This is a genomic window from Streptomyces sp. LaBMicrA B280, assembly GCF_049222185.1.
In the GTDB taxonomy this organism is placed as follows: Bacteria; Actinomycetota; Actinomycetes; order Streptomycetales; family Streptomycetaceae; genus Streptomyces; species Streptomyces murinus.
In genome coordinates, this window is the sequence record NZ_JBMJCT010000012.1 from 1 (window position 1) to 54,807 (window position 54,807).

The following is a 54,807-nucleotide window of genomic DNA, read 5'->3' on the forward strand; positions in this document are numbered from 1 at the left end:
TGGGGTAAGGCTCCCAGTAGACGACTGGGTTGATAGGCCGGATCTGGAAGCCAGGTAACTGGTGGAGGTGACCGGTACTAATAGGCCGAGGGCTTGTCCTCAGTTGCTCGCGTCCACTGTGTTGGTTCTGAAACCACGAACAACCAAAGTGCCGGTTGTCAGTTTCATAGTGTTTCGGTGGTTATAGCGTTAGGGAAACGCCCGGTTACATTCCGAACCCGGAAGCTAAGCCTTTCAGCGCCGATGGTACTGCAGGGGGGACCCTGTGGGAGAGTAGGACGCCGCCGAACAATTTTTAGGGAAACCCCCGCACCGTTGGTGCGGGGGTTTTCTGCGTTCCGGGACAGATGCAGAGCCAATATCCGGGACGCGCAGTGTCCTCCGAAGAGCCCGGCACGTTATCAGCCCATGACGATGTCCCGTTATAAGTCCTCCGTCGAGCACCCCGGTGTCCTCGCCCTCAAAGAGCACATCGCGGCGGTCCGTACCGAGGTCACCGGTCACCCCCTCTACACGAGCTTCCGCAGCCGCCGGGACGTCGCCGTGTTCATGGAGCACCACGCCTTCGCCGTATGGGACTTCATGTCGTTGCTGAAGAGCCTCCAGCGGCAGCTGACCTGCACCAGCGTGCCGTGGGTGCCCCAGGGGCCGGTGGCCTCCCGTCGGCTGATCAACGAGATCACCCTGGTGGAGGAGAGCGACGAGTCGGGCGAGGGATTCATCTCCCACTTCGAGCTGTACCGGGCCGCGATGGACGACGCCGGCGCCGACCCCGGACCGCTGGACGCCTTCCTCGACCTGATCCGCTCCGGCACCCCCGTCCCCAAGGCCCTCGTGGTCGCGGAATCGCCGCTGCCGGTGCGGGACTTCGTCGGCGCGACCTGGAACGTCATCGAGACCGCCCCGGTGCACGTACAGGCCGCGGTGTTCGCCTTCGGGCGCGAGGATCTGATCCCGGAGATGTTCGAGCAGGTCGTTCGCATCGACGACCGCGACGGGAGCCTCGCCACGTTCAAGAACTACCTCCACCGGCACATCGAGGTCGACGCCGACGAGCACACCCCCATGGCCATGCGCATGCTGGCCGACCTCTGCGGTGACGACGGCCGTAAGTGGGAGGAGTGCACCCACGCGGTGCGCGAGGCGCTGGGCGAGCGGGCCCGGTTCTGGGACGCCATCCTGCGGCGGATCCGCGAAGGAGGCCCGGTCGCCTTCTCGTAGGCTGGGGCCATGCGTTATGACCTGATCATCTTCGACAACGACGGCGTCCTGGTGGACAGCGAGCCGATCTCCAACCGCCACCTGGCGGCCTACCTCACCGAGCTGGGGATCGAGACGTCCTACGAGGACTCCCTGCGCGACTACATGGGCTCGGCGATGCACCGGGTGCACGAGCTCGTCCTGGAGCGCACCGGGCGGCGGCTGCCGGCCGACTTCGACGATGTCTTCCACGCGCGTGTCTTCGCCGCGTTCGAGCGGGAGTTGGGGCCCGTCCCGGGCGCCGCCGAGGTGCTGGAGAAGCTGGCCGCGGACGAGGTGCCGTACTGCGTGGCCTCCTCCGGGAGCCATGAGCGGATCAGGGTGGGGCACCGCACCACCGGGCTCGACCGGTGGTTCCGGCAGGAGCGGGTCTTCAGCTCCCAGGACGTGGGCAAGGGCAAGCCCGCGCCCGACCTCTTCCTGTACGCGGCCGAGCGGATGGGCGTCGCCCCCGAGCGGTGTGCGGTCGTGGAGGACTCCCCGCTGGGCGTCCAGGCGGCCGTGGCGGCCGGGATGGACGTGTACGGCTTCACCGCGATGACCCCGGCCGAGCGGCTCACCGGGGCCACCCAACTCTTCGCGGACATGGGGGAGTTGCCCGACCTGCTGAAATGACCCGCGGTATGACCCGTGCCATCCGCCGGTGCCTGACATCTGTCATGCCGTCGTCCGGACGAACGTTTCTACCGGCGCACCCCCGCCGGACGGGAAGCTGAGGGCATGACGAAGAACACGGGGAACCACAGCCGGAGCACGCAGCAGAACCCGAGCATGCTGGACAACCTCCGGCCGCTCATCATCGACGTGGTCGTGCCCATCGGGGCGTACTACGTCCTCAAGGACGGCCTCGGCGCGAGCACGATCGCGGCGCTCGCCTGGAGCAGTGTGGTGCCGGCGGCGCGCACCGTGTGGGGCCTGGTGCGCGAGCGCCGGGCCAACGCGCTGGCCTGCCTGATCCTGGTGGTCAACCTCGTCTCCCTGCTGGTGAGCACGCTCGCCGGGGATCCGCGGCTGATGCTCGCCAAGGACGGCGCGGTCAGCAGCACCGTCGGCATCGGCATCCTGGTCTCGGTCCGGCTCGGCCGGCCGATGATGACGGCCGCGGTGATGCCCTTCCTGGTGAAGGGCGACGCGGCGATGGAGGCCGCCTGGCGGCGGCTGACCGGCGGCACCTCGGTACGGTCCGGGGAGTTCCGGCAGCGCGAGCGGCTGTTCTCCCTCGTCTGGGGCGTGGCGCTGCTCGCCGAGTACGTCGCCCGGGTCGTCGGCGCCTACACCGTCCCCGTGGACACCATGGTCTGGCTCGGCACCGTCGTCCTGATCGCCACGATGGTGGTCGCCTTCCGGGTCAGCGGGGTGCTGGCCGCGGGCCCGATGGAGCGGCTGCTGGAGGCCGAGGCCGCCGCCGGGGCCGACGCCACCGAAGCTGAAGGAAATTCACCTTTGGCGATGTCTACCCACAAGTAAGCCGGGGCCCTACGCTCGCCGCCATGACTGAACTGCTGCGGCGAGGCAGGGCCTCTTTGGCGTTCGCCTTCTTCGCCCAGGGCGCCGCCTTCGCCCTGCTGGTGACGCGCATCCCCGCCATCCAGGACCGGTACGGCATCTCCGATGCCCTGCTACCGGTCTTTCTGGCTGCCGTGCCGGTGCTCGCGGGCGTCGGCAGCGTCACCACCGAGCAGCTGGTCAAGCGGGTCCGGCCCAGCCGGCTGCTGCGCTGGTCCCAGCCGGTGGTGCTGCTCGCGCTGCTGGCCGCCGGGGCGGGCGGGCAGGGGCAGTTGGCCGCGGTGGCGGTGGCGCTCGGCGTCTTCGGGCTGTCGGTGGGAATGCTGGACGCCTCGATGAACATGCTCGGGGTCAGCCTCCAGCGGTCGTACGGGCGCAGCATCATGCTCAGCTTCCACGCCGCGTACAGCCTGGGCGGCATCGTCGGGGCCTCGCTCGCCTGGGCCGGGGCGCACTGGCAGCTCGCGCTGTGGGTGTCGTACCTGCCGGTGGTGGCGGTCCTGCTCCCGGCGACGCTCGTGGGCAGCCGGTGGTACGTCGACGGGGACGCGGCGGCGCCGGTGGCGCGGGGGAGCGGCGGCGGGGGCGTGGTCTTCCGGCTGCTGCTGCCGCTGTGCCTGGTGATGACCTTCGCGTACATCGGGGACTCGACGGTCTCCAACTGGAGCGCCAAGTACCTGAAGGACGTGCTGGGCAGCTCGGAGCAGCTGGCGACGGTGCCGTACAACGTGTACATGGTGACCACGCTGGTCGGGCGGACCCTGGGGGACTTCGGGGTACGGCGCTTCGGCGCGGTGGCGGTCGTACGGCTCGGAGCGCTGGTGGCGGCCGCCGGGTTCGCGGTGGTGGCGGTGGCGCCCGGGGCGTGGGTGGGGATGCTCGGGTTCACGCTGCTGGGCCTCGGGCTGTGCGTGCTGGTGCCGCAGACCTTCGCGGCGGCGGGACGGCTTTTCCCCGGGGCGTCGGACGCGGCGGTCGCGCGGCTGAACATCTTCAATTACGTCGGTTTCCTGGTCGGATCGCCGCTGGTGGGCGCGGTGGGAGACGCCTGGAGCTATCGCGGGGCGATGCTGCTGCCGATGGTGTTGGTGCTGGTGACGCTCGTGTACGCCAGGTCGTTCGCGACGAGCGGGGGCCGATACGGTGGCGGGCATGAGCGGCCGCGCACAGCTGATGTGGGACGAGGCAGTAACGGGCTATGACTTCGGCTCCGGGCACCCGATGGACCCGGTACGGCTGGCGCTGACCCGGAGGCTGGTCGGTGCCCTGGGAGTCGACCGGGAGCTGGAGGTCGTCGCGGCGAAGCCGGCCGGTGAGTCCACGCTGCGCCTCGTCCACCGGGACGACTACATCGAGGCGGTGAAGGCCGCGTCGGCGGACCCGGCGGGGGCGGACCCGTCGTACGGGCTCGGGACGCTGGACGATCCCGCGTTCGCCGGGATGCACGAGGTGTCCGCGCTGATCGCGGGGCAGTCGGTGGCGGCGGCCGAGGCGGTGTGGCGGGGGGAGGCCCTGCACGCGGTGAACTTCACCGGCGGGCTGCACCACGCGATGCCGGGGGCCGCGTCCGGGTTCTGTGTGTACAACGACGCGGCGCTCGCCATCGCGCGGCTGCTGGAGCTGGGCGTCGAGCGGGTCGCGTACGTGGATGTGGACGTGCACCACGGGGACGGGGTGCAGGCCGCGTTCTGGGAGGACCCGCGGGTGCTGACGGTCTCGGTGCACGAGCATCCCCGTACGTTGTTCCCGCAGTCCGGCTGGCCGCAGGAGACCGGTGCCGGGGCGGGGGAGGGGGCGGCGGTGAACCTGCCGCTGCCGGCCGGGACGGGGGACGCGGGGTGGGTGCGGGCGTTCCACGCGGTGGTGCCCGAGCTGCTCGCGGACTTCCGGCCCCAGGTGCTGGTCTCCCAGCACGGGGCGGACACGCACTTCGAGGATCCGCTCGCGCATCTCGCGGTCTCGCTGGACGCGCAGCGGGCGGTGCAGCTGGCCTGCCATGAGCTGGCGCACGAGTACGCCGACGGGAAGTGGGTCGCGCTGGGCGGCGGCGGTTACGCGGTGGTGGACGTCGTGCCCCGCTCCTGGACGCATCTCGTGGCCATCGCGGCGGGGCGGCCCGTCACCCCGGAGACGGTGATCCCCGAGGGCTGGCGCCAGGAGGTCTACGCCCGCACCCGCGAGCTGGCTCCGCAGCGGATGACGGACGGCCGCTGGCCGGTCTCCTGGACCCCCTGGGAGGGGGGTTACGACCCCGCCGACCGCCTCGACCAGTCCGTCCTGGCGACCCGCCGCGCGGCATTCCCCTTGCGGGGCCTGCTCCCCTAGGGAGGTCCCGGGAACCCCCCCCGGGGCCTCTTACGCCAACCGTGGGCAAATCCCCCGGTATTTCCCTTACCGGGCACGCCGATGCGCCACCATCGCAAGCGTGTTGACCTACCTGTCCGCCGCCCGGCTGGCCGGGGTCGTCGAGACCCCCCGGGAGCGGAGTCTGCGGAGGTACCGTCAGTTCGCGGCCCGCGATCCCCGGGTGCTGCTCGGGATCGACCCGCAAGGGACGTGGGGCGAGCCGGAGTTGCTGGGGCTGATGGCGCGCAGGTGCGGTGTTTCGGCCGATCCTCGGCACCGTTCGGGGCCGGATGTGATCGATCCGGCGCGGACGCTCGCCGGGCTGGACGCCTTCGCGGAACGACTCGCGGCGGCCGCGCGGCGTCACGCACCGGTGCTGTTCGGCACCGGGCACCCCCGCTCGCTGCTGGGTTTCTACGCCGCCCTCGCGGACGCCCTCTCGGCGGCGGGATGTGAGGTCCTCACCCCCGCGGGGGGTCGCTGTGTCGACATATTGACCCAGTTCGGTCTACGTACGCATCGCATCGACTACGTACGACGCGTCGCGTTGGTGCGGGAAACCGAGGGCGGGCGCCCCGGTTGTGAGCCTGGCGCGCACTGCCATTCGCCGCTGCCGGTCAGGGTCGTCCTCCAGGCCGCCGCGGCCGCCGGCGGCCCGCTGCCCGAGCTGGTCGTCGGCGATCACGGCTGGCTCTGCGGCGCAGGTCAGCTGGGGTTCGAGGCGATCGGCCCGGCCGACTCCGACGATCCCGCGCCGTTCGTCGGGCAGGCGGAGGGCGCCGTGCGGGTCGTCGTACCCCTGGACGACGGAGTCCGGTCTAGTCACTACCTGCCACTCACCCGCTACGTGCTCAAACGCGCATGTCTGTCACAGTAGGCCGCCGATGGGTGCACCTCTTCCCCACTCGCATCACCCGCCCCTAGTCTGGGGAGTGAGCACGCAACGACGAAGAGTCACCGGAAGGGGAAGCCGGTGGCCGTCGAGTGCGGAAGGTTCAGGTGTGTCATGGCTGCAGCTGGCGAGAGGCCTCTGAACGAGGTTCAGTTCCTGACCGTGGCGGAGGTCGCCACGGTGATGCGAGTGTCGAAGATGACCGTGTACCGCCTGGTGCACAGCGGTCATCTGCCCGCGATCCGGGTGGGGCGGTCCTTCCGCGTCCCCGAGCAAGCGGTCCACGAGTACCTCCGCGACAGCTATGTGGGGGTGGAGACGGCCTGACGATCCCCTCCGGGGGATCCCCCGGAGACCCTCGATTACGACCTCAGCGCTCGGTTGGGTAGGCTAGCCCCTCGTAGGTCGTGTGGGCCCATGGCGCCCAAACAACCGAGTGATGAGAAGTGAGCGAGGGTAGTCGTGGGCTCTGTTATCAAGAAGCGGCGCAAGCGGATGGCCAAGAAGAAGCACCGCAAGCTGCTCAAGCGCACGCGCGTTCAGCGCCGCAACAAGAAGTAAGCGGCGACGCGAGAGCGTGTTCTGTGGCCCCCCATCGACAATGATGGGGGGCCACAGATGTATCCCCGGTGACCCGGTGGCGATCCGGCCGACTCCGGCCGGGGAATTTCCGTCACCTCGCGCAGCGGGCGGTCATCACAGCGCGACACCCACCCGCTAGGTTGGCCCCCACGGGGAACGCGGAACGTGCGTAACGCGGAAGGAAGGCGCTGATCTTGGGCAAGGTCGTGCTCGTCACCGGGGTCGCCCGGCAGCTGGGCGGCCGGTTCGTGCGGCGGATCCAGCGGGACCCGGAGGTCGAGCGGGTGATCGCGGTGGACGCGGTGCCGCCCGCGCACCAGCTGGGCGGGGCCGACTTCGTCCAGGCCGACATCCGGCAGCCGACCATAGCCAGAGTGCTCGCCGAGACCGGCGCCGACACCGTCGTACACCTCGATGTCACGGGCACCGCGCTGGGCGGCGGCAACCGCGCCACGGTCAAGGAGACCAACGTCATCGGCACCATGCAGCTGCTCGGCGCCTGCCAGAAGTCACCGGCGGTGCGGCGGCTGGTGATCAAGTCCAGCACCAATGTGTACGGCTCCGCGCCGCGCGATCCCGCCGTGTTCACGGAGACCACCCCGGCCAAGTCGCTGCCCAGCGGCGGGTTCGCGAAGGACACCGTCGAGGTCGAGGGATATGTGCGCGGGTTCGCCCGGCGGCGGCCCGATGTGGCCGTGTGCGTGCTGCGGTTCGCCAACATCCTCGGGCCGTCCGCAGACACCCCGCTCGCCTCGTACTTCGCGCTGCCGGTGCTGCCGACCGTGTTCGGCTACGACCCGCGGTTGCAGTTCGTGCACGAGGACGACGTGGTGGAGGTGCTGCGGCTCGCCTCGCACGAGCCGCGCCGGGGCACCCTCAACAGCGGCACGTTCAACATCGCCGGGGACGGGGTGCTGCTGCTCTCGCAGTGCTCCCGGCGGCTCGGGCGGCCCACCGTGCCCCTGCTGCTGCCCGCGGTCACCTGGGCCGGCTCCCTGGTCCGTACGCTGGGTATGACGGACTTCTCACCGGAGCAGTTCAGGCTGCTGACCCATGGGCGGGTCGTGGACACCGTCCAGATGCGCGAGACGCTGGGGTTCACGCCCCGCTTTACGACGGCGGAGGCGTTCGCGGACTTCGCCCGGGGCCAGGGCGCGGGGCTGCTGCCGCCGGAGGCCGTCGCGGGAGCCGTCGACCGGATCGCCGCGCTCGCCCTGCCGGGCGGCGGCCGGACCACGACGCAGAGCGCCGACCGAGGAGCGCGGTAACGATGGCGGACGCCAAGGTCATTCCCTTCGACGACGACCGGTCCCGGGGAAGCGGGAGCGGCGGTGGCCCCCAGCGGTCCGGGAGACGGCGGGGCGCGGGCGGCCGACGCGGTGGCCGCGGCGACGCCGGGGCCGGTGAGCTGGGTGAGGTGCAGCGGCTGCCGGGGCGGGAGCCGACGGCGCAGGACGGCCCGGCGGGCGAGGACGAGCGGCCGGTGGACCGGCCCGTACCCGCTGACGAGGGCGGTCTGGAGCGGCGGGTCGCGGCCGGACTGTCGTTCCTGCGGCGCAGGCTGACCGGGGACTACGAGGTCGACGACTTCGGGTACGACGCGGAGCTGACCGACCAGGTCCTGATGTCGCTGCTGCGCCCGGTGTACGAGAAGTACTTCAGGGTCGAGGTCAAGGGCGTCGAGAACATCCCGGACAAGGGCGGGGCGCTGATCGTCGCCAACCACTCCGGGACGCTGCCGCTGGACGGGCTGATGATGCAGGTCGCGGTGCACGACCACCATCCGGCCGACCGGCATCTGCGGCTGCTCGCGGCGGACCTGGTGTTCGTGCTGCCGGTGGTCAACGAGCTGGCGCGCAAGCTCGGGCACACCCTGGCGTGCGCGGAGGACGCGGAACGGCTGCTGGAGCAGGGCGAGCTGGTGGGGGTGATGCCCGAGGGGTTCAAGGGCATCGGGAAGCCCTTCAGTGAGCGGTACAAGCTCCAGCGGTTCGGGCGGGGCGGGTTCGTGTCGACGGCGATGCGGCAGGGGGTGCCGATCATTCCGTGCTCGATCGTCGGGGCGGAGGAGATCTATCCGATGATCGGCAACGCGAAGACGGTCGCGCGGGTGCTGGGCATCCCGTACTTCCCGCTGACCCCGACGTTCCCCTGGCTCGGGCCGCTGGGCGCGGTGCCGCTGCCGACGAAGTGGACGATCCAGTTCGGCGAGCCGATCCCGACGGACGGGTATCCGCCGGAGGCGGCCGAGGATCCGATGCTGATGTTCAACCTCACCGACCAGGTGCGGGAGCAGATCCAGCACACCCTGTACAAGCTGCTGGTGCAGCGGCGGTCGGTCTTCTTCTAGCCCGGGTTGCGACTTCCAGCCCGGGCTACGACTTCTGGCCTGCCGTACGACTTCTCGCCCGCGGCACGACGACGAGGGCGCCCCCGCTCGGGTGGGGGCGCCCTCGCTGTCGTACGTCCCTAGTTCGCCTGGTCGTTGTCGATCCCCAGGCCCGGGAGGAGGCCCGGGAGGAGCGGGGGGAGGGTGACGTCGGGGGCGGTGGCCGGGGGTTTGGTGGTGGGCGGGGTGCTGCTGTCGCCGCTGGACTTCGGCGGGTCGAGCAGGCCGCCGGTGCTGCCGCCGAGCAGCCCGTCGTCGGTGCTCTCGCTGGCCGAGCCGGTCGGGTGCTCGCTGGTGGTGTGACCGGCGGACGGGGCGCTGTGGCGCGGCGTGGTCGAGCGGTGGGTGCCGGGGGACGCCGAGCCGGAGCCCCGGTGCCTGCCGTCGCCGCCCTGGGAGGACTGCTGCGGCAGCAGGGACTGCAGCGGGGCGACTTCCTGGTCTATGGCGTCGAACACCGACGACACCTGCTGTTTGACGTCTCCGAGCTGCACCGGCAGCTTGTCGCTCAGCGCGCTCCATGCCTCGCGGTGGGACCGCGAGAACGTGGACAGCGCCTGGATCGGGCCCAGCTGGTCCGGATCGGCCTCGTAGGCCGCGTGCAGCAGCCGGTGGCCCTCGGTGACGTCGTGCTGCATCCCGGACAGGGTGCGGCGGATCTCGCCGATGGACTCATGGTCGAGATGGCCGCCGCGGCCGCGCTCCATCAGCCGGCGGGCCTCGCCGAGCCGGGTGGACGCCTGGTCGAGGTAGACCTGGCCGCGCTGGTCCTCGCCGTTGCTCAGATAGTCGAGCTTGAAGTCCTCGATGCCGCGTTTCAGTCCGTACAGCGAGTCGCCGGGCAGGGCGTGGGAGCTGGCGGCGGCGACCCCGCCGAAGGCCCCCGCGGCCACGCCCACGCTGAGTCCGCCGGCCGCGAGGCCCTTGGTCAGCCTGGACCGCGGCCGGAGTTTGCCCAGCGGGCTCGCCCGGTGCGTGCCCTTGCCCTTGCGCTGACCCGGTACGGTCGGCTCCGCCGCCCCGGTCCCCTCCTGGAGCATGGCCTCCATCGCGGCCACCAGCTGTGCGCGCTGGACGACCTTGACGTCGGGGTCGAGCTGCGGCCTGGGCAGCGCGCCGAGTCCGTCCGCGAGGGCCAGCAGACGGCCCCGCTCGGTCAGTTCCTCGGTGGTCGGCGGGGAACCCGCCGGTTCGTCGGACTGCTCGGCCGCCGTGTCCCGGTCGGGCTGCTCCTCCAGGGCCTGGGCGAAGGCGTTCGCCCGCCGGTGCGCCGATACGTTCGCGATCACTGGCGGCACCTCCTCTCGTCATGACGGTCGACTCCCCAGGGGGTCCTGAGGGTTGCACGCCCCCGGCCACTCCACCCGATCGAGCGATGGGCTGGCCGGGAGGTGACCACAGGGAGCCTGTATCCCGCACAACGACTGGCGCGGCACTTGGGTTACGGACTCCGATTGATCCGTGCGGAAAGTCAACGCGCCTTTACGGAAGGTGAGTTGGCGATCGCCCGCAGTGGCGGGCCGGGGGCGGGTGCTTTCAGCGGGCGTCGTCCGGCAGCAGCCGGGCGAGGGTGCGCACGGCGCGGTACTGGAGGGTCTTGATCGCGCCCTCGTTCTTGCCCATCACCCGGGCGGTCTCCGCGACCGAGAGGCCCTGGAGGAAGCGGAGCGTCACGCACTCCTGCTGCTGCGGGTTGAGGCGTCGTACGGCGTCCAGGAGCGCGGCGTTCGACAGGGACTCCAGGACGGAGTCCTCCGGCGAGCGCTCGACCTCGTTGGCGTCCAGCATCTCGCCGGTGGTGACCTCAAGCCGGAAGCGGCTGGACTTGAAGTGGTCGGCGACGAGATTGCGGGCGATCGTCACCAGCCAGGCGCCGAAGTCGCGGCCCTGCCAGGTGAAGGTGCCGATCCGGCGCAGGGCGCGCAGAAAGGTCTCGCTGGTCAGGTCCTCGGCGGTGGCGCGGCCGCCCACCCGGTAGTAGATGTACCGGTAGACGGTGTCGCTGTACTGGTCGTACAACCGGCCGAAGGCCTCGGCCTCGCCCGCCTGGGCGCGTTCGACCAGATCCATCATCCGGGCGCTGTCGCTGTCGGCGGCCGGACGGCGGGCGGTGGTGGCGCCGCCGCCGGCCCCCGCGGGGCGGCCGCGTCTGGCGATGGCGGCGCCGCCGTCGGCCAGTGCGTAGCACGGGCCCGTGGGCGCGGCGATGGCGAAGGCGGGGACGGCGAGCGCGGTGGGGACGAGGCCGCGCAGCAGCGTCTCTTTGACCGTTGCGACAGTTGCGCGCAGCGTAGCCAGGCCCGAGGCGTCAACCCCGACGTGTGGGTACACGGGACTCCCAGAGGCAGAGCTTTCATCACGTGCAGTGCGGAACCGTTCACCCGTCGTAGCGACGGAGGGGTACCGGTTTGCGTCTGAGGAGAATAACGCTTCGTGCAGGCCCTGCTACACCGAGTTGCTCAAATCACCGATTGCGTCGCATCTGTAACCGATTGTTGCCCTATTCCGTTCCGCAACCTGATCACTTCTTGACCGAAAAAGGGCGTGTTTCGGCGAACTCCAGGACATCTTGAAATGGCCGCGGCATAATTCCGGGCGCGTGGAGGGCCGCCGAGAGGCGCCCGCCTTCTACGGCGAGACCCCCGTCAGGCCAGGCCCTATCGGCGTCGGCGACTCAAAGCGATCGCCGCCGCGGTGCCACCGGCCACCGCGCCGACGCCCGCCGCCGCCGGGATCCCCACCTTCGCCGCCTTGCGCCCGGTGCGGTAGTCCCGAAGCCGCCAGTCCTTCTCCCGCGCGTGCTTGCGCAGCTTCGCGTCCGGGTTGATGGCGTACGGGTGGCCGACGAGGGACAGCATCGGGATGTCGTTGTGGCTGTCGCTGTACGCCGCGCAGCGGGCGAGGTCCAGCCCCTCCGCAGAGGCCAGCGCGCGCACCGCCTCCGCCTTGGCGGGTCCGTGCAGCGGCTCGCCGACCAGTCGGCCGGTGTAGATGCCGTCCACCGACTCCGCGACCGTCCCGAGCGCCCCGGTCAGGCCCAGCCGGCGCGCGATCACCGTGGCGATCTCCACCGGCGCCGCCGTGACCAGCCACACCTTCTGCCCGGCGTCCAGGTGCGCCTGGGCGAGCGCGCGGGTGCCCGGCCAGATCCGGTCGGCCATGTACTCGTCGTAGATCTCCTCGCCGATGGTCTGGAGCTCGACGACGCGATGGCCCTTGACGATGGACAGCGCCGAGTCGCGGGCGTCCTGCATGTGCTCGGGGTCCTCGACCCCGGCCAGCCGGAACCACGCCTGCTGCCAGGCGAAGCGTGCCAGGTCGCGGGTCTCGAAGAACTTCCGCTTGTACAGGCCGCGCCCGAAGTGGAAGATCGCGGCGCCCTGCATCACGGTGTTGTCGAGGTCGAAGAAGGCGGCCGCGCTGGTGTCGCCGATCACCGGGAAAGCCGGTTCCTCCGCGTCGGTCCGCGCGGTCTCCTGTGCCTCCTCCGAGGACTTGCGGGCGGCCTCCGCAGAAGCCTCGCCTGCCAACACGCTCCGCGCCGTGGCGGAGCGCCTACGGGGAGTGAGCCATCCGAGAGCGGCCATGTCGTGAGCATAGCCAGTCGGTTCGGTGCTTCCGGAAGCGGAAGGTTCGAAGGGCGTGAACTCTGGGTGAGGCGAGGGTTAAACCGGGTGCGCCGGAGTCGCGCGCGAGAATGGCCGGTATGAGTCCACTCTTCCGACGCGGCGGCGACAAGAACGCGAAGACCGAGCCCGGCGAGCGGCTGGTCACCCTGATCCGCAAGCCCGGCTGCCATCTGTGCGACGACGCGCAGGCCGTGATCGAGAAGGTCTGCGGGGAACTCGGGGTGCCCTGGGACCGGAAGGACATCAGCGAGGACAAGGCGCTGTACGACCAGTACTGGGAGCAGATCCCCGTCGTGCTGGTCGACGGTGAACAGCACACCTTCTGGCGCGTGAACGCCGATCGACTCCGCAAGGCACTGACCGAGTAGTCCAACTGGTCCCGAAAGTCGCTTAGGATCTACGGGCGGTTTGGTCTCGGGGGCGGGATTCGTGAGGAGCGTGTGCGGTTTTGCCCCCAGTAACGAAGGCACGCCGGTGTGTGGCCGCCGGTTCCCGCCAACGGCGCGAAAGGCGCGTGACCCCGGTCACTTCTGCCGGGCAAATCGGACACCATCTTTGTGCACGCGTTCACAAAGACATAGCCTGCTGTCGACGGGGCGGTCTGGGGACGTATGACCGCCCGCAGCCCCGCTCTACCATCAGGAGCACCGTGGCAACTGGCCGAACACACCGACCGGCGACCCGCAGCCGAGGGATTCCCGAGGCCACCGTCGCCAGGCTTCCGCTGTACCTCCGAGCCCTGACCGCGCTGTCCGAGCGCTCGGTACCCACGGTCTCCTCCGAGGAGCTGGCCGCGGCCGCGGGGGTCAACTCCGCCAAGCTGCGCAAGGACTTCTCCTACCTGGGCTCCTACGGAACGCGCGGTGTCGGCTACGACGTGGAGTATCTCGTCTACCAGATCTCCCGCGAACTCGGCCTCACCCAGGACTGGCCGGTTGTCATCGTCGGTATCGGTAACCTCGGCGCCGCCCTCGCCAACTACGGCGGGTTCGCCTCCCGCGGCTTCCGCGTGGCCGCGCTGATAGACGCGGACCCGGGCCTGACCGGCAAGCCGGTCGCGGGCATCCCGGTGCAGCACACCGACGACCTCGAGAAGATCATCAAGGACGACCGGGTCTCCATCGGCGTCATCGCCACCCCGGCCGGCGCCGCCCAGCAGGTCTGCGACCGGCTCGTGGCCGCCGGGGTCACCTCCATCCTGAACTTCGCGCCGACCGTGCTGTCCGTGCCGGACGGCGTCGACGTGCGCAAGGTCGACCTGTCGATCGAACTCCAGATCCTCGCCTTCCACGAGCAGCGCAAGTCCGGCGAGGAGAGCCCGGCCGGCGACGGTGGCAAGGCCGCCGCCGTCACCCCCCGCGACGACGCCGACCAGGGACCCGACGGGGACGTACCCGCCGTGATGCCCGCATGAGCCTCCTCGTCGTCGGACTGAGCCACCGCAGCGCCCCGGTCAGCGTGCTGGAGCGGGCGGCGCTGAACGCGGACGCCCAGACCAAGCTGCTGCACGACACGGTCGCCGCCGAGCCCGCCACCGAGGCCGCGGTGCTCGCCACCTGCAACCGCATCGAGCTGTACGCCGACGTGGACAAGTTCCACGCGGGTGTCGCCGAGCTGTCCACGCTGCTCGCCCAGCACAGCGGCGTCGGCCTGGAGGAACTGACCCCCTACCTGTACGTCCACTACGAGGACCGGGCCGTCCACCACCTCTTCTCGCTGGCCTGCGGCCTGGACTCGATGGTCGTCGGCGAGGGCCAGATCCTCGGCCAGATCAAGGACTCCCTGGCCCGCGCCCAGGACCTGCACACCGCGGGCAAGCTGCTGAACGACCTGTTCCAGCAGGCCCTGCGGGTGGGCAAGCGCGCCCACTCCGAGACCGGCATCGACCGCGCGGGCCAGTCCCTGGTCACCTTCGGCCTGGAGCAGCTGACCGCGGGCGGCGACGTCCGGCGCTGGGCAGCCGGCCGCCGGGCGCTGGTGATCGGCGCCGGTTCGATGTCCTCGCTGGCCGCCGCCACGCTCGCGCGGGCCGGGGTCGCCGAGATCGTCGTGGCCAACCGCACCTTCGACCGTGCCGAGCGCCTCGTCGAGATCCTTCATGAGGCCGACGACAACGCGGTGACCGCCCGTGCGGTACGGATGAACGCCGTGCCGGACGAGCTGACACGTGCCGACGTCGTCGTCTCCTGTACCGGGGCGACCGGCCTGGTGCTCACGGCGGAGTCGGTCGCGCAGGCCGTCGAGGGCCGCACCGGGCAGCCGGTCGTCGCCGAACCCGCCGAACCCGCCGCCCCGGCCGTGCGGCCCGAGGCCCCGGGGCCCGCCGCCGACGAGAACTGCCCCCTGGACCTGGCCGCGGCGCAGCCCGGCTTCTCCGTCCTGGGCGAGGCCGCCGTGGCCGGCATGGACGCGGCCACGCTGGAGCAGCACGCGACCTGGGCGGCCGGGGGCAACACACGTCCGGCGGGTGGTCGTACCACCGAGTCCGCCGAGGTGGACGCCGAGCTGATCACCGCGCTCGCCGCGACCGCCGCCACCGTGGGCCGGATCCCCGAGCGGCGCCGCCCCGAGCCGGTCGCCGAGCGTCCCGCGCCCGTCGTCTTCCTCCTCGACCTGGCCATGCCGCGCGACATCGACGCCGCCGTGCACCGCCTCGCCGGGGTGCGCCTGGTGGACATCGAGTCGCTCGCCGAGGCCTCCGCCGACGCGCCGATGGCGGCCGACGTGGACCAGGTGCGGCGTATCGTCTCCGACGAGGTCGCGGCCTTCGGGGCGGCCATGCGGGCGGCGCACATCACGCCGACCGTGGTCGCGCTGCGCACCATGGCCGCGGATGTCGTCGCCGCCGAGATCGCGCGGCTGCACGGCCGCCTGCCCGACCTGGACGACCGCCAGCGCGGCGAGATCCGCCAGGCCGTGCACCGGGTCGTCGACAAGCTGCTGCACGCGCCGACCGTGCGGGTCAAGCAGCTCGCGGCCGAGCCCGGCGGCACCGGGTACGCGGACGCGCTGCGCACCTTGTTCGACCTCGACCCCGAGACGGTCGCCTCCGTCTCCCGGGCCGAGGACAGCACAGAAACGAAGGACCGACCGGCATGAGTGACAAGGCACTGCGACTGGGAACCAGGCGGAGCAAGCTCGCCATGGCCCAGTCCGGTCAGGTGGCGGAGGCCGTCCGCCGGGTGACCGGGCGACCGGTCGAGCTGGTCGAGATCACGACGTACGGCGACACCTCCCGCGAGCACCTCGCGCAGATCGGCGGCACCGGCGTGTTCGTCACGGCGCTGCGCGACGCGCTGGTGCGCGGCGAGGTCGACTTCGCCGTTCACTCGCTCAAGGACCTCCCCACGGCCGAGCCCGAGGACCTGGTCCTGGCCGCCCTGCCGGTGCGCGAGGACCCGCGGGACGTGCTCGTCGCGCGCGACGAGCTGAAGTTCACCGACCTGCCGCGCGGCGCCCGCATAGGCACCGGCTCCCCGCGCCGCATGGCCCAGCTGAACGCGTACGCCCGCGCCCACGGACTGGACATAGAGACGGTCCCGATCCGCGGCAACGTGGACACCCGCATCCGGTACGTCCGCGACGGCGAGCTGGACGCGGTCGTCCTGGCCGCCGCCGGACTCCGCCGGATCGGCCGCATCGAAGAGGTGACCGACTTCCTGTCGGTCGACACGGTTCTGCCCGCCCCCGGCCAGGGGGCCCTGGCGATCGAGTGCGCCGCCCAGCGCGCGGACCTGATCGCGGCGCTCGGCGAGCTCGACGACCCGTTCACGCGGGCCGCCGTGACCGCCGAACGGTCACTGCTCGCCGCCCTGGAGGCCGGTTGCAGCGCACCTGTGGGTGCGTTGGCCGACTTGTTGGAGGGCGGGCAGTTTGTCAAGGAAATGCGCCTGCGCGCCGTCGTCGGGACCACCGACGGCACCCGCATGGTGCAGTTGTCCACCACCGGTCCCGTGCCCCAGACGCACGAGGGTGCGCTGGCACTCGGCGGCGAACTCGCCACCGAGATGCTCGCCCAGGGCGCGGCCGGTCTGATGGGGGAGCGAGCACATTGAGCCCCACCGCCCTTCCTGCCGCCGGTCCGGAACACGGGCACGTCACCTTCCTCGGTGCCGGACCCGGGGATCCGGGACTGCTGACTCTGCGCGCCGTGGAGGCACTGTCGAACGCGGACGTCCTGATCGCCGAGCCCGAGGTGCTCGATGTGATCCGGACGCACGCGCGGCAGGGCGTCTCCGTCGTGCACACCGACGGGAACCTCTCCACGTCGCCACCGGGCACGCCGCAGCTCACGGTCGTTGACGGCACGTCAACAACCGCCGCTGCCCCGTCTCCTGCCCGGGATGCCGCTCATCTTGTCATGGAGGCCGCACGGGGCGGCAGGCGGGTCGTGCGTGCCGTCTCGGGTGACCCCGGGCTCGACACGGACGCCGCCGAGGAGATGCTCGTCTGCGCCGCCGCCGGGGTGCCCTTCGAGGTCGTGCCCGGCGTGGCGGCCGCGGTCGGTGTCCCGGCGTACGCCGGTGTGCCGCTGCGGGACGCGGACGGCGCGGACGTCCGGTTCGTGGACGCCCGTACCGCCTCCGACCGCTGCTGGACCGAGGTCGGCGCCTCCGACGGCACGGTGGTCGTCTCCACGACCCTGGACGCGGTGGCCGCCGCGGCGGGCGAGCTGGTCTCGGCCGGCCGCAAGCCGGACACCCCGCTGACGGTCACCGTCGCCGGTACGACGACGCGCCAGCGCACCTGGTCCGCGACGCTCGGCACCATCGCGCAGACGCTGAAGCAGGCGAAGGTGCTGCCCTCGCCGGACGGCGGCCGCCCGGTGATAGCCGTGGTCGGCGAGCGTTCCGCCGCCGCCCGGCGCGACCAGCTGTCGTGGTTCGAGTCCAAGCCGCTGTTCGGCTGGAAGGTGCTCGTGCCGCGCACGAAGGAACAGTCGGCGGCGCTCTCCGAGCAGCTGCGCTCCTACGGCGCGGTGCCGCACGAGGTCCCCACCATCGCGGTGGAGCCGCCGCGTACGCCCCAGCAGATGGAGCGCGCGGTCAAGGGCCTGGTCACCGGCCGCTACGAGTGGATCGCCTTCACGTCGGTCAACGCGGTGAAGGCGGTGCGGGAGAAGTTCGAGGAGTACGGCCTCGACGCCCGGGCTTTCGCGGGTATCAAGGTGGCCGCGGTCGGCGAGCAGACGGCTCGCGCGCTGATCGCCTTCGGCGTGAAGCCGGACCTGGTCCCGAGCGGCGAGCAGTCGGCCGCCGGTCTCCTTGAGGACTGGCCCCCCTACGACCCGGTCTTCGACCCGATCGACCGCGTCTTCCTCCCCCGCGCCGACATCGCCACGGAGACCCTGGTGGCCGGTCTGATCGAGCTGGGCTGGGAGGTCGACGACGTCACCGCCTACCGCACGGTCCGCGCCTCGCCCCCGCCGGCCGACACCCGCGAGGCGATCAAGGGCGGCGGCTTCGACGCGGTCCTGTTCACCTCGTCCTCCACGGTCCGCAACCTGGTCGGCATCGCGGGCAAGCCGCACAACGTGACGGTGATCGCCTGCATCGGTCCCGCGACGGCGAAGACGGCCGAGGAACACGGCCTCCGCGTCGACGTCATGGCCCCGGAGCCCTCGGTCGCGAAACTGGCCGAGGCCCTGGCCGACTTCGGCGCGAAGCGCCGGGACGCGGCGCTGGAATCTGGCGACCCGGTGACCCGCCCGAGCGAGCGGCGGCCGGGGGCGCGGCGGCGTCGTTCGACGACCTGATCCCCGTACGGACCCCTGCGTCCCGCACCACAGCGCGTGGTGCGGGACGCTTGGCGTTTCCGGGGCTGATGGGGGCTACCGGGGGGCCAGGAGTCCGCCCCGCTCGACGGCCGCACGCAGGACGGAGCGAATCTCCGGGGGCATGAGGTTGGCGGCGTCGATCGCGGCGGCGGTGAGCGGGATCTCCTGGAGGATGTACTCGCCCCGGCCCTCCTCGCTGAACTCGGGGCCGGTGCGGTCCTCGAAGTTCCACTTCTCGATCGTGGCGAGGTAGAAGTCCTGGCGCTCGTCGTCATCCTCCAGCGTGTGAAGGAGGCCGAGGATCTCGGCGTTGCCCGCGATCTCCTCGCGGACCTCCCGCAGCAGGGCCGCTTCGGGACTGGCGTCGCTCGGCTCGACCCCGCCGCCGACGATCACCGAGTACGGGGCGACGCCGGGGCGGACGCGCCGGATCAGCAGCATGGTGCGGCTCGGGGTGAGGAGGACGGCTCGGACGCGGTGTCGCACGGTGGCCTGCTTTCTGTCTGTGTCGGCGGGTCAGTGGAGAAGCCAGCCACCGTCGACGTGCAACGACTGGCCGGTGATGAAGGACGCGCTGGGCCCGGCGAGGAAGACCGTGGCGGCGGCGACGTCCTCGGGGCGGCCCCGGCGTCGGACGCACTGGCGGCTGATCTGGTCCTCGGGCCGGGTTCGGTGGCGGGCGGGCAGGTGGTTCTCCGCCTCGACCTGGATCGCCCCGGGCAGCACCGTGTTCACGCAGATCCCGGCCGGGCCGAGTTCCCTGGCCAGAGACCTGGTGAAGCCGATCAGGCCGGCCTTGGCGGTGCTGTACGCGGTCAGGCCTGGCCGACCGGCCCGCGCGTTGACGCTGCCGATGTTGATGACGCGGCCCCAGCGGCGGGCGACCATGCCGGGGGTGATCGCGTGGCAGGTGCGGTAGTGGATGGTGAGGTTGGAATCGATGGCGCGGGCCCACTCCTCCTCGCCGAGCCGGTCCCACGGGGTGCGAGGGTAGGCGCCCGCGTTGTTCACGAGGATGTCGATCGGGCCGAGTTCGGATTCGACCTGGCTGGTCAGTGCGGCGACCGCGCCGGGATCGGTGAGGTCGGCGTTGACCTCGATCCCGGCGCGCCCCTCGCGGCGGACGTCGCCGAGAACGGCGCGGGCCTGGGGGACGCGGGCGAGGTGGTTGACGGCGATGCCTGCCCCGGCGGCGGCCAGGGCCCGGCTGATCGCGGCGCCGATCCCGGTGGCACCGCCGGTGACCAGGGCCACCCGGCCTTGGAGCGGGAGGACGGTGATCGGCAGGTCGAGGGGCACGAGTGCGGTCATCATCGTTCCTCATCGTCAGGTCGGCGGCTGGGTGCGGGTGAATGTCTCGCCGACGGCCTCGGGGTGCCGGGCCTCGGCGAGCTTGGCCAGCAGCAGGAGAAGGTCGTCGCCGGTGAGCCGGTCGGGCGGGATCACGCCGAGGATTCGCAGCGTCAGGAAGTGGCGCAGCTCGGCGAGGAAACGGACTGCGTCCAGACCGGCGGCCACCGCGAGATCGGAACGGGCACGCTCCAGCAGGCGGGTGATCGCCGCTCGGCGGCCGGGGCCCGCGGGCCAGGTGTAGCGCACTTCGAGTCGCCGGTGCCGCTCGTCGTACTCGACGTGTTCGAGGTGAGGGGCGGCGACCTGCGGCAGGTGCAGCGGCAGCGTGCGGGCGTACACCTCGGGCTGGTAGCGCGGGACCAGCCAGCCGCCCATGCCCAGCAAGTACCAGAGCAGGACGGCGATCTCCCCGGCGATCGTGTTGCGTCCGGCGTACTCGAAGTCGAGCCAGCACAACGGGTCGGCGATGTTCGGCTCGGTGGGGTCGCCCTGGGTGATGGCGGTGGTGAAGGTGTGATCCGGGCTGAGGCCGTCGCGGGTCTCTGTCACCGCGGCGGGCAGGTCGAGCCGCAGGGGGATGCCGTTGACGACGAAGAGGTGGCCGGTGAGGGCGAGCACCGGTAGCGGTCGGCCGGTGACCGCGGCGGGGACGGCGAGGCGACCGGACAGGCACCAGGCGTCGATCCGACCGCCGGGGCGGATCCGGTCGAGGTGGAGGCCGGGCACGCAGGCCGTCAGCGGCGCGGTCCGGCCGTCGGCGGCGACGGCGGTCAGCCAGCTGTCGCAGACGGCGTCGATCAGCGCGGTCACCCGGGGTACGACGTCCGGCTCGCGATCGGCGGTGGCGATGACGTCGCCCAGAAGCATGCCGCACCGGCCCCCGGCCAGCACGTCCTCGTAGGAGACGACATGCCGCCCCTCGGTGGTGGAGCGGCCCAGCAGGCGGGGCACCGGCAGGACGCGGGAGACGGCCCGCCAGCCCGTCACCTCGGCGTCGGCGGCCACGGGATCGAGGAACTTGCGGAAGGCCGGCGGCGCGGCGGCGGGGGCGCTCATCGGGCCGGGGCCGGGTGGGCGACGGTGGACAGCCAGTGTCCGAGGACGAGGTCGGCCAGCTCGATCGCCTTCGCCCGGCTGTGACGGGCCTGGCGCGGCAGACAGGTGTCGGCCGCCGGATCACGGGCGAGGAAGACGGCGAGGGCATCGTCGTCGGCGGCGCACTCGACGTCCTCGAAGCGGAGCATGACCTTGGCCAGCAGAGCGGTGATCTTGAAGAGGGCCCGGAGGTCGGGGGCGCTCTTGAGGAGCTGGCGGCGGATCTCGATGGCGGCCTGCACACCGGCTCTGACACTGGCCGTCACGTCCGTGGCCAGGTCCGGGACGGGCAGCGTCAGTCCGGGACGGCACCACAGCGGCACCAGGGCGCCGGAACCGATCAGCCTCAGGACGTGCAGCAGACGCGAGGTGACCGCCGCGGCGCGGCATTCGTCCCGGGTCAGGACGGTCAGGCCGAGCTTGACACCGCCGAGTCCGGTTTCGAGAGCGCCGAGAGCCTGGCGGAGCCCGCCGATGCCGTCCTGTTCGGCGATCACGAACACGTCCAGATCGGACCAGCCGTGCTGGTACTTGCCCCGCGCCCCGCTGCCCGTGACCGCCAGCAGGTCGATCACGGGCGGCTGCCGGACGGTGGTGCGGTCCAGCAGCTCGGACAGGTACGACTCCAGGTGCACCGGGAGCCCCAGCGTGTTGACCGGCACGCAGACCGGCTCCCGCAGCGGCCACCGGTCGGCCAGGGCGATGGCGTCGAGCCGCCGCTCCAGGCGGAGCCGGTTGCCGTTGTTGTCGATCACCTCGTGGGCGAGTCCGGCGATCCGGTCGGCACCGCGCGCGGCCTTCACCGTGTCGCGCTCGGACACGTCGCCGGGGCCTGCGGTGCCGCGCTCGCCCCGGGCCTCGGGGGTGGCGTCGAGGTACGCGACGATCAGTTGGTCGCCGAGCATCCGCCGCAGCTCGGCGGCCATGTCGTACTCGTGCAAGGACTCGATGGTCACCCGGTCCAGGAAGTGGTGGGCCGCGCAGAACCGGTCAAGGGCGTCGACCAGCAGTTCCGCCCGGACCACGGCAGGGATCTCGTACGGATCGGCGACTCCGGCCCGGCGGGCGGCGTCCTCCAGCAGGTACCCGATCTTGAGGCGGGCGTGTCCGTGCCGCTCCCGCAGGTACTCGCCGGCCGTGCTCTTGCCGCTCTCCGACAGGCCGCCCAACGCGATCACCTGGACGCCGGAGAGGGCACGCGGCGGCATGTGCGGGCTCAGCGGGTGCAAGAGGCGGCGGATCTCGTCCTGGACCGCGAGCACCCCGCGCTCGCCGACCACGACGGTGTGGGCCCAGCGGCCTTCGTGGACCAGACGGTGCGTCTGGAGATGCAGGTGGCGCTGGTAGTCCACGTAGGCAGGGGTGACGTGCCGCTCGTGGGAGAGCCCCCGGGCGGTACCGGTCACCGGGTCCTCGTCGTGCAGGAGCACGATGCCGTGCTCGGCGGCCTCGGCCGTTCGCAGTTCATCGGCGTAGGGCTCCAGCAGTGTGCGGCCCCGGTCGGCGGCCTCGTCCGGGGTGAGCCGTTCGCGTACGGCGACGGTGGCCGCGAGTGAGGCTTCCAGCATCGGGATGCCCCGGTACATCAGCCGCACGGGCTCGTCGGTCAGTCGGCGGGAGCGTTCCAGGTAGGAGCCGGCCAGCACATCGGCGACCTCCTCGATGGGGCCGCGTTCGAACCACCAGGCGCCCATGCCCATGGCCTTGATGCTGTCCCAGCGCGGGTCGTAGGAGTCCAGCGGCCCGGTGGCGCGGGCGGCGGGGCCCAGGCGGCGGGCCAGGATGCCGATCTGCTTGGTCTTGCCGACGTTGTCGGGACCGCTCAACGCGATCGTGACGGGGCGGACCGGCATGGTGGTGTTCTCGGAAACGAGCGACACGGTGTTCTCCGGGGTGCGCGAAGGCGAGGAACTGGAGGGACGGCCCATCGGCCGGAACACCAAAGTGCCGTTACGGCGGGACAGCGGGCCGCACGCCGGGTGCGAGGCCGCACTCAGCGTGCGGGTGGGTCTAGACCTCCGGGCGCAGAGAGAGGCCGAGCAGGGCTTCCACCTGCGTGATCGTGCTGACGGAGTCGGTGGCCAGCACCGTGGCGATGCCGAGTTCTTCCGCCGGAGGCAGGTTGCGGGCGGTGTCGTCCACGAACACGCAGGCCTCGCCGGGCAGTTCCATCAGCCCCAGCATGATCGTGTACAGCTCGGGGTCGGGCTTGCGCATCTTGTGGGACTCGGAGATCAGCACCACGTCGTGGTGCGTGTCGAGGTCGTAGCCGCCGTAGATGTCGTACGGCCCGGAGCCGAGGCTGTTGGAGAAGATCCCCGTTTTCACACCGGCCGCACGTGCCGCGGCCACGGCGGCGATCATCTCGGGCGCCGGATGGAGGTCCTCCAGCACCCGGCCGAGCAGGTTGTCCCCGTCGATGCCCAGGAGCGCGGCCGTGCGCTCGTTCCACTCCTCCTGGCTGATCGCTCCGCGCTCCAGGTCGGCGTACAGCCTTACGCCCTCGGGGTCCTTGGCGATGACGGAGAGGAAGGTCCCGTCACAGAAGCCCGCCCGGCGGTCGAATCCGGACGCACAGGCGGCGACGCTGGTCGTCAGTACCCCGCCGAAGTCGAGGATCAGGCCCGTGCGCTGGGTCATGTTGCACTCCTGGCGGTCTTGAGCATCGTACGGGTCTCGATCAGGTGTTCGCCCAGGCTGCGGGTCTCTGCCGAATTCTTCGCCCGCACCACCCGGTACAGCTCGGAGACGCGCCGCAGGGTCTCGCGGTGCTGGACCTGACCGACCAGCACCAGGGCATGGTGGGCGTCCCCGCACGCCTGGTCGGTGTTCCCGGCCCCGGCGTGGGCTTCGGCGCGGGAGATGAACGCGCTGCACCGGTGGCGGACCATCTCGCCCGGCAGCCGGTCGATCGCCTGGTCCAGGGACGGCATCGCCTCGTCGTAGCGGCGAAGGCGTACCAGGTCGCTGCCCTCGTAGGCGGTCGCCTTCGACAGGTCGAACCAAGCGATCCCGCCCCACCGCTCGTCGTCCATCGTCCCGGACAGCAGCGTGCGGGCCCGGTCCAGGCTGGTGCGGAAGCCGTGTTCGTCTCCGGCGGAGGCGAACATCTCGGAGGCGACGGCGTTGGTCCACGCCTGCATCCGCTTCGACGCACCGCGCTCGGCGGCGTCCACGGCGGCGAGCGCGAAGTCCAGGCCGCTGTCCGGATCGCCGTTGTACGAGGCGCTGAACGCCCGGCCGCCGAGGATCAGCGCGCTGATCTCCGGGCTGTCGATCTCCTTGGCCACCGCATAGCCGAAGTCCATGAACACGCCTGCCTGTTCATCGTCCCCGAGGTCGAGCGACAGCAGGCAGGCCACCAGCGCGGCCATCTCCGCCATGTGCGCGAGCAGGGAGGCCCTTGGTCCGGCGGGCTGGTCCTTCGGTCGCAGCGACATCACCAGGTCGATGTGGTCACGGGCGATCGGGGCGAGCGTCGCGGCTGGAAGGGACTTGTACGAGCGCCGGTAGCTGTCGCCCATCGCTCGCAGTTCGGTGACGGTCTGGGTATCGACGGCACCGCGAGAGGATCGAGCGGGCTCGGCCTGGGCGTTGGCGGACAGGCCGGTGACGGCGGCGGTCAGGCCGGCCATCGCACCGAGTGTGAAGGAACGCCGAAGCACGCTTCCGGGACCTTCCACGTCGGGCTGAGCCGCGCGTGGTGTCGACGGGGAAGACCGGTGTGGGCTTGACGACCGGTCGTCGGCTCCCCAGTCCGGGAACCGAACGTCGACGGCCAGCAGGTGAGGGGCCGCCACCCCCAGGAGACGGGCCAGCCGCTCGGCCGTATCAACACTGTCGAGCGGTCGGACCCCGCGCTCCACCTGCGACACCCACGACTCCGACAGTCCCATGAAGTCGGCGAGCGTCTTCTGCGGCCAGCCCTTGCGACGCCGGGCCCTTGCGACCCGCACGCCGACCACCTTGTCGATGTCAGCCACCGGACCACCGTACCGATTGCCGAGTGGTTGTGGCCCGCACACGCGCATTCGGGTGCGGGCCACGGCAGTTCACGCCGTCAGCGCTGCGACGCGTACGGCAGGAAGCTTGCCCAGGTGGTGGGGGTGAGGGCGAGGCGGGGGCCGGTGGGGTTCTTGGAGTCGCGGACGAGGATGTGGTCAGGGATGGTGGCCACCTCGACGCAGGAGGGGCCGTCGGACGAGCTGTAGCTGCTCTTGACCCACTCCGTCGCGACCTCGACGCAGTCCGGCCCTTCGGGCGTGCTGTAACTACTCTTCATCCACTTCGGCTCGGGGTCCATGCCGCTCCCTGTGGGTTCAGTGTTTCGACGCGTACGGCAGGAAGCTCGCCCAGGTGGTGGGGGAGAGGGCGAGGCGGGGGCCGGTGGGGCTCTTGGAGTCGCGGACGAGGATCTGCTCGGGAACGGCAGCTACTTCGACGCAGTCCGGTCCTTCCGGCGTGCTGTAACTGCTCTTTATCCACTCCAGCTTCATGTCTCTCCAAGCACTTTCTCGATGAGGGCCGACGACTTTCGGGGGCTGAGAGCCTGTGCCCGGATGATTCCATAGCGCATCTCTAGGAACTGCACCTCTTTCGGGTTGGTGATCACCCGGCTGAGGTCCTGCACTTCGACATGGCCGACCGTGGTGCCGTCGTTGAGCCTGAGCAGCCTGAACGACCCGCCGAGGCCTGAGTTCTCCTCCAGGCTCAGGGGAAGTACTTGTAGGTCGACGTTGGGCAACTTGGCCACTTCCAAAAGCCGTTCGAGCTGTCTGCGCATGACCATCCTGCCCCCGATGGGCCGACGAAGCGTCGACTCACATTGCACGAAGCTGAAGGCAGGCCACGGCGACGTCTCGTTGATGATCGCCTGCCGGGCCAGTCGGGCGACGATGCGCTGCTCCAGCTCCTCCTGCGTGAATACCGGCCGACGTGCCTGCAGACCGACCCGTGCGTACTCCTCGGTCTGCAACAACCCATGCACTACAGAGTTGTTGTAGGCACACAGCTCGGTCGACTCCGCCTCAAGTTTCTTCAGGTCCCGTACCTTCTTCGGGTACCGGACCTCCTCCAGGTCCGTCTTCAGCGCGGAGATCTTGCCCTTGGCGTCCAGCGCCTCGTCCGCCGCGTCGAGATACTCGGGGCGTGGGATCCGCCGCCTCCGTTCGACCGAGGAGACGAGTTCCTCCCCGTACCCGATCCGCAGGCCGAACTCGGTCTGGGTGAGGCCCGCCGCCTCGCGCCACAGCTTGAGTTGCCGGGCCACCGTGCGAATGACGGCCCCGGCCTCCTCGTCCTCCAGTTCCGCGTCCCAGTCGCTCACGTCCGCCGCCCTCCCGTCGCCAACTGCCGGGCCCAACCGTGGACGTGGGTCGCCGGTCACGTCGTACAGCCCGGACGGATCCGGACGGCTCACGGACAGGCACTGGTCGCACGGGCCACCGATATTCACAGGCTACGCAGGCGCGGCCACGCTGCGTGATGTGAATCAGGAATCTCAGCAGACCGCCCCGGCGCTGAAGCCGCCGCGCCAGTTCTCCGTACCGCTGTCGGCCACCCGCAGGGGCGCCCGCCTGGCGAGGCTGCTCGCGGTCGAGCAACTGGACTCATGGGGCGTCCCGTTGGACCCGGCACGGCTGATCGTGGCCGAGCTGGCGACGAACGCCGTGCTGCACGGCAGGGTCCCGGGCCGCAGCTTCCGCCTGACCCTGGCGGTACCGGCCCCGGGCCTCCTGCGCATCGAGGTCACGGACACCCGCGCGGAATCCCTCCCGGTCCGCAACCCCACCCCCGCCGAATCCGGCTACGGCCTCCTCCTGGTCGACACCCTGTCCACCCGCTGGGGCGTCCGCCAGGGCCCGGTGCCGTGCAAGACGGTGTGGGCGGAGTACGCGTTCGCTCCGCTCGGGCCCGCAGTCCACCCGTCACGGTGAGAAGAAGCGTCCGAACGGGTGCGATCCAAGGGGCACATAGCCAGTCGTGAGACGGATTCCCTAGGCTGCGGCGGCATGAAGGGGCGGCATTCGGCGCTCGCCTCATGGACATGCGAGGGAGGGCACAGGTGAACTCCTACAGCAAGCCAGGGAAGTTGGTGCGGAACCGGATTCCGCAGATCATCCGCGACGGCGGGGCCGAACCGGCCGTCCATACCGCGGGGCGGGGCGAGTATCGCCAAAGCCTGCGGGACAAACTCGGCGAGGAGGTCGCCGAGTTCCTCGCGGCGGACGACGATGCGGCGCCTGAGGAGCTGGCGGACGTGCTGGAGGTTGTCCACGCCCTCGCCGCGGACCTGGGAGTCGACGAGGAGCAGCTGGAGAAGATCCGCGCGGCGAAGGCAGCCGAGCGCGGTGACTTCTCCGACCGGATCATCTGGACGGGCAACCGCTGACCGGAGGTTGCCTGGACTGCCGAGCCGCACAGGACCTCAGGTCTCGGGCTTGGTCAGTACGGCATGGCAGACGCCGGGCAGCGGCAGCTGGGGGGCCTCGACAGTGGGGACGAGGCCGGCCCGGCGGGCGAGGGCGATGATCTCGTCCGGGGCGATGCCACGCTGGAAGGTTCCCTTGCTCAGGCTGGACCAGAAGCCGTCGTGGTGAGGTGTCCAGCCGCCGTCTGCGGCAGCCTTGGTGATCTCCTCGGGTGACCGAGCGACGACGACGACATGGCCACCGGGGCGGACGAAGGAGGCCGCGTCTTCGAGTGCCTGGATCCGTCGCCAGGGGTCGGGCAGCACGTTGAGGACGAACATCGAGGTGACGAGGTCGAAGCCGGCCCGTCGGGGGCGTGGCCAGCCGAAGCCGTCGTGCGGGTCGAAGCCCTCGGCGTCCAGGCCCGATGAACGGTAGTGGGTGACGTCGGCGCCGTGGCCGCAGCCGTGATCCAGGACGCTCTTGACGTCGAGCGGACCGGTCAGATGGGCGGTCACGACCCGGGAGGCCGGAGAAGGTCCGCGCCGGTTCATCGCGGTCTTATGGGGCTGGTACTCCCTTTTGACTGTGACCGTGGGGCTCTTCCCACTGAGCTCGCTCATGGGAAAGAGCACATCCACAGGCTCTGCGCTCTGGAGCGTGACAGGCACGTCGATCAGCAGCGCGGAGTGGTCGGTGAACGCCTGTGGCCCGGTCCGTACCCCCGAGTCCGGGGTGACCGTGGTGGTCGCTGTCAGATGGTCGCTGAGCAGGGCGAGATCGCAGCGGAAGCGGCTGGGTCTGCCCAAGTGGACGCGCTCGAAGGTGAAGGCGGGCGCGGTCCCGGCGGTGGTGTCCACCAGACCGGCCCCCTGCATCAACTGCTGTAGCGCGCGCCGTTCGACCTTGGTCGTGAAGTCGCTGATCTCCTCACCGAACAGGCCGTCCTCGGGCCGGGGGGCAAGGTTGAAGTCGCCGCAGACCAGCAGCGGGCGGCCGCCCTCGGCGGCAGCCATCGAGGCCAGTTCCGCGAGCTGGGCGGTGCGGGAGGCGCCGGTGTAGGAGTCGAGATGAACTTGGAGGACGACCAGCCAATCCAGCTCGCTCCGCTGGACCCATGTGTCGGGTGAGGTCACGGGCGGAGGGGTGAGGTCTTCACTGGTCCAGAGGGCCAGGTGCCCGTCCCCGCCGGCAAAGGCGAAGCCCGGGAGTACGGGCGGCAACCGGTCGGCGGGTTTGAACGGTTCCTGGGCGAGTACGGCTTTGACACCGTGTTCGCGCAGCCAGGAGGCGAGTCCCGAGCGGGCGTCGAGGGAGCCGAGACGTTTGTTGAGGTTGACAGAGGCCATCAGCACGAGGAGTCCTTGAGGTCACAGTGGCAGGGGTCTTCCGGAGGCGGCCTCGTCGCGGAAGGCGTCCCACAGGATGTTCAGCGGGTGTGAGGCGTCGTATGCCTCGCGTTCGCCCTTGCGGGCGAAGACACCCGAGATCAGCTGGAGCATGGGGTCGAAGTCGTCGGCGAAGTCGATGAGGCGGAAGTCCTCGCTGGTGGGCAGGCGTCCGGCGACGGCGGCCTCGCCGATGGAGCGGGCGCACAGCATGCATCCATAGGTCATGCGGGACCGCAGCAGAGCGAGTCCGTAATAGATGTCGTCGATCTCGGCGGTGATCTGCAACTGAGAGCGAAAGTCAGGGCCGTACCAACGCTCGATGAAGTCGGTGATCACTCCGCGGGAGGGGATGACCAGGGGGAGGGTCCGCAGCCGGTCGACGCCGATGGTCCTGGCGGCGAGTTCGCGCACCGGCAGGTTCGTCAGCAGAGCCAGTCCCTCGCGGTGCCATTCAAGGAAGTCGTAGTCGGGTGCTACCCGCTCGGCCGCCGCGTCGGCCGCGAGACCGCCGCACAACAGGTCGACCTGGTTGGAGTCCAGCCGTTTCCAGAAGTCGCGGGTCCGTACATGCACGACCTTCAGTTCGATCTCCCGCTCCAGCAACTGGGGGGCCACGCGCTCCCAGACTCGGCCGAGGAAGCCGAGGGTGAATTCGGTCGTCCCCACGGTGAGCGTCGAACCGAGCCGCCGACGGGAGTCGGCGATGCCGTGCAGCCACGTGGCGAAGGTCGCGCGTGCTCGCTCGACCACCTCAAGCCCGGTGGGCGTGAAGAGGAAATCCTTGCCCCGCCCCTGCTTGACCACCAGTAACTCTCCGGTGAGAGCCTGAAAATTGCGGTTGAGGATGTCCAACTGCTTCTGCACGCTGGACTGCTCGCGTCCAAGAACCTTCGCCGCAGCCAGCGCGGTACCCGTCTCGCGGACGACGATAAGCGTCCGCAACTGGTCCCAGGTCAGATCCAGCAAGTGCGGGGAACACGCCAGCAGATCGACACGGAACCCCTCCGGCCCCGGCACTCTCAACGGACCGGATGGCAACGACGGCACCATGACGCCCCCTCTCTGACGCGGCATCCACCAGCTTGCATTGTCCGCATGGCCAGCGGAACTGGACTTCTCCGCATTTCATCCCGAGAAAACCTTTAAATGTCCGATCGGACATAGGGATATCGCGGACTGTTCCTGGCAACATTTCAGCAGACGCCTTGAACCTGAAGGGCGAAACCCACAGTACTGTCCACATCCTGGGGGTGAGCCATGCTCTCAGCCGAGTCGATCACCGATTTGATCGATCAGGGCTCAATAGTCTGGTCCGGCCAACTTCGCGGCGACGGCTTGTTGCTGAGGCTCGGCTCGCCGCTGCAGCCGCTCGTGGTGCCCGGCGCCGAGGTGATCGACCTCGCCGAGCAATCCAGTATCGACCACCTCTATGGCGAGCCGGTGACCGAATGGAACACACATGACGTGATGCCCGGCGAATTACTGCTGGGAGCGGTCGCAGACCCTCTTCGGCTCGGTGCCGGAGTCATGGGAATGATCGGCGGGCTGAGCCACCTGGCCCGTGTCGGTCTGGCTGTTCACGTCACCAGTCCGTTCGTCCTGCCCGGCTGGAACGGGCACCTCACGCTGGAACTCGTCAACACCGGACCCGCTGCGCTGCGACTGCATCACGGCATGCCGCTGGCCCGCCTGCTCCTCTTCGCCCTCGACGGCCTTCACGCCGAGGATGCCGCGCCCCACTCGTTCTACGGCCGCGAGGCCGACCTGAAGAGCCGATACGCCGACGAGTTCCCTGTCGGCCCGAACCGGAGGTGACCCTGATGGACTGCCAGTTCTGCACCGAGTTCACCGCACAGGGGAGCACGACACGGATCATCACCGAGACCGTCGGCGGCTGGGTGCTGCTGCCCACCGTCGGTGCCCTCACCCCGGGTTACTGCCTGTTCATGCCTCTGGAGCACCTGGATGCCGCCGCCGACATCACGCCAAGCGGCCTGGATCGGGTCGCCTCGGAGGCGGAACAGATGCGCGCGCTGATCCAGGCCCGTTACGGGCCGGTCATTCTGGCAGAACACGGCCCACGCGACTGTGAACTCGGGGCTTCCTGCTGCAGCCACTGTCATCTGCACCTGATCCCTGTCCGGGACCCTGACGCCGTCACCGCCGCTTATGAGAAAACCGGCGGTCCCGGCCGTCGGCTCACCGCGCTGTCGGATCTTCCGGCAACGGCCGACGGCTCCTACCTCTACCTTTCGCCCAGGTCTGGTGAGCACTACTACTGGCCCTCGGCCGGATTCGCCCGCCAATTCGTGCGCCGCGTCTGCGCCGAACAGCTCGGTGTCGGGGCTCTGTTCGACTGGCGTGACCATCCGTTCACCGCCCACCGCGAGCGCACGTTCGCTGAGCTCTCCGCAGACCTGTACTTCGGGTACGCCGCCTGACGACGGAGAGGGAAACCGCGCGATGGCAATAATCCTGCCGCGCCCGCTGCACGCACTCACCGCGGCCGAGCTGGCGGACGCGGCCAAGGACCGGCGCTGGCCGAAATGGCAGACCATGGCCCTGCTGCACGCACTGAAACTGCCTGTCCTCGACGCTTGTCTCATCGAGCCCGGTCACAGCACAGCCGTGGTCCGCACCGCCGCCCACGCCCTCGCCGCCGCGACCGGCAGCGGGAACCTGATGATCCGCTCCGACGGCGGAGTGGAGAAGAAGCAGTACTACCGTGGCGGCAACACCTTTCCGGTCGAGGCGATACCGCCACGCGCGGCCGGGCTGCTGGCCGACGGGCGGGCCGTGATCCTCGTCGAGCCCACGAACCGTTTTACCAACCGCCTCACGGTGCTGATGCGGATGGACCGTCCGGGGCCGGGACAGCCCGGTCATCTCACGCTGGAGGCCCTCGGCCCCGGCTATGACGTCGCGGACCTGACCCGTGGCCAGATCCCGCCACAGGTCACCGTCCACCTCGAAGACATCGACTGGGGCCGCTACCAGCCTCCCCGCTGGAACGAGTGGCAGATCACCGGCGATCTGTGTCCCGGCGGTGAGGAGGCCCGGCGCCGGCGCCGCCTGGAGCGGCTGGCCACCCAGACCCTCACCGATGGCGGTCACTTGCACGGCACCGCGGGCGCCGATCACGCCGAGGCGTGGCTGCGGGAGCACGGCTTTCTTCAGCTGTTCACTCCGCAGCCGACCCGTGAGGCCGTGGCCCGACGCGCCCGGCGACTGTTCGAGGACGCCTTCTTCATGGCCTTGGCCCAGCCGAACCGGAACTGGCATTGCCTGGCCACGGCGTTCTCCGTCTTCGACGACCATCGCACCGTCTACTGGGACCTGGTCGACGGAGAACGTAAGTACGCCACGGCCGCACCCGCCGCCGCCAACCATCAGGAACGGGCTGCATGACCACCGGACCGATCTACCTCGACCACCAGGCCACCACGCCACTTGACGAACGCGTGCTCCACGAGATGCTGCCGTTTCTCACGAGCGAGTACGGCAATCCCTCCAGCCCGCATGCCTATGGGAGGGCGGCGGCAGGCGCCGTTCGTACTGCCCGCCGCCGCGTCGTCGAGCTGGTCGGCGCCAAGAGCGATCTGGAGATCGTATTCACCTCCGGTGCCACCGAGGCCGACCACCTCGCGATCGTGGGTGCCTCCCTGGCTGCCCGCCCGCACGGCGGCCACCTCGTCACCACCGCGATCGAGCACAAGGCCGTCCTCGCCGCCTGCCGACGGCTCGTCGACCACCACGGTTACACCCTCACCCGCGTCGGCGTAGACCGGCACGGCCGGGTCCACCCCGCCGACATCGCCGCGGCCCTCACCCCGCACACGGTGCTGGTCTCGGTGATGCATGCCAACAACGAGATCGGTACGCTCCAACGCCTCGCGGCTGTTGCGGAGATCACCGCCTCGCGCGGCATCGTGCTGCACACCGATGCTGCCCAGAGCGCCGGCTACGGCCTGTTGGACGTCAGGGAACTCGGTGTCGACCTGGCCTCGTTGTCCGCCCACAAGCTCCACGGCCCCAAGGGCATCGGTGCTCTCTACGTCCGCGGCGGTCTCCGGATCACCGCTCAGCAGACCGGCGGCGGACAAGAACGCGGACTGCGGGCAGGAACTCCCAATGTCCCCGCGATCGTGGGCTTCGGCGCCGCGGCTCACCTCATCACGACCGATGCCGTGCCACCTCCGACGTGCATCCGCGCACTGCGTGACCGGCTGCAGGACCGCCTTCTGTCGGCGATCCCCGGCGCACGCGTCAACGGGCACCCAGACCGGCGACTGCCCGGGAACCTCAGCCTCACCTTCCCCGGCATCGAGGCCGCCGACCTTCTCGAACGCCTCCCCGGTATAGCCGCGTCCACAGGATCTGCCTGCAACACCGGAAGTGGTGAGCCATCCCACGTCCTGACCGCGATCGGCCTCACCCGCGCGCAGGCCCGCGCGACCCTCCGGTTCAGCCTCGGCCGCACCACGACTGCCACCGACGTAGACCAGGCCGCCCGTCTCGTCATCCGCACCGCACACGCCTTGGCACCGACGCCTTCTACGGTCTGATCACTCCCGGAGAGAGCGGACCAGGGGCGAGTACGAGGCCAGTGGCCCGACCTCGTCCGATTCCTGGACGTGTCCGACGTGCGCCGGCCCGTGCAAGACGGTGCGGGCGGAGTACGCGTTCGCTCCGCTCGGATCGTCCGGAACGGTGTGATCAGGAAGCGATGCCGAGCTCGGCGTGGGTGCGGTCGAGGAAGTCGCGGACGGACGATTCGCGCCGCCAGGGTGCGAGCGCGGTGTTGAACTCGCGGACGTAGTCCTTGGCCCGGGAGGACCGGACCCGGGCCAGGATGTCGACGGACCGGTTGCCCAGTGCGAGGCCGTGGTCGAGATCGCGGGCCTGGAGGTGGGCGGTCCCGACGATCGCGAGGCGCATTCCGACCGAGCGGGTGAACACGCCGGACGGCATGGCGGCGGCCTGCCGGTCCCAGGCGAGAGCGGCTTTGGGGATCTTCAGGTCCCGGAAGACCTCCGTGGCGTCAGCGGAGAGGCGGGCATGGCGGTAGAAGTCGATCCACGCGGGCTCCGGTCCGCCCGCGGCATCGGCCCGGCCCAGGAGATCCTCGGATGCCGCGAGGACGCGCGAGGCGGCCCTGACGGCGCCGTCGCGGGCGTGGGCGCGGGCCTCGATCAGCTTGGTGAAGGCCAGAACTCTCGGCGCGGCCTGCCCTTTGGCCCGCTCGAAGGCGCCCTGCGCCATGTCGATCGCCTCACTGACGAAGCCCCTCATCAGGGACTGCATGGCCATCGTGGTCAGCACATAGCAGCCGAGCTGGACGTCCCCGCCCGCGCGGGCCAGGCGGAGGGCCTGGATGAAGTGCCGCTGGGCGACGTCGTGTCGGCCGACGTCGAACGCGGTCCAGCCGGCCAGGCGCGACAGTTCGGCGGTGACGGAAAACAGTTCACGGCCGACGGCATCGGTGAAGGAACCCCGCAGCAGCGGGGCGGCCCGCTCTTGGAGGCAGACGGTGACGGAGTCGGCCTTCCAGCTCCCGCCGCCGTACTTGGAGTCCCAGCGCCGGGCCTCCTCGGCCGCGTCCCGGAGTTCGGCGAGGTCGGCCTGGCCGACCTGTCGGCCGCCCCGGTGATCGGCGGAGCCGTCGACGGGGGTGACCAGCCAGCGGGTCACGGGGGTGGTGAACGCGGACGCGGCGAAGCCTGATCCGGCCAGGAAGTCTCGGCGGTTCACGGAACTCCAGAACGCAGTGGCCTCTTGGACCGCTTCGGCACGGTCCCGTGGGAAATCCAACCCCACCCGCACGTCCGGTGTCTCCGCGTCGGCCATGCCGATCTCGGCGAGTGTCACCGGCCGGCCGAGCCGTTCACCCAGGGCCGCGGCGATCAACTGAGGCACCGGCCACTTCGGGACCATCCCCCGCCTGCACCAGTTGGCGACGGAGGTGTGCGAGTAGTCCGTGGCCAGACCGGTCCCCTGCGCGAGCTGATTGACGCGTAGAGCAAGAGACTTGTTGCTGGCTCCGCTGGCCTCAATGAGCCGGGCCAGATCCGCGTTCGGCGGCCGTGTCCGGCGGACGGTCGATGCCACGACCTGCTCCCTTGACCTTCGCTGCGTACGGAAGCGCATACGCGGCGCCCCCGCATCGGGCCACCGAGGGTATTGCCCCGCGGGCTCGCGGTGAATCGGATCCGCGAGTTGTGAGCCCCCTTGCGAGCCCTCCCGGCCGCCCCGGCCGACGGGTGTGATGAGGAGTCCGGGCGGCCGTGGACCGGGAGGACCCCCTGGTCGGCGGCCGCCGCCAGGCATCACGCTCGGGGGTGACCCAGATGTGCGGAATCGCAGGACTGGCCGGAGGCGACGCCGTCCGGCACGTGAAGCCCGTCGCGGCGATGGGCGATTCGCAGCACCACCGCGGTCCCGACGGCACCATGCACGCCGCCGCCGGGGACGGGCGGGCGGTGCTGGCCATGAACACCCTGCTGATCGTCGAGCCGTGGGCTGTGCCCGGTCCCTACCTCGACGGGGCTACCGGCGTCCTCCTGGCCTTCAACGGGGAGATCTACAACTGGCGGCAGCAGGCCACGGCCTGGGGCATCGAGATCGGCGAGCGGGATTCGGACGCCCACTTCCTGCTGCGGGCCTGGGCCAAGATCGGGCCACCCTGCCTGGACGGGCTGGACGGTATGTTCGCCCTCGCCGTCTACGACCCCCGCACCGGGAAGCTGTTCCTGGCCCGCGACCGGCTCGGTGAGAAGCCGCTCTACTGGCGCCTCGACGGCGGCCGGCTGGCGTTCGCGTCCGAAGTGACCACGCTGACCGGCTACGGTCCGGCGCCCTTGGTCCTACGACCCGAGGTCACCGCGATCGAGACCCCGGTCGGCGCCGACACCCCGTTCCAGGGCGTCCAGTTACTGGCCCCGGCCACCTTATTGTCGTTCGACGTCACCACCGGCTCCCTCGACCAGACGACCTGGTGGCGCCTGGAGAACCGAGCCCCGTTCACCGGTACCTACACCGAGGCTCTGGCCAGGTTCGCCACGATCCTGGCCGAACAGATCCCGCTCAGGTCCCCGGCCTGCGACTTCGCTCTCCTCCTTTCCGGCGGACTGGACTCGGCGGTGCTGGCTCACCTGATGCGGCCGCCGGTCTGCGTCACCGTCCGCTACCCGGGCCACGACCGCCTGGACGAGTCCGTCACGGCCGCCGCGATCGCCCGGGACATCAGGGCCGAGCTGGTGGTGGTCGAGCCGGGCCCCGCGGACTTCGCCGCGGCTCTGCCGCACATGATGCGGGCCCTGGACTATCCCATGGGCAACGCGTCCACGTTCTCCGAGTACATGGCCTACAAGAAGGTCTCCGCACTCGGCCTTCGGGTCGTGATCGGTGGGCTGGGGCCGGACGAGTTCCTGATGGGCTACGTCCGCCAGGCCCTGGTCCTCTTCGGTCCCGACGCCGTCCTGAACGCCGGGCTGGCGGCGTACCGGCCGCTGGCCGCCAAACTCATGCACACCGCGGGCGAGCCCCTGGACCCCGTGGCGGCCGTCACCCGGCTGATCCTTCGCGGGCCCGACCCCGACGGGCGGGTCAGGGACCTGGCCGCCGACGCGATGGCCCGCGCGGGCGGCGACGTGGCCCGCGGCCTGACCCTGACCGACCTCGCGACAGCCTGGCGGCCGCTGGTGATGACCAGCGACAAACTCGCCTCCGCCTTCGCGCTCGAACGCCGGTCCCCTTATCTCGCCCGCGACCTGGTCGAGTTGTCGTACCGGCTTCCCGTCGAGCACAAGATCAGGGAACCGGCCCAGGGCAAACGGATCCTGCGGGACGCCGCCAGGGCCATCGGCCTGCCCCGGGAGGTCTGGGGCGGCCGGGACAAGTTCGGCTTCGCCTCCCCGGTCCCCGCCTGGCTCGACGGCGATCTCGCCGAATGGGCCGATGACCGGATCAACGCCGCCCTTGCCGACGCGCCCATGGGATTCCGGCCCCTCCTCAAGCGGGGTCTGGCCCGCGGCGGCCGGTACGAACGCACCCGTATGCAGGCACTCATGGCGGCCGCCTGGGTCCGCGACCAGGCGGTGAGGTCCGCCGCCGCGTGATCCCCAACTGCCGCACCAGCGTGTCGGAATGCGCTCCGACACCACCGCGCCCCCGGCCCCGGGCGCCGCCCGCGGAGCCGTCGCGATCCTCGCCAACCGCCGCGGCGAACTCCTCCTCCACCTGCGCGACGACCTCGACGAGGGCGTCGAGCTCCGGTTCTTCGCCCCCGAACACCTCGACATCCTCACGATCCCGCCGTTCATCCGGGGCGGGATCCACCGCCACCTGGCCGCCAGGCCCTGCTGAGCACCCCGGTCCCTCGGGACGGGTGCCGAGTGGGGCCACCGGCGGCCCCACTCGGAGGGACACCCTCACCATGAAGATGACCGTCGTCGGATGCGGATACCTCGGAGCCACCCATGCCGCCTGCATGGCCGAACTGGGCCACGAGGTCCTGGGGATGGACTCCGACATCGACAAGGTCCGTACCCTCAACGCCGGCAGGGCGCCGTTCTACGAGCGCGGCCTGGACGACCTTCTCATCCGGCACACCGCGTCCGGCCGGCTGAGGTTCACCGCCTCCTACCGGGAAGCCGCCGACTTCGCCGACCTGCACTTCGTCGGGGTCGGCACGCCGCGGCGGCCCGACGGCAGCGGCTACGACCTGAGCCATCTCTTCGACGCCCTCACCGGACTGGCCCCCGGCCTGACCCACCCCGCCGTGATCGCGGTCAAGTCGACCGTCCCCGTCGGTACCGCGCCCCGGGTCGCCGGGATCCTGCACGAGCACGCGCCCGCCGCAGAGGCCATCGAGGTCGTCTGGAATCCCGAGTTCCTGCGCGAATCCCGCGCGGTCGAGGACACCCTGCGGCCCGACCGGCTCGTCCTCGGCTTCGGCGCCCCCCACTCCTTTGCCGAGACGATGATGCGGGAGGCGTTCGCGGGAATCATCGACACCGGGGTGCCGACGCTCGTCACCGACTGGGCCACGGCGGAACTCGCCAAGGGCGCGGCGAACTCCTTCCTCGCCACCAAGATCTCCTTCGTCAACGCGATGGCGGAGATCTGCGAGAAGTCCGGCGCCGATGCCGCCGGACTCGCCGACATCCTTGGCCATGACATCCGTATCGGCCACCAAGGCATGCGGCCCGGCCTCGGGTTCGGCGGCGGATGCCTGCCCAAGGACCTGCGGGGCTTCATCGACCGAGCCGGTGAACTCGGCGCCGTAGAGGCCGTCGGGATCCTGCGCGAGGCCGACGCGGTCAACGCCCGCCGTCGTCAGCGGGTCATCGATCTGGCCCGCGAGGAACTCGGTGGCGACCCGCGCGGCAAACGGATCGCCGTCTGGGGTGCCGCCTTCAAGCCCGGGACCGACGACATCCGTGACTCGCCCGCCCTCGCCGTCGCACAGACCCTGTACGACCTCGGCGCCGCCGTCACCGTGTCCGACCCGAGGGCTCTCGACAACGCCCGCAAGCTCCACCCCCGACTCGACTACGCCGAGGACCCCGTCACCGCCGCCCGGGGCTGCGACCTCCTCCTGCACCTGACCGAGTGGCCCCAGTACGCCGACATCGACCCTGAGCGACTGGCCGACTGTGCCTTCGCCCCCAAGGCCGTCGACGCCCGCGGCACCCTCGACCTCGCTCGATGGCAGGACGCAGGCTGGCACATCCGAACCCTCGGCCGCGTCTGACCGGCACGGGCACGATGAACTCTGCGGCCACGGGGGTCGGTTGGAACAGTTGAGAGGGGGCCGACTGCCCGCGTCCGCCTTCGCGGAGGTGCGCCACCAGACCCGCCGCGCGCCGAGCGCCCCGCAGCACGTGGCCGCGGGGCGCCCGGTGCCTGGGGTCAGTCGACCATCTGGCCGTTGTACATGCCGCCCCTGCAGGTACCGGTCCCGGCCACGGTCGGGTTCGACCAGTCGACCGTGCCGCCGCCCTGCTGGCACTCACCCGGGGTGAGGCTGGCGGCCGTGGCGGTGGCGGCACCGGTGAGGCCGAGTCCGGCGAGGGCTGCCGTGGCGATGACGGCGGCGAGGATTCGTCGAATGCGCATGTGGTTCGCCTTTCACGGATTGCCTCGGTTAGGCCATTAATCAGCTTGAGACTCACCCATGTGGGTGGCGCGCCACGTTAGGCCGTTCGGGTGACAGTGACGGTGCCGGTGGCAGGGGCGGTGCCGTCCCCGGCGGGTGGCCTGTGGGCGCCCGGGCCGGGTGCCCACAGGTCCAGGTGCCTTACGGAGTCGTGCAGTTGAGCGAGCCCGAGGGCAGGTTGTTGCCCGCGGACGAGGTCGCGGTGAAGCCGAATGTCGTACTGCCGTCCGCCGGGATCGTGCGGTTGTAGTCGGCGTTGGCGACCGACACCCCGCCGCCCGAGGCGGTGGACAGGACGCCGCTCCACACGCTGCCGATCGTCGTGCCGCTGCCCGGGGTCCAGCCGACGTGCCAGCCGTTGATCGGGGCGGTGCCGTGGTTCATCACGGTGACCGTGGCCTGGAAGCCGCCGCTCCAGGAGCTGTCCACGTTGTACGTGGCCATGCAGGAGCCGGTGCCGCCGGTGGGCGGCGGGGTGGTGCCGCCACCGCCGTCCGGGGGCGGGGTCGTACCGCCGCTGCCCCGGATGCCGGTCACCTCGCCGTTGCCGCCGTCGAAGACGATGTCGGAGCAGGAGAAGAAGTTCTCGTTGCTGTCCGAGCGCACCCACTGGATGAACATCAGCGCGTTGCCCGAACGGCCCGAGGGCAGCGCCTGGTTCCAGTAGTAGTGACCGCCGTCCGTGCCGGGCGAGCCGGAGGCGGGCGGGTTGGTGACCGTGGAGGCCAGCTGGAGGTCCGACCAGGCGAGCGGGGTCGTCGGGGACCAGCCCTGCTTGGTGAAGTAGACCCGGAAGTCACCGGGGTGCTGGGCCCAGTTGCTGTACTGGAGCTGGATGGTGGAGCCCGAGGTCAGATGCGTCTTCGGCCAGTCGTCGCGGGCCAGGTTGTAGCCGCTGAAGTCGTACGGCGACTTGTTGCCCGCGCTGCAGATCGTGCCGTCCGGGACGTAACCCTGGCCCTTGCCACCGGCGTTGGAGTCCAGCACGGCGAACCAGTTGTAGAGCGAGGACGACCCGCTCTGCGCGATGGCCGCCGCGCAGGCCGGGTTGGTCGGGTCGACCGCGCCGCTGCTGGTGATGGCGTCCTTGTAGCAGAGGTAGGTGCGCGAGCCGGGGAACATGGCGACGCCGTGCGCCGACGCGGTCCCCGAGCCGAGGAGGATCAGTCCTAAGGCGGAGACCGTGGCGGCCAACGCGGCCAGCAGGGCCGCCGTTCTGCTGCGTCTGATCATGAGGGGAGAGACCTTTCGCAGATCGACTTGGGCAGAGGTGAAGGAGTGGGAGCGCTCCCACAGTCGGAGGATAGGGACGCGTAAACCATATGTAAACGGCCTGGACAAAATGGCCCGGACAAAGTGCGGCCCGGTCGGGGCGGCGGAGCCGTCCGACCGGGCCGGGGGAGGTGATCGAAGGGCCGGGGCTATGCCGCCGTGCCGCCCGCGTAGTCGCTGCTGAACGTCGTCTCGATGGTCTGCGCCACCTGCTGGGCCACGCCCGTGCCGGTCATGATGATGCCCAACTCCCGGTTGTTGCTCAGGGAGTTGCTGCTGATGTTCATGGAACCGGCCTCCACCGCCTGGGTGGACAGACCGTAGTCGGCGACCATGGCCTTGGCGTGGATGTAGAAGCCGTTCGGGTCGGAGTAGCCGACGACCGTGCCGCCCGCCGCCTTGACCGCGGAGACCTCGCCGGCGTAGCTCGCGGGGTCTTCCAGTACGACGCGGACCTTCACGCCCGCCTTGGCGCGCGCCACGATCGCGTTGACGACCGTGCTGTCGCTGAACTCCAGCTCCTGCACGTCGAGCGTCTTGGTCGCGGCGTTGATGAAGGACACCAGGCGGCTGCGCGAGTCGGTGGGGGACCACAGCAGGTGGTCGCCGTCGGTGGGGGTGATCGCGGTGCCGGCGTAGTCGGCGTCGAAGACCTTCTCGATGGCGGCGACATCGCGGGTGTCGTCGGTGAAGACGCCGTAGTCCCGGCTGGTCGCGTAGTACTGCGAGGTCAGGTTGCCGGTCAGGACGAGCGACTTGGTGCCGTCCACGGTGATCGTCTTCTGGTGCGTGTAGACGTAGGACGAGGAGGACCAGACGACGCCCACGCCCGCGGCGGTCAGCGTCGTGTACGCCGCGTTGTCCTCGCTCTTGTGCTGCCGGTCCAGGACGACCCGGACGGTGACGCCCTTCTTCTCCAGCGCGACCAGGTCGTTGACGGCCGTGGTGTCCTCCAGCTCGTACATGGTCATGTCGAGCTTGCTGGTGGCCGAGTTGATGAAGTCGTAGATCGTCGGCTGGCTGGTACCGGCCTGGGAGAAGGCGAACGCCGAGTACGTCGCCGCGTTCGCGGGGACGGCGGCGACGGCGACGGCGGTACCGGCGGCGAGGGCGACAGCGGCGCGGGTGAGGGCCTTCCGCAGCATTGCGTGACTCCTTTTGGGAGGCAGGGGGCGTGGTGTCGGGTGCATGACACCACGCGCGTAGAACGCTGGGGAGGCGCGCGGATCCAGAGATGGCCAGGGGGGCGCAAAAACTCGGTATCGGGGTTCCGGTTTGCCCCTCAATGCCAGGCCGCGGGGCCGACAGGGCGTCGGTAAGGAAGGGGAGCGGGCGGGCGTAGCGTAGACGGCATGACGAAGTACGGATCTTTCCCCGGTACACGTCCCCGGCGGCTGCGGACCTCGCCCGTCATGCGACGGATGGTCGCCGAGACGCGCCTGCACCCCGCCGATCTGATCCTCCCCGCGTTCATCCGCGAGGGTGTGAGCGAGCCCGTGCCGATCGCCGCGATGCCCGGCGTCGTCCAGCACACCCGCGACAGCCTGAAGAAGGCTGCGGCGGAGGCCGTCGAGGCCGGGGTCTCCGGGATCATGCTGTTCGGCGTGCCGGAGGACGGCAACAAGGACGCCCAGGGGACGGCCGGTACGGACCCCGAGGGAATCCTCCAGGTCGCGTTGCGCGACGTACGCGCCGAGGTCGGCGACGACCTCCTCGTCATGTCCGACCTGTGCCTGGACGAGTTCACCGACCACGGGCACTGCGGGGTGCTGGACGCCGAGGGCCGGGTCGACAACGACGCCACCCTGGAGCGGTACGCCGAGATGGCCCAGGTGCAGGCCGACGCCGGAGCCCATGTCGTCGGCCCCAGCGGGATGATGGACGGCCAGATCGGCGTCATCCGTGACGCGCTCGACCAGATCGGCCGCGAGGACGTGGCGATCCTCGCCTACACCGCGAAGTACTCGTCCGCGTTCTACGGCCCGTTCCGCGAGGCCGTCGCCTCCTCGCTGCGGGGCGACCGCAAGACGTACCAGCAGGATCCCGCCAACTGGCGTGAGTCGCTGCGGGAGTTGGAGCTGGACCTCGCCGAGGGCGCGGACATGGTGATGGTCAAGCCGGCCGGGCCCTACCTCGACGTCCTCGCGCGCGTCGCGGACGCGGTGGACGTGCCGGTCGCCGCGTACCAGATCTCCGGCGAGTACTCGATGATCGAGGCCGCGGCCGAGAAGGGCTGGATCGAGCGGGACCGGGCGATCTTCGAGACCCTGACCGGGATCAAGCGGGCCGGGGCGCGGAACATCCTGACGTACTGGGCGACCGAGGTGGCGCAGAAGCTGCGCTGAACCGGGCAGGTGCGGGGCGGGCCGAGTGATACACGTAATAGTTGAGGAATCAATTAACTCGGTCCGCTGTTCACGGCGGTATGAAACGCATCGGATTCCTCTCCTTCGGCCACTGGGCCGACAGCCCGCACTCGAAGACCCGCAGCGCCTCCGACACGCTGCTCCAGTCCATCGACCTCGCGGTGGCCGCCGAGGAGCTGGGCGCCGACGGGGCCTACTTCCGGGTGCATCACTTCGCCCGCCAGCTGGGCTCGCCCTTCCCGCTGCTCTCCGCGATCGGCGCGAAGACCTCGCGCATCGAGATCGGCACCGGCGTGATCGACATGCGCTACGAGAACCCCATGTACATGGCCGAGGACGCCGGTGCCGCCGACCTGATCTCCGGCGGCCGGCTCCAGCTCGGCGTCAGCCGCGGGTCACCTGAGCAGGTCATCGACGGCTGGCGGTACTTCGGATACGCGCCCGGCGAGGGTGAGACCGACGCCGACATGGCCCGCAAGCACACCGAGGTGCTGCTGATGGTGCTCCAGGGCAAGGGCTTCGCCGAGCCGAACCCGCGCCCGATGTTCGCCAACCCGCCGGGACCGCTGCGCATCGAGCCGTACTCCGAGGGGCTGCGCGAGCGCCTCTGGTGGGGTGCGGGCTCCAACGCCACCGCCGCCTGGGCCGCCGGGCTCGGCATGAACCTGATGAGCTCGACCGTCAAGGACGACGAGGGCGGCGCGCCCTTCCACGTCCAGCAGGCGGCGCAGATCCGGGCCTTCCGCAAGGCCTGGGCCGAGGCGGGCTGGGAGCGCGAGCCGCGCGTCTCCGTCTCGCGCAGCGTCTTCGCGCTCACCGACGACCGGGACCGCGCCTACTTCGGCCGCGACGGCGACAGCAGCGACAGCATCGGCTACCTCGACGCCGACACCCGGGCGATCTTCGGCCGTACGTACGCCGCCGAGCCCGACGCCCTGATCGAGCAGCTCGCCGGGGACGAGGCGATCGCCGAGGCCGACACGCTGCTGCTGACCGTGCCCAACCAGCTCGGCGTGGACTACAACAGTCACGTCCTGGAGAACATCCTCACCCATGTCGCGCCGGCGCTCGGCTGGCGCTGACCCTGACCGGCGGGAGTCGCCGTGGGCAAGATCCTGATCATCGGCGGGACCGGCTACACCGGCGCCAACGTCGCCGCCGAGGCCGTCGCCCGGGGCCATCAGGTGGCGTCGTACGCACGGTCGGCGCCGAAGTCCCCGGTCGACGGGGTGTCGTACACCCGGGGCGCGGCCGAGGACGCGGTACGGCTGGTCCCCGGCCGGGACGCGGTGGTCGCGGCCCTGTCGCCGCGCGGCGACCTGGTGGGCCGGCTGCTCGGCCTGTACCAGGACATCGCCGCCGCGGCGGACACCGACGGCGCCCGGCTGATCGTGATCGGCGGCTTCTCCTCGCTGCGCCCCGCGCCGGGCGAGCCCCGGTTCGCCGAGGGGGACGTCCCCGAGCAGTTCCGGTCCGAGGCGCGCGAGATGGACGCGATCCGGGAATGGCTCAGCACCGCCGCGCCCGGCTCGCTCGACTGGACCCTGATCTCGCCCGCGGGCGGCTACGGCGCCTGGGCCGCGGGTGAGCGGACCGGGTCGTACCGCGTCGGCGGGGAGGTCGCCCTGCTCGACGAGCAGGGCGGGTCGGAGATCTCCGGCGCCGACTTCGCGCTGGCGGTCGTGGACGAGATCGAGCGCGACGCGCATCCCCGGGCGCACATCTCCATCGCCTACTAGGCCCCCGCCCCGCAGGGGCTTTCGGGTCACCAGCCCGCGATGTCGGACGCGTTCTGCTGCCAGTAGGTGACCTTCAGCGAGCTGTCGTAGTACACGCCCTTCGCGGGCAGGGTGACGTTCGCCGTGGCGCCGCCGTCGCTGTTCGGGGTCATGCCCTGGAAGTACACGGTCAGCTTGTGGCCGGTCTGGCCGCCGTCGCCGCTGCCGTCGGCGGCGGACAGCAGCACGCCCGCGTAGCCGGACTCGCCGGGCGCGAGGGTGGTGACCGCCTGGGGCTTGGTCGACTCGTCGGCGCCGGGCGCCCACTGCATCCCGTCGAAGCGGAGCACCGGGTAGTACGTCAGGTCGCAGTACTTCGAGCCGGTGTTCTTGACGGTGAGCAGCATGTGGTTGAGCGGGCGGGACAGCACCTGCGCGGTGACCTTGGTGTTGGAGCCGTTGCACAGGACGCGGTTCTCCGGGTCCCAGGCGTTGCCCGAGCCCTTGGAACCGGCGGAGCCGCCGGAGGCGTGGGTTCCTTGGGTACCGCTGCCGCCGGTGGCGCGGTGGGTGCCGGCCGAGGTCTGCGTGCCGTGGGCGGAGCCGGTCGACCCCTGCCGCGCATCCGCGTCGGCGGAGGGCTGGTTGGCGGCGGGCGTGCCGCTCGCGCTCGCCGCCGGGGTGTGCCGGGCGGCGCCCTCGTCCTTGGTGCCCGTGCCGTTGTCGCACGCGGTGAGGGCGAGCGCGGCGAGGGCGGCTCCGGCCGCGGCGAGCAGGGGGGTACGGGTGCGGAGGGTACGGCGGTTGCGCATGGCGCTTCTCGCTTCCGGGTCGGGGAGTGCTTGGATGTCCACAGCCTGCGGGCCGTGTTGTCCCGCCCGCCAGCCCCGGCGGCCGATCCGGGACGCTGGAACGGCCACATAGGTGTTGACCTGCAAGAACGTCCCTTCCCTGGAACGGGGGAATGGGACAGGGGAGGGGACGGATCGTGTCGGAAAGCACCGGGGGGACCGGGTTCGCCGAGCGGCTGCGGGAGTTGAAGGACCGCTCAGGGCACAGCTACGGCATGCTCGCCAAGCGGCTCCACATGAGCACGTCGACGCTGCACCGCTACTGCAACGGGGAGGCCGTACCGACGGACTACGCCCCGGTGGAGCGGATGGCGCGGCTCTGCGGGGCGTCGCCGGAGGAACTCGTGGCGCTGCACCGGAGTTGGGTGCTGGCGGACGCGGGGCGGGGGAAGAGGGCGGCCGAGGGGCTCGCGACGGGGGCGGCCGAGGGGCTCGCGACGGAGGCGGCCGAGGGACTCGCGCAGGGGGAGGAAGCCCCCGCCCCAGCCTCTGCCTCCGCGCCGGAACCGGCTCCGGCATCGGCGTCAGCACCGGACCCGGAGCCGGACCCGGACCTGGAGTCGGCCCCGGAGCCGAACCCGGAGCCCGCGCCGAAGCCGACCCCGACCCCGACCCCGGACCCGGCACCAACCCCGGTTCCGGAAGCCGCCGTTCCCGCCCCGCGCCCCCGCCCCGGCGCCCGCTTCCGCTCCCGCCGCCCCGTCCTCATCGCCGCCGTCACCGGAGCCGCCGTACTCGGTGCCGTGGCCCTCGCGTTCGGGCTGCCCGGCGGCGGGCGCCCCGACCAGGGCGCGGCACCCACCGGAGCCACCGCCGCCGCCCAGGACCGCGCGCCCGCGACCGGTACCGGTACCGCGTCCCGGGGCAGCGGCTCGCCCTCCCCCTCGGGCTCCGCCCGGCACCCCTCGCCCTCCGCCGAGCACGGCAGGACCGAGGGGCCGGGCGCCGCCACGAGCGGACCGCCGGGCGGGGCGACGGCCGACGACAAGGAGTCCACGGCCGTTCCCCTCGCGATCACCACCCACCCGTACTCCTGGGAGAGCCCCTGCTTTCAGCACTATCTGATCGACCGCCCGCCCACGGCCGTGTCCCCGCCGCCCGTCGAGAACGACGCGCCCGCCTGGGTGGCCGTGCACCAGGCCGTCTCGGCGGGCGAGCAGTTCGTCACGCTCACCGTGCAGGGCAGCGGCAGGCAGACCGTGGTGCTGGAGGGGATGTCGGTGCGGATGGCGGGCAAGCGCGCGCCGCTCGCCTGGAACGACTACGCCATGGGCTACCCCGGCGTGGGCTGCGGCGGCGGGGTGCCCACCCACTCCTTCACCGTCGCCCTGGACGCCGTCCGGCCGGCCGTCCAGCCGGTGGCCGGACAGCACGGCTTCCCCCTCAGCGTGAGCGAGTCGGACCCCGAGGTCTTCTACGTCACGGCGAACGCCTCGGCCTACGACGTGAGTTGGTACCTGGAGCTGTCCTGGTCCAGCGGCGGCCGGCACGGCACTCTGGAGATCGGCGACCACGGCCGGCCCTTCCGCACCAGCGGCAGCAACGGGCGCCCCGCCTACGCCTTCCCGCTGGGCGGCGAGAAGTGGGCGCCCGCGCAGTAGCCTCCGACGGCCGTCGTCACCGGCGGGTCAGTCCCACCAGAAGAACCAGGTGGTCTCGCCGACCAGCTCCTTCGCATAGGCGCGGAGGGTGTCCGCGCCTTGCGTGATGTTGTCCGGGCAGAAGGCGAAGTGCTCCGCCGCCACCGCCTCGGCCTCGGCCAGGTCGGTCGGCGGGGCGGCCACGGACAGCAGCAGGGCGTCGAAGCCGAGCGCGACGACCCGTATGCCGAAGCGGTCCTCCCAGGAGCGCAGGACCGCGCACAGCCGCGCCACGTCCCCCTCGTGGTTCAACGGGCCGCTCCAGCCGATGGCGGCCGGGATGTCGGCGGAGCGGCGGGCGGGGACGAGGGCGAGGTGCGGGGCCGGGAAGACGGACTGGCCCTGGTCGGCGGTCAGTTCGTCGGCGGCCCGCGCGGCGCGGGTGCCGGGGTCGGCGGTGAGCTTCCTGGGCGGGGCGAGGCCGGGCCAGTCCGGCCCGAACGGCTCCACGAGGTCCCCGAGTTCGTCCTCGGGGCCGGACTCCTCGTCGCCCTCCCAGTACTCGGCCAGGACCTCCTCCGGATCGTGGTCCCCCGGGTAGGAGACGTCGTCCGGCATCAAGTCCCATTCCTCCGGGCCGCCTTGCGGGCCGCCGGTCTCCACCAGCACCGGCAGCAGCCCGGCGCGCGCGGCCGGGGCGCCGAGGGCGGTCCAGGTGCCGGGGCCGGCCGGTTTGTCCGCGAGCCAGAGCAGCGGCTCGTGGTGCGGGCCGTTCTCGGTCGTGTCGAGCAGCCTGCCGGGCGGCAGTTGGAGCCCCAGGCTGCGGCCGCTGGGATCGGTGGCCAGCCGGGGCAGCGGGTTGGGAAGAGTCGCCATGGGGGTGACTGTAGGGGGAGGGTCTGACAATGGCCCCCCGCGGGTCCTAGACCAGGGTCGTGATGCAGAACGGGTGCCCGGCCGGGTCGAGGAGCACCGTCCAGCGCTGCCCGCCCGGCTGGAACCCCGGCTTGCCGGCGCCCAGTTCGAGGGCCCGCCGCTCGGCGTCCGCCAGGTCGTCCACGCCCAGCTCGACATGGGCCTGCTTGCCCTGGGCCGGGTCCGGCCAGGTGGGCGGGCGGTGGTCGGCGACGCGGGTGAAGCCGAGGCCGGGGGCGCCCTCGGTGCCGAGCAGGACGAAGTCGTCGGTGGCGAAGAGGGTGCGGTAGCCCAGCAACCCGGCGTAGAAGCGGGCGAGTTCGGCGGGGTCGGCGCAGTCGAAGGTGACGGCGGCGTAGCGGAACGCGGGAACGGTCTCCGTGGTCATGAGGGGGACGGTACGACGTGATCAGGACAGGTACGGTCCTGGTTGTGCCGCTGACGTGTGAGACCCTCCCCGTGACGCTCCCGTGCTAGCAGCGTCCGCCCGGCTGCTGGGCCTGCTGAGCCTCCTGTCCTCCCGCCCCTCGTGGACCTGCGCCGAACTGGCCCGGTCGCTGAAGGTCACCGACCGCACGGTCCGCCGGGACATCGCCCGGCTGCGCGAACTCGGCTACTCCGTCGACTCCGAGGCGGGCCCCTGGGGCGGCTACCGGCTGCGCACCGCGATCGCCGCGCACCAGCGGCGCCGGTACGGGCTGTCGTACGACCCCGACACCGAGGTGCTGGTGACGGCGGGCGCCACCGAGGCCATCGCGGCCGCGCTGCTCGCGCTGCTGGAGCCGGGCGACGAGGTGGTGGCCCTGGAGCCGTACTACGACTCCTACGCGGCGAGCATCGCGCTGGCGGGCGGCCGCCGGGTGCCGGTGACCCTGCGCCCGCACGAAGGCAGCTTCCGGCTCGACCTGGACGAGCTGCGCGCCGCCGTCACCGACCGGACCCGGCTGCTGCTGATCAACACCCCGCACAACCCCACCGGCCGGCCCGCCGACCTCGGCGACCCCCCGGATGCGGCCCACCTGGTCTCCCGGAACATCGCGAACGGCCCCTACCCGCTGTCCGCCACCGTCCGCCTCCCCGTCCCCCTCGACCAGGCGCTCCGCCTCGTCCCCGCGACCATCGGCACCCACCGCCCGGACGGCCCCGACGCGACGCTGGTCGACATCGGGGGCGCCGACGCGGACGGCCTGGCGCGCTGTCTGCTGGGGCTCGGGACACCGCTGCGGGTCCTGGCGCCCGACGAGGTGCGGGCGGCCCTGGTACGGCGGGCGCGAGAGGTGGCGCGGCAGAACGCCGGCGGCTCCGATGCGGAGTCCGCCGGCGAACCGGTCACCCGGGCCCGTCCGGGGCCCTGAGCGGGGTCAGAGCTTGTCGGGGGTCCTGATGCCCAGCAGGGACATGCCCTGGTGCAGGGTGCGGGCCGTGAGGCCGACCAGGAAGAGGCGGTTCTCGACCTGGGCGGGGGACTCGGCCTTCAGGACCGGGCACTGGTCGTAGAAGGTCGTCAGGTGCGAGGCCAGTTGGTACAGGTAGGCGGCCAGCTTGTGCGGCTCGTAGGAGGCGGCCACCTCCAGGACCGTCTCGGCGAACTGGTCCAGATGCAGGCCAAGGGCGCGCTCCGCCGGGGCCAGTGCCAGCTCCGGGTGGGCGGCGGGGCGGGCCTCGCCGGCCTTGCGGAGGATGGACTGGATACGGGCGTAGGCGTACTGCAGGTAGACGGAGGTGTCGCCGTTCAGCGAGACCATCTGGTCCAGGTCGAACTTGTAGTCCCGCACCGCCGAGGTGGACAGGTCGGCGTACTTGACCGCGCCGATGCCGACGTACCGGCCGTTCTCCTCGATCTCCTGCTCGGTCAGGCCCACCTTCTCGGCCTTGTCCCGGACCACGGCCGTCGCCCGGTCGACCGCCTCGTCCAGCAGGTCCTGGAGCTTGACCGTCTCGCCCGCACGCGTCTTGAACGGCTTGCCGTCCTTGCCCAGCACGGTGCCGAAGGCCAGCTGGACGGCCGTCACGTCGTCGTTCAGCCAGCCGGCGCGGCGGGCCGTCTCGAAGACCATGCGGAAGTGCAGGGCCTGGCGGGCGTCCACCACGTACAGCAGCGTGCTCGCCTTCAGGTTGAAGACGCGGTCGCGGATGGCGGACAGGTCGGTGGCCGCGTAGCCGTAGCCGCCGTCGGACTTCTGGACGATCAGCGGGACCGGGTTGCCCTCCGGGCCCAAGATGTCGTCGAAGAAGACGCAGAGCGCGCCCTCGGAGCGGACCGCGACACCGGACTCCTCCAGGAGGCGGCAGGTCTCGGCCAGCATGTCGTTGTACCCGGACTCGCCGACGATGTCGGGGTCGCGGACCTCCATGTCCAGCTTCTCGAAGACGGAGAAGAAGTAGATCTTCGACTCGTCCACGAACTTCTGCCAGACGGCGAGCGTGTGCGGGTCGCCGGCCTGGAGGTCGACCACCCGGCGGCGGGCGCGGGTCTTGAACTCCTCGTCGGAGTCGAAGAGCTTGCGGGCGGTCTTGTAGAGGCGGTCCAGGTTGGACATCGCCTCCTCGCCGGAGGCCGCGGTGTCCTCGGTGGAGGTCTTGTGGTCCAGCTCGTGGGGGTGCTCGTCCAGGTACTGGATGAGCATGCCGAACTGGGTGCCCCAGTCGCCGATGTGGTGGCGGCGCACCACCGTCTCACCGGTGAACTCCAGCAGCTGGACGACCGAGTCGCCGATCACCGCGGAGCGCAGATGGCCGACGTGCATCTCCTTGGCCACGTTCGGCTGGGCGTAGTCGATCACCGTGGTGCCCGGGTGCGCGGCGTACGGCACTCCGAGGCGGCCGGTCTCGTCGGCGTAGCGCGCGGCGAGGTTCTCGGTGATCGCCCGGTCGGAGACGGTGATGTTGAGGAAGCCGGGGCCGGAGACCTCGATGTCCTGGATCACCGCGCCGGTGGTCACCTGGGAGACGACCTGCGTGGCCAGCTCCCGCGGGTTCGCCTTCGCCTTCTTGGCGAGGGCGAGGATCCCGTTGGCCTGGTAGTCGGCCCGGTCGCTTCGTCGCAGCAGCGGGTCCGCGCCGGCGGCCTCCGGCAGGGTGGCCGAGAGGGCGGACGCGAGGTGCTGCTGGACGGAGTCGCTGAGGGACGTGACCGAGGCCATAGGTGAGGTGCCGTTCTCCTCGTGGGGATGGATCGTCACGCCCAGTATTCCACGGGGGGTGAAGCGGATTTTCCCGTCACCGGGTGAACGCGGGGGCCGGGAAGGGCGTCCAACGCGTTGAAAAGGCGTTTTCGTGGATGTGGTCCCGCCTGGGACAATGGAGCGGTCAGCCGTGCGACCGCTACGGCTGCCCGATGGAGAAAGAAGGACGTGCCGATCGTGGCTCAGAGCACCGAGACCACCGACTGGGTCTCCCGTTTCGCGGATGAGGTCATCGAGGAGTCGGAGCGCCGGGCCCCGGGCAAACCGGTCGTCGTCGCGTCCGGTCTCTCCCCGTCGGGCCCCATCCACCTGGGCAACCTGCGCGAGGTCATGACCCCGCACCTGGTCGCCGACGAGATCCGCCGCCGCGGGCGCCAGGTCAGGCACCTGATCTCCTGGGACGACTACGACCGCTACCGCAAGGTCCCCGCGGGCATCGCGGGCGTGGACGAGTCCTGGGCCGAGCACATCGGCAAGCCGCTGACCTCGGTACCGGCCCCGAAGGGCTCGTCGTACCCGAACTGGGCGGAGCACTTCAAGGCCGCGATGGTCGAGTCGCTGGCCGAGATGGGCGTCGAGTTCGACGGCATCAGCCAGACCGCGCAGTACACCTCGGGCGTCTACCGCGAGCAGATCCTGCACGCCATGAAGCACCGCGGCGACATCGACGCGATCCTCGCCCAGTACCGCACCAAGCCCAAGGTCAAGAAGCAGCAGCAGAAGGCCGTGGACGAGGCCGAGCTGGAGGCCGAGGAGGGCTCCGGCGCGGCCGCCGAGGACGACGGCTCCGCGGGCGGCGCCGGGTACTTCCCGTACAAGCCGTACTGCGGCGGCTGCGGCAAGGACCTGACGACGGTCACCTCGTACGACGACGACACCACCGAGCTGTCGTACGTCTGCGAGGAGTGCGGCTTCACCGAGACCGTGCGGCTGAGCGAGTTCAACCGCGGCAAGCTGGTCTGGAAGGTCGACTGGCCGATGCGCTGGGCCTACGAGGGCGTGATCTTCGAGCCGAGCGGTGTCGACCACTCGTCCCCGGGGTCGTCCTTCCAGGTCGGCGGGCAGATCGTCGGCATCTTCGGCGCCGAGCAGCCGATCGGCCCGATGTACGCGTTCGTCGGCATCTCCGGCATGGCCAAGATGTCGTCCTCGCGCGGTGGCGTGCCCACCCCGGGCGACGCGCTGAAGATCATGGAGCCGCAGCTGCTGCGCTGGCTGTACGCCCGCCGCCGCCCCAACCAGTCCTTCAAGATCGCCTTCGACCAGGAGATCCAGCGGCTCTACGACGAGTGGGACAAGCTCGCCGCCAAGGTGGCCGACGGCTCCGCGCTGCCGGGTGACGTGGCCGCGTACACCCGCGCGGTCGGCACCGCCGCCGCCGAGCTGCCGAGGACGCCGCGCCCGCTGCCGTACCGCACGCTGGCGTCCGTCGCCGACATCACGGCCGGGCACGAGGACCAGGCCCTGCGGATCCTCTCCGAGCTGGACCCGGACAGCCCGCTGTCCTCGCTCGCGGAGGCCCGGCCGCGCTACGACAAGGCCGAGGCCTGGATCAACACGCACGTGCCCGCCGACCAGCGGACCATCGTGCGCGAGGGGCCGGACGCCGAGCTGCTGAAGTCGCTGGACGAGGCGTCCCAGGGCTCGCTGCGGCTGCTGCTGGACGGTCTCGCCGAGCACTGGTCGCTGGACGGCCTGACGCATCTCGTCTACGGCGTGCCGAAGGTGCAGGCCGGGTTCTCGGCGGACGCCACGCCCAAGGAGCTGCCGCCGGAGATCAAGACCGCCCAGCGGACGTTCTTCGCGCTGCTCTACCAGCTGCTGGTGGGCCGCGACACCGGCCCCCGGCTGCCCACGCTGCTGCTCGCGGTGGGCCAGGAGCGGGTGCGGGCGCTGCTCGGGCAGTGACACGTAGGCACAACAGGACAGGGGCCCTCCAGCCGGAGGGCCCCTGTTTTTGTGCCGCTCCCCGTCAGGCGAGCAGGTCCACCGGTACCGGTTCGTCGGTCCGGTCGTCGATCAGGGTGACCCGGACCGCCGGCCGGTCGGTGGTGTCCTTCGTCGCGCGCGGGTCCAGCGCGAAGAGCACGGTGACCGGCCGTGCCGAGCCGTCGGGGTCGTGCACCCCCGCGAACTGGAGGAAGCGCCAGCCGTCGGCCTCCCAGTGGTCGATCAGCCCGGAGCGGACCACGGGCGCGGCGGCGACCCAGGCCAGCGAGCGCTCCAGCAGCTCGACGGAGGCGGCCACCGGCACCTCCGCGCCCTGGCCGGTGCCGAGCGGATGGCCGAGGATCCGCAGCCTGGCCCTGCGCAGCGGGACCAGCCACAGGTGGTCCAGGTCGCCGGAGAACGCGGCCAGGACGGCCGCGGTGACGACCAGGAGGGCGAGCGAGGCCACCGGGTGCCGGGCGGTCTGGGTCCACCAGGCGGTCCGGGCCCCGGCGGCCGCGGCGCCGCCCACCACGACCAGGCCCGCGCGGACGAACGCCCGCCAGGTGATCGGGCCGTCGTCGCGGGCGGTGCAGCCGCAGGACGACTCCGGGGCGGTGGCGCGGGCGTACCCGAGGTAGCCGAGGAAGCCGAGGCCGAGGACGGCGGCGGCGATCCCGGGCACGACGGCGGTCGGCGCGGCCAACAGGCCCCCGGCCACGACGAGTTCCACCGCTCCGGTGGCCCGCAGGACCCGGGTGGCGCGGCGGCCGTCGTCAAGGACGCGGGCCAGGACGGTGCCGGCCGCCTGCCCGGCGACCCGCCTGCCGAACGCCTTGCCCGCGCCGGTGGCGGTGAGCAGGACGCCGAGCAGCAGGGGCGCGAGGTTCATGGTGAGCGATGCCATCGAAGGACTCCCCTCGGCTCAGTGCCCGACGCTGATACGGGCGATGTCCACGCTGTCGTCCGCGGGCCGCCAGGCGCCGAGCACCTGGGCGTGGTGCCCGATCCTGAGCTGGGAGAGGTCGGAGGTGAGGGCGCCGCCGCGGAAGGAGGCGGTGGTGCGCTTCGCGACGAGGTGGCCGACCAGGGCGTTGCGGCCGTGGCTCAGATGCAGCCGGGAGCGCTCGATGCCGCGGACGGTGACATAGAGGTTGACGATGTTCACCCAGACCGCGTCGGCGGCCACGCTGCCGTCGGGCATCTCGACGCCCCGCGCGTACAGGCCGTCGCCGGTCTCGATGGCCTCGGCGGTGACGGTCTCCAGCTTCCAGACGCTGGTCGCGTTGGTGAGCTGGACGAGCCGGTGGGTGCCGTCGGACTCGACGACGTCGAGGGTGCTGCCCTTGATCTGGCTGACCCGGCCGTCGATGAACGACGAGCGGGAGACCGCCGGGTCCAGGGCGGGCATGGGCGCGGCGAAGGCGGCGTCCGCGTCCAGGCCGCCGAGTGCGGAGGCGCCCACGATGGTGGCGCCGCCGAGGGCGGCGCTGGTCAGGAGGGAGCGGCGGTCGATGCCGCGGCGTCCGGTCATGGCGGTGGTCCTCCTCACTCGTAGATGTAGACGGGAAGCAGGCCGGAGCTGAGGCTGCCGATGGCCGAGAAGGCCGCCGGGGTCAGGTCGATGACCCGGTGGGTGCGGCAGGAGCCGTTGCAGCAGGTCTGCTCGCCGCACCACATCTGGGTGTTGGGGCCGCAGTCGGCGAGGGTGACGCAGACGGCGGCGCCGGAGCACTGGTGCTTGACGTTCACGACCGAACCGCAGCCGCGTCTGGGCATGTTCTCGCCGCAGGCCGCCGGATCGGTGACGTTCCAGCAGGCCGCCGTGAGGTTGGGCCAGGCGGCCATGTTCTTGCCGGACTGGCAGGTGCCGCAGGCGCCGGTGCCGGTGCTGCCGCAGGGGCCCCAGGAGCTGCCGCAGCAGAACCAGGAGGTCTCGCCCGCCCACAGGCTGGTGGATCCGCAAGCCATTGCTGTTTCCCTTCGTCGAACGGTTCGAATTGACCGGTGCATGACAAAAGAGAGCCGCGAAAGTACTGTGCGGGATGGTGCGTTGGCGCAAGCCATGATGCTCGTTGCTACGCGCGTTGGCCAGGGGGTGTACCGGGCCGGGAGTGTTTCGTGGGCCGCTCCGGGGAACGGCCCACGAGGCGTCAGGCGATGTGGTCCTCCTCCAGCTCCGCCGAGTGGCGCTGCTGGAGGC

Annotated in this window: 56 protein-coding genes, 2 rRNA genes and 1 pseudogene (1 of these 59 only partly in view); 32 read left to right on the forward strand and 27 right to left on the reverse strand. The window is 71.1% G+C overall.

Features of this window, described 5'->3' with window-relative positions; genetic code table 11:
- From ACLF5H_RS12795 to ACLF5H_RS12850, 12 genes are all read left to right on the forward strand, one after another.
- Positions 1-101, forward strand: a 23S ribosomal RNA gene (locus ACLF5H_RS12795); the annotation flags it as partial.
- 72 nt (positions 102-173) lie between these two features.
- Positions 174-290: ribosomal RNA gene (rrf, locus tag ACLF5H_RS12800) — 5S ribosomal RNA — on the forward strand.
- Between the two features lie 118 nt (positions 291-408).
- On the forward strand, positions 409-1,221 hold the full coding sequence (locus tag ACLF5H_RS12805) for a DUF3050 domain-containing protein (RefSeq protein ID WP_421676185.1): 813 nt from the start codon (positions 409-411) through the stop codon (positions 1,219-1,221).
- Positions 1,222-1,230: 9 nt separating this feature from the next.
- On the forward strand, positions 1,231-1,875 hold the full coding sequence (locus tag ACLF5H_RS12810) for an HAD family hydrolase (RefSeq protein WP_421676186.1): 645 nt from the start codon (positions 1,231-1,233) through the stop codon (positions 1,873-1,875).
- Positions 1,876-1,980: 105 nt separating this feature from the next.
- Positions 1,981-2,727, forward strand: coding sequence for a VC0807 family protein (locus ACLF5H_RS12815; protein WP_421676187.1), 747 nt, complete (start codon positions 1,981-1,983; stop codon positions 2,725-2,727).
- 23 nt (positions 2,728-2,750) lie between these two features.
- A complete protein-coding gene (locus ACLF5H_RS12820) occupies positions 2,751-3,968 on the forward strand; it encodes an MFS transporter (protein WP_421676188.1) in 1,218 nt (405 codons plus the stop codon).
- Positions 3,919-5,091: an acetoin utilization protein AcuC gene (locus ACLF5H_RS12825; protein ID WP_421676189.1), complete on the forward strand. Its 1,173-nt coding sequence runs from the start codon at positions 3,919-3,921 to the stop codon at positions 5,089-5,091. The genes ACLF5H_RS12820 and ACLF5H_RS12825 overlap by 50 nt, the downstream gene beginning before the upstream one ends.
- 91 nt (positions 5,092-5,182) lie before the next feature.
- On the forward strand, positions 5,183-5,989 hold the full coding sequence (locus ACLF5H_RS12830; RefSeq protein ID WP_421676330.1) for a phosphatase: 807 nt from the start codon (positions 5,183-5,185) through the stop codon (positions 5,987-5,989).
- A gap of 129 nt (positions 5,990-6,118) precedes the next feature.
- Positions 6,119-6,331, forward strand: coding sequence for a helix-turn-helix domain-containing protein (locus ACLF5H_RS12835; protein WP_046417307.1), 213 nt, complete (start codon positions 6,119-6,121; stop codon positions 6,329-6,331).
- Between the two features lie 135 nt (positions 6,332-6,466).
- Positions 6,467-6,565: a 30S ribosomal protein bS22 gene (locus ACLF5H_RS12840; RefSeq protein WP_003948845.1), complete on the forward strand. Its 99-nt coding sequence runs from the start codon at positions 6,467-6,469 to the stop codon at positions 6,563-6,565.
- 215 nt (positions 6,566-6,780) lie between these two features.
- Positions 6,781-7,854 (forward strand): NAD-dependent epimerase/dehydratase family protein, encoded by a 1,074-nt coding sequence (locus ACLF5H_RS12845; protein ID WP_421676190.1) that lies wholly within the window; start codon positions 6,781-6,783, stop codon positions 7,852-7,854.
- A 2-nt stretch (positions 7,855-7,856) separates the two neighbouring features.
- Positions 7,857-8,936, forward strand: coding sequence for a lysophospholipid acyltransferase family protein (locus tag ACLF5H_RS12850; RefSeq protein ID WP_421676191.1), 1,080 nt, complete (start codon positions 7,857-7,859; stop codon positions 8,934-8,936).
- A gap of 119 nt (positions 8,937-9,055) precedes the next feature.
- On the opposite strand, the gene ACLF5H_RS12855 is transcribed toward ACLF5H_RS12850, so the two are convergent.
- The 3 genes from ACLF5H_RS12855 to ACLF5H_RS12865 form a co-directional block, all read right to left on the reverse strand.
- Positions 9,056-10,264, reverse strand: a complete 1,209-nt coding sequence (locus ACLF5H_RS12855) for a DUF5667 domain-containing protein (RefSeq protein WP_421676192.1) — start codon at positions 10,262-10,264, stop codon at positions 9,056-9,058.
- 247 nt (positions 10,265-10,511) lie between these two features.
- The gene (locus ACLF5H_RS12860) at positions 10,512-11,306 is read right to left on the reverse strand and encodes an ECF subfamily RNA polymerase sigma factor, BldN family (RefSeq protein WP_421676193.1); all 795 of its coding nucleotides are present in this window, start codon (positions 11,304-11,306) and stop codon (positions 10,512-10,514) included.
- A gap of 326 nt (positions 11,307-11,632) precedes the next feature.
- On the reverse strand, positions 11,633-12,562 hold the full coding sequence (locus ACLF5H_RS12865) for an HAD family hydrolase (protein ID WP_078967753.1): 930 nt from the start codon (positions 12,560-12,562) through the stop codon (positions 11,633-11,635).
- Positions 12,563-12,672: 110 nt separating this feature from the next.
- Between ACLF5H_RS12865 and ACLF5H_RS12870 the strand changes: the two genes are divergently transcribed.
- The 5 genes from ACLF5H_RS12870 (at position 12,673) to ACLF5H_RS12890 (ending at position 18,359) form a co-directional block, all read left to right on the forward strand.
- The gene (locus tag ACLF5H_RS12870) at positions 12,673-12,972 is read left to right on the forward strand and encodes a glutaredoxin family protein (protein WP_421676194.1); all 300 of its coding nucleotides are present in this window, start codon (positions 12,673-12,675) and stop codon (positions 12,970-12,972) included.
- Positions 12,973-13,253: 281 nt separating this feature from the next.
- Entirely contained in the window at positions 13,254-14,018 is a 765-nt protein-coding gene (locus ACLF5H_RS12875) for a redox-sensing transcriptional repressor Rex (protein ID WP_421676195.1), read from the forward strand.
- On the forward strand, positions 14,015-15,703 hold the full coding sequence (locus ACLF5H_RS12880; RefSeq protein ID WP_421676196.1) for a glutamyl-tRNA reductase: 1,689 nt from the start codon (positions 14,015-14,017) through the stop codon (positions 15,701-15,703). The genes ACLF5H_RS12875 and ACLF5H_RS12880 overlap by 4 nt, the downstream gene beginning before the upstream one ends.
- Positions 15,700-16,659, forward strand: coding sequence for a hydroxymethylbilane synthase (hemC, locus tag ACLF5H_RS12885; RefSeq protein ID WP_421676197.1), 960 nt, complete (start codon positions 15,700-15,702; stop codon positions 16,657-16,659). The genes ACLF5H_RS12880 and hemC overlap by 4 nt, the downstream gene beginning before the upstream one ends.
- A complete protein-coding gene (locus tag ACLF5H_RS12890; protein WP_421676198.1) occupies positions 16,656-18,359 on the forward strand; it encodes a uroporphyrinogen-III synthase in 1,704 nt (567 codons plus the stop codon). The genes hemC and ACLF5H_RS12890 overlap by 4 nt, the downstream gene beginning before the upstream one ends.
- Positions 18,360-18,434: 75 nt before the next feature.
- Here ACLF5H_RS12890 and ACLF5H_RS12895 read toward each other — a convergent pair whose 3' ends face one another.
- From ACLF5H_RS12895 to ACLF5H_RS12940, 10 genes and pseudogenes are all read right to left on the reverse strand, one after another.
- Positions 18,435-18,866: an NUDIX hydrolase gene (locus ACLF5H_RS12895; protein WP_421676199.1), complete on the reverse strand. Its 432-nt coding sequence runs from the start codon at positions 18,864-18,866 to the stop codon at positions 18,435-18,437.
- A 30-nt stretch (positions 18,867-18,896) separates the two neighbouring features.
- Positions 18,897-19,691: an SDR family NAD(P)-dependent oxidoreductase gene (locus ACLF5H_RS12900; RefSeq protein WP_421676200.1), complete on the reverse strand. Its 795-nt coding sequence runs from the start codon at positions 19,689-19,691 to the stop codon at positions 18,897-18,899.
- Between the two features lie 15 nt (positions 19,692-19,706).
- A complete protein-coding gene (locus ACLF5H_RS12905) occupies positions 19,707-20,789 on the reverse strand; it encodes a hypothetical protein (protein ID WP_421676201.1) in 1,083 nt (360 codons plus the stop codon).
- On the reverse strand, positions 20,786-22,708 hold the full coding sequence (locus ACLF5H_RS12910; protein WP_421676202.1) for a nucleotidyltransferase domain-containing protein: 1,923 nt from the start codon (positions 22,706-22,708) through the stop codon (positions 20,786-20,788). Before ACLF5H_RS12910 ends, ACLF5H_RS12905 begins: the two co-directional genes overlap by 4 nt.
- Positions 22,709-22,838: 130 nt before the next feature.
- The gene (locus ACLF5H_RS12915) at positions 22,839-23,468 is read right to left on the reverse strand and encodes an HAD-IA family hydrolase (RefSeq protein ID WP_421676203.1); all 630 of its coding nucleotides are present in this window, start codon (positions 23,466-23,468) and stop codon (positions 22,839-22,841) included.
- The gene (locus tag ACLF5H_RS12920) at positions 23,465-24,463 is read right to left on the reverse strand and encodes a hypothetical protein (protein WP_421676335.1); all 999 of its coding nucleotides are present in this window, start codon (positions 24,461-24,463) and stop codon (positions 23,465-23,467) included. Before ACLF5H_RS12920 ends, ACLF5H_RS12915 begins: the two co-directional genes overlap by 4 nt.
- A gap of 162 nt (positions 24,464-24,625) precedes the next feature.
- Positions 24,626-24,859: pseudogene (locus tag ACLF5H_RS12925) on the reverse strand (helix-turn-helix domain-containing protein); the annotation flags it as partial.
- 29 nt (positions 24,860-24,888) lie between these two features.
- Positions 24,889-25,131, reverse strand: a complete 243-nt coding sequence (locus ACLF5H_RS12930; protein WP_421676204.1) for a DUF397 domain-containing protein — start codon at positions 25,129-25,131, stop codon at positions 24,889-24,891.
- Positions 25,132-25,147: 16 nt separating this feature from the next.
- Positions 25,148-25,324 carry a DUF397 domain-containing protein gene (locus ACLF5H_RS12935; RefSeq protein ID WP_421676205.1) on the reverse strand — a complete coding sequence of 59 codons (177 nt, stop codon included), beginning with the start codon at positions 25,322-25,324 and terminating at the stop codon, positions 25,148-25,150.
- Positions 25,321-26,154, reverse strand: coding sequence for a DUF5753 domain-containing protein (locus ACLF5H_RS12940; RefSeq protein WP_421676206.1), 834 nt, complete (start codon positions 26,152-26,154; stop codon positions 25,321-25,323). Before ACLF5H_RS12940 ends, ACLF5H_RS12935 begins: the two co-directional genes overlap by 4 nt.
- Before the next feature lie 160 nt (positions 26,155-26,314).
- Here ACLF5H_RS12940 and ACLF5H_RS12945 point away from each other — a divergent pair, with 160 nt between their 5' ends.
- Both ACLF5H_RS12945 and ACLF5H_RS12950 read left to right on the forward strand, forming a co-directional pair.
- Positions 26,315-26,764: an ATP-binding protein gene (locus ACLF5H_RS12945; RefSeq protein WP_421676207.1), complete on the forward strand. Its 450-nt coding sequence runs from the start codon at positions 26,315-26,317 to the stop codon at positions 26,762-26,764.
- 128 nt (positions 26,765-26,892) lie between these two features.
- The gene (locus ACLF5H_RS12950; RefSeq protein ID WP_421676208.1) at positions 26,893-27,219 is read left to right on the forward strand and encodes a nucleoside triphosphate pyrophosphohydrolase; all 327 of its coding nucleotides are present in this window, start codon (positions 26,893-26,895) and stop codon (positions 27,217-27,219) included.
- A 36-nt stretch (positions 27,220-27,255) separates the two neighbouring features.
- On the opposite strand, the gene ACLF5H_RS12955 is transcribed toward ACLF5H_RS12950, so the two are convergent.
- Both ACLF5H_RS12955 and ACLF5H_RS12960 read right to left on the reverse strand, forming a co-directional pair.
- Positions 27,256-28,587 carry a methyltransferase domain-containing protein gene (locus ACLF5H_RS12955; protein WP_421676209.1) on the reverse strand — a complete coding sequence of 444 codons (1,332 nt, stop codon included), beginning with the start codon at positions 28,585-28,587 and terminating at the stop codon, positions 27,256-27,258.
- Positions 28,588-28,608: 21 nt separating this feature from the next.
- Positions 28,609-29,595: a LysR family transcriptional regulator gene (locus ACLF5H_RS12960; protein WP_421676210.1), complete on the reverse strand. Its 987-nt coding sequence runs from the start codon at positions 29,593-29,595 to the stop codon at positions 28,609-28,611.
- Between the two features lie 291 nt (positions 29,596-29,886).
- On the opposite strand from ACLF5H_RS12960, the gene ACLF5H_RS12965 reads away from it, so the two are divergent.
- From ACLF5H_RS12965 to ACLF5H_RS12980, 4 genes are read left to right on the forward strand one after another with little or no spacing between them, the layout of a single operon-like run.
- Entirely contained in the window at positions 29,887-30,444 is a 558-nt protein-coding gene (locus ACLF5H_RS12965; RefSeq protein ID WP_421676211.1) for a dCTP deaminase, read from the forward strand.
- Positions 30,445-30,449: 5 nt separating this feature from the next.
- A complete protein-coding gene (locus tag ACLF5H_RS12970; RefSeq protein ID WP_421676212.1) occupies positions 30,450-31,070 on the forward strand; it encodes a hypothetical protein in 621 nt (206 codons plus the stop codon).
- Between the two features lie 22 nt (positions 31,071-31,092).
- Positions 31,093-32,037: a hypothetical protein gene (locus ACLF5H_RS12975; RefSeq protein ID WP_421676213.1), complete on the forward strand. Its 945-nt coding sequence runs from the start codon at positions 31,093-31,095 to the stop codon at positions 32,035-32,037.
- Positions 32,034-33,194, forward strand: a complete 1,161-nt coding sequence (locus ACLF5H_RS12980; protein ID WP_421676214.1) for a cysteine desulfurase family protein — start codon at positions 32,034-32,036, stop codon at positions 33,192-33,194. Before ACLF5H_RS12975 ends, ACLF5H_RS12980 begins: the two co-directional genes overlap by 4 nt.
- 151 nt (positions 33,195-33,345) lie before the next feature.
- Here the strand turns inward: ACLF5H_RS12980 and ACLF5H_RS12985 are convergent, their stop codons facing one another.
- Positions 33,346-34,737 carry a sporulation protein gene (locus ACLF5H_RS12985; protein WP_421676215.1) on the reverse strand — a complete coding sequence of 464 codons (1,392 nt, stop codon included), beginning with the start codon at positions 34,735-34,737 and terminating at the stop codon, positions 33,346-33,348.
- A gap of 176 nt (positions 34,738-34,913) precedes the next feature.
- Between ACLF5H_RS12985 and ACLF5H_RS12990 the strand changes: the two genes are divergently transcribed.
- The 3 genes from ACLF5H_RS12990 (at position 34,914) to ACLF5H_RS13000 (ending at position 38,383) form a co-directional block, all read left to right on the forward strand.
- Positions 34,914-36,746, forward strand: coding sequence for an asparagine synthetase B family protein (locus ACLF5H_RS12990; RefSeq protein ID WP_421676216.1), 1,833 nt, complete (start codon positions 34,914-34,916; stop codon positions 36,744-36,746).
- Positions 36,747-36,774: 28 nt separating this feature from the next.
- Positions 36,775-36,993 carry a hypothetical protein gene (locus ACLF5H_RS12995; RefSeq protein ID WP_421676217.1) on the forward strand — a complete coding sequence of 73 codons (219 nt, stop codon included), beginning with the start codon at positions 36,775-36,777 and terminating at the stop codon, positions 36,991-36,993.
- A gap of 70 nt (positions 36,994-37,063) precedes the next feature.
- A complete protein-coding gene (locus ACLF5H_RS13000) occupies positions 37,064-38,383 on the forward strand; it encodes a UDP-glucose dehydrogenase family protein (protein WP_421676218.1) in 1,320 nt (439 codons plus the stop codon).
- Positions 38,384-38,541: 158 nt separating this feature from the next.
- On the opposite strand, the gene ACLF5H_RS13005 is transcribed toward ACLF5H_RS13000, so the two are convergent.
- The 3 genes from ACLF5H_RS13005 to ACLF5H_RS13015 form a co-directional block, all read right to left on the reverse strand.
- Positions 38,542-38,748: a hypothetical protein gene (locus ACLF5H_RS13005; protein WP_421676219.1), complete on the reverse strand. Its 207-nt coding sequence runs from the start codon at positions 38,746-38,748 to the stop codon at positions 38,542-38,544.
- Between the two features lie 181 nt (positions 38,749-38,929).
- A complete protein-coding gene (locus ACLF5H_RS13010) occupies positions 38,930-40,021 on the reverse strand; it encodes a lytic polysaccharide monooxygenase auxiliary activity family 9 protein (protein WP_421676220.1) in 1,092 nt (363 codons plus the stop codon).
- Positions 40,022-40,209: 188 nt separating this feature from the next.
- Positions 40,210-41,205: a phospholipase D-like domain-containing protein gene (locus tag ACLF5H_RS13015; protein WP_421676221.1), complete on the reverse strand. Its 996-nt coding sequence runs from the start codon at positions 41,203-41,205 to the stop codon at positions 40,210-40,212.
- A 207-nt stretch (positions 41,206-41,412) separates the two neighbouring features.
- Here ACLF5H_RS13015 and hemB point away from each other — a divergent pair, with 207 nt between their 5' ends.
- From hemB to ACLF5H_RS13030, 3 genes are all read left to right on the forward strand, one after another.
- Entirely contained in the window at positions 41,413-42,405 is a 993-nt protein-coding gene (gene hemB, locus ACLF5H_RS13020; protein WP_421676222.1) for a porphobilinogen synthase, read from the forward strand.
- An 80-nt stretch (positions 42,406-42,485) separates the two neighbouring features.
- The gene (locus tag ACLF5H_RS13025; RefSeq protein ID WP_421676223.1) at positions 42,486-43,508 is read left to right on the forward strand and encodes an LLM class flavin-dependent oxidoreductase; all 1,023 of its coding nucleotides are present in this window, start codon (positions 42,486-42,488) and stop codon (positions 43,506-43,508) included.
- Between the two features lie 21 nt (positions 43,509-43,529).
- A complete protein-coding gene (locus ACLF5H_RS13030; RefSeq protein ID WP_421676224.1) occupies positions 43,530-44,165 on the forward strand; it encodes an NAD(P)-dependent oxidoreductase in 636 nt (211 codons plus the stop codon).
- 26 nt (positions 44,166-44,191) lie between these two features.
- On the opposite strand, the gene ACLF5H_RS13035 is transcribed toward ACLF5H_RS13030, so the two are convergent.
- Positions 44,192-44,956 carry a DUF4232 domain-containing protein gene (locus tag ACLF5H_RS13035; RefSeq protein ID WP_421676225.1) on the reverse strand — a complete coding sequence of 255 codons (765 nt, stop codon included), beginning with the start codon at positions 44,954-44,956 and terminating at the stop codon, positions 44,192-44,194.
- A 176-nt stretch (positions 44,957-45,132) separates the two neighbouring features.
- On the opposite strand from ACLF5H_RS13035, the gene ACLF5H_RS13040 reads away from it, so the two are divergent.
- Positions 45,133-46,596: a helix-turn-helix domain-containing protein gene (locus ACLF5H_RS13040; RefSeq protein ID WP_421676226.1), complete on the forward strand. Its 1,464-nt coding sequence runs from the start codon at positions 45,133-45,135 to the stop codon at positions 46,594-46,596.
- Positions 46,597-46,623: 27 nt separating this feature from the next.
- Here the strand turns inward: ACLF5H_RS13040 and ACLF5H_RS13045 are convergent, their stop codons facing one another.
- Positions 46,624-47,451, reverse strand: a complete 828-nt coding sequence (locus tag ACLF5H_RS13045) for a DUF4253 domain-containing protein (RefSeq protein ID WP_421676227.1) — start codon at positions 47,449-47,451, stop codon at positions 46,624-46,626.
- Positions 47,452-47,497: 46 nt separating this feature from the next.
- Positions 47,498-47,878 carry a VOC family protein gene (locus tag ACLF5H_RS13050; RefSeq protein WP_421676228.1) on the reverse strand — a complete coding sequence of 127 codons (381 nt, stop codon included), beginning with the start codon at positions 47,876-47,878 and terminating at the stop codon, positions 47,498-47,500.
- Positions 47,879-47,960: 82 nt separating this feature from the next.
- On the opposite strand from ACLF5H_RS13050, the gene ACLF5H_RS13055 reads away from it, so the two are divergent.
- Entirely contained in the window at positions 47,961-48,845 is an 885-nt protein-coding gene (locus ACLF5H_RS13055) for an aminotransferase class I/II-fold pyridoxal phosphate-dependent enzyme (protein WP_421676229.1), read from the forward strand.
- A 6-nt stretch (positions 48,846-48,851) separates the two neighbouring features.
- On the opposite strand, the gene argS is transcribed toward ACLF5H_RS13055, so the two are convergent.
- Positions 48,852-50,633 (reverse strand): arginine--tRNA ligase, encoded by a 1,782-nt coding sequence (gene argS / locus ACLF5H_RS13060; protein WP_421676230.1) that lies wholly within the window; start codon positions 50,631-50,633, stop codon positions 48,852-48,854.
- Between the two features lie 210 nt (positions 50,634-50,843).
- On the opposite strand from argS, the gene lysS reads away from it, so the two are divergent.
- Positions 50,844-52,583: a lysine--tRNA ligase gene (gene lysS, locus ACLF5H_RS13065; protein ID WP_421676231.1), complete on the forward strand. Its 1,740-nt coding sequence runs from the start codon at positions 50,844-50,846 to the stop codon at positions 52,581-52,583.
- A 64-nt stretch (positions 52,584-52,647) separates the two neighbouring features.
- Here lysS and ACLF5H_RS13070 read toward each other — a convergent pair whose 3' ends face one another.
- The 4 genes from ACLF5H_RS13070 to ACLF5H_RS13085 form a co-directional block, all read right to left on the reverse strand.
- Positions 52,648-53,511, reverse strand: coding sequence for a MauE/DoxX family redox-associated membrane protein (locus ACLF5H_RS13070; RefSeq protein ID WP_421676232.1), 864 nt, complete (start codon positions 53,509-53,511; stop codon positions 52,648-52,650).
- Between the two features lie 18 nt (positions 53,512-53,529).
- Complete coding sequence (locus ACLF5H_RS13075; RefSeq protein ID WP_421676233.1) at positions 53,530-54,138, reverse strand: cell wall protein; 609 nt, start codon at positions 54,136-54,138, stop codon at positions 53,530-53,532.
- A 14-nt stretch (positions 54,139-54,152) separates the two neighbouring features.
- Positions 54,153-54,575: a hypothetical protein gene (locus tag ACLF5H_RS13080; RefSeq protein WP_421676336.1), complete on the reverse strand. Its 423-nt coding sequence runs from the start codon at positions 54,573-54,575 to the stop codon at positions 54,153-54,155.
- A 182-nt stretch (positions 54,576-54,757) separates the two neighbouring features.
- Positions 54,758-54,807 carry the 3' portion of a hypothetical protein gene (locus ACLF5H_RS13085; protein WP_421676337.1) on the reverse strand. 115 nt of this gene lie beyond the right edge of the window, so only the last 50 of its 165 coding nucleotides appear in the window; its start codon lies off the right edge, out of view — the gene reads right to left on this strand; the stop codon is at positions 54,758-54,760.

What these genes read in the sequence shown, in the direction of transcription:
- ACLF5H_RS12805 (WP_421676185.1), top strand. Translation starts at nt 409, where the DNA reads ATGACGATGTCCCGTTATAAGTCCTCCGTCGAGCACCCCGGTGTCCTC.
- ACLF5H_RS12810 (WP_421676186.1), top strand. Translation starts at nt 1,231, where the DNA reads ATGCGTTATGACCTGATCATCTTCGACAACGACGGCGTCCTGGTGGAC.
- ACLF5H_RS12815 (WP_421676187.1), top strand. Translation starts at nt 1,981, where the DNA reads ATGACGAAGAACACGGGGAACCACAGCCGGAGCACGCAGCAGAACCCG.
- ACLF5H_RS12820 (WP_421676188.1), top strand. Translation starts at nt 2,751, where the DNA reads ATGACTGAACTGCTGCGGCGAGGCAGGGCCTCTTTGGCGTTCGCCTTC.
- ACLF5H_RS12825 (WP_421676189.1), top strand. Translation starts at nt 3,919, where the DNA reads ATGAGCGGCCGCGCACAGCTGATGTGGGACGAGGCAGTAACGGGCTAT.
- ACLF5H_RS12835 (WP_046417307.1), top strand. Translation starts at nt 6,119, where the DNA reads ATGGCTGCAGCTGGCGAGAGGCCTCTGAACGAGGTTCAGTTCCTGACC.
- ACLF5H_RS12850 (WP_421676191.1), top strand. Translation starts at nt 7,857, where the DNA reads ATGGCGGACGCCAAGGTCATTCCCTTCGACGACGACCGGTCCCGGGGA.
- ACLF5H_RS12865 (WP_078967753.1), bottom strand. Translation starts at nt 12,562, where the DNA reads ATGGCCGCTCTCGGATGGCTCACTCCCCGTAGGCGCTCCGCCACGGCG.
- ACLF5H_RS12870 (WP_421676194.1), top strand. Translation starts at nt 12,673, where the DNA reads ATGGCCGGTATGAGTCCACTCTTCCGACGCGGCGGCGACAAGAACGCG.
- ACLF5H_RS12880 (WP_421676196.1), top strand. Translation starts at nt 14,015, where the DNA reads ATGAGCCTCCTCGTCGTCGGACTGAGCCACCGCAGCGCCCCGGTCAGC.
- hemC (WP_421676197.1), top strand. Translation starts at nt 15,700, where the DNA reads ATGAGTGACAAGGCACTGCGACTGGGAACCAGGCGGAGCAAGCTCGCC.
- ACLF5H_RS12900 (WP_421676200.1), bottom strand. Translation starts at nt 19,691, where the DNA reads ATGACCGCACTCGTGCCCCTCGACCTGCCGATCACCGTCCTCCCGCTC.
- ACLF5H_RS12905 (WP_421676201.1), bottom strand. Translation starts at nt 20,789, where the DNA reads ATGAGCGCCCCCGCCGCCGCGCCGCCGGCCTTCCGCAAGTTCCTCGAT.
- ACLF5H_RS12915 (WP_421676203.1), bottom strand. Translation starts at nt 23,468, where the DNA reads ATGACCCAGCGCACGGGCCTGATCCTCGACTTCGGCGGGGTACTGACG.
- ACLF5H_RS12920 (WP_421676335.1), bottom strand. Translation starts at nt 24,463, where the DNA reads ATGGCCGGCCTGACCGCCGCCGTCACCGGCCTGTCCGCCAACGCCCAG.
- ACLF5H_RS12930 (WP_421676204.1), bottom strand. Translation starts at nt 25,131, where the DNA reads ATGGACCCCGAGCCGAAGTGGATGAAGAGTAGTTACAGCACGCCCGAA.
- ACLF5H_RS12935 (WP_421676205.1), bottom strand. Translation starts at nt 25,324, where the DNA reads ATGAAGCTGGAGTGGATAAAGAGCAGTTACAGCACGCCGGAAGGACCG.
- ACLF5H_RS12955 (WP_421676209.1), bottom strand. Translation starts at nt 28,587, where the DNA reads ATGGCCTCTGTCAACCTCAACAAACGTCTCGGCTCCCTCGACGCCCGC.
- ACLF5H_RS12965 (WP_421676211.1), top strand. Translation starts at nt 29,887, where the DNA reads ATGCTCTCAGCCGAGTCGATCACCGATTTGATCGATCAGGGCTCAATA.
- ACLF5H_RS12970 (WP_421676212.1), top strand. Translation starts at nt 30,450, where the DNA reads ATGGACTGCCAGTTCTGCACCGAGTTCACCGCACAGGGGAGCACGACA.
- ACLF5H_RS12975 (WP_421676213.1), top strand. Translation starts at nt 31,093, where the DNA reads ATGGCAATAATCCTGCCGCGCCCGCTGCACGCACTCACCGCGGCCGAG.
- ACLF5H_RS12980 (WP_421676214.1), top strand. Translation starts at nt 32,034, where the DNA reads ATGACCACCGGACCGATCTACCTCGACCACCAGGCCACCACGCCACTT.
- ACLF5H_RS12995 (WP_421676217.1), top strand. Translation starts at nt 36,775, where the DNA reads ATGCGCTCCGACACCACCGCGCCCCCGGCCCCGGGCGCCGCCCGCGGA.
- ACLF5H_RS13000 (WP_421676218.1), top strand. Translation starts at nt 37,064, where the DNA reads ATGAAGATGACCGTCGTCGGATGCGGATACCTCGGAGCCACCCATGCC.
- ACLF5H_RS13005 (WP_421676219.1), bottom strand. Translation starts at nt 38,748, where the DNA reads ATGCGCATTCGACGAATCCTCGCCGCCGTCATCGCCACGGCAGCCCTC.
- ACLF5H_RS13010 (WP_421676220.1), bottom strand. Translation starts at nt 40,021, where the DNA reads ATGATCAGACGCAGCAGAACGGCGGCCCTGCTGGCCGCGTTGGCCGCC.
- ACLF5H_RS13015 (WP_421676221.1), bottom strand. Translation starts at nt 41,205, where the DNA reads ATGCTGCGGAAGGCCCTCACCCGCGCCGCTGTCGCCCTCGCCGCCGGT.
- hemB (WP_421676222.1), top strand. Translation starts at nt 41,413, where the DNA reads ATGACGAAGTACGGATCTTTCCCCGGTACACGTCCCCGGCGGCTGCGG.
- ACLF5H_RS13025 (WP_421676223.1), top strand. Translation starts at nt 42,486, where the DNA reads ATGAAACGCATCGGATTCCTCTCCTTCGGCCACTGGGCCGACAGCCCG.
- ACLF5H_RS13035 (WP_421676225.1), bottom strand. Translation starts at nt 44,956, where the DNA reads ATGCGCAACCGCCGTACCCTCCGCACCCGTACCCCCCTGCTCGCCGCG.
- ACLF5H_RS13045 (WP_421676227.1), bottom strand. Translation starts at nt 47,451, where the DNA reads ATGGCGACTCTTCCCAACCCGCTGCCCCGGCTGGCCACCGATCCCAGC.
- ACLF5H_RS13050 (WP_421676228.1), bottom strand. Translation starts at nt 47,878, where the DNA reads ATGACCACGGAGACCGTTCCCGCGTTCCGCTACGCCGCCGTCACCTTC.
- argS (WP_421676230.1), bottom strand. Translation starts at nt 50,633, where the DNA reads ATGGCCTCGGTCACGTCCCTCAGCGACTCCGTCCAGCAGCACCTCGCG.
- ACLF5H_RS13070 (WP_421676232.1), bottom strand. Translation starts at nt 53,511, where the DNA reads ATGGCATCGCTCACCATGAACCTCGCGCCCCTGCTGCTCGGCGTCCTG.
- ACLF5H_RS13075 (WP_421676233.1), bottom strand. Translation starts at nt 54,138, where the DNA reads ATGACCGGACGCCGCGGCATCGACCGCCGCTCCCTCCTGACCAGCGCC.
- ACLF5H_RS13080 (WP_421676336.1), bottom strand. Translation starts at nt 54,575, where the DNA reads ATGGCTTGCGGATCCACCAGCCTGTGGGCGGGCGAGACCTCCTGGTTC.